Source organism: Mesorhizobium sp. Mes31, assembly GCF_024519675.1.
GTDB lineage: Bacteria > Pseudomonadota > Alphaproteobacteria > Rhizobiales > Rhizobiaceae > Mesorhizobium.
This window is the reverse complement of record NZ_JALJRL010000006.1, coordinates 1-57,671: the sequence shown is the minus strand read 5'-3', so window position 1 is coordinate 57,671 and position 57,671 is coordinate 1. Positions and strand designations below refer to the sequence as shown.

Sequence of the window (57,671 nt, the reverse complement as noted above, 5' to 3'; positions counted from 1 at the left end):
TCGTCGGCGATCCTCCGCATCAGCGCGATATCGACAAGGCTGTTGGTCGGATTTGACGGCGTCTCGATCAGGATGACCGAAACTCGGCCCTTTGCGATGGCAGCGTCCGCAGCCGCGCGCACCGCCGTCTCGTCGACACCATCGGCGAAGCCGACAGCACCGACGCCGAAGCCGGAAAGCGTGCGCGTCAAAAGCGTCTCGGTGCCGCCATAAAGCGGCTGCGAATGCAGGATGACGTCGCCCGGACGGGCATAGGCGAGCAGCGTCGTCGCGATCGCCGACATGCCGGACGAAAACAGGATGCAGGCATCCGTCCCTTCATAGATCGCCAGCCGGTCCTCGACGATCTCGCTGTTGGGATGGTTGAAGCGCGAATAGACGAGACCGGACGCCGTGCCAGTTGGAGGCTCCTTGCGACCGGACGTGTAGTCGAAGAAGTCGCGTCCCTCTTCGGCCGACTTGAACACGAAGGTCGAGGTCAGGAACACCGGTGGCTTGACCGCGCCCTCCGAAAGCTGCGGATCGAAGCCATAGCTCAGCATCAGCGTCTCCGGATGGAGCTTGTGGTTGCCGATATGGGTTTTCGACGGGCGTGGCGCGGTCATGGTTTTTCCTGCCTTTCGAGGAGTGTCGCATGGCAATTTATGCGATCCCGATCAGCCAGTCCTTGCTATTCCTGGGCTCGCATGGCTGCATTCTCGCAACAAATTGCCTGGAGAGACTGAAAGTGCAGCAGAAGATAGCCGACGATTTCGACCGCAAGATCCTGCGTGAACTGCAGGCCGACGCCCGCATCACCAACAACGAGCTTGCCGAGCGCATCGGCCTGTCGCCGTCGCCATGCCTGAGGCGGGTGCGGCGGCTGGAGGAGACCGGCGTTATCAGGGGCTACACCACGCTGGTCGATCCGGCCGCCTTCGGCTGGAGCATGGTCGCCATCGCCACCATCCGGCTCGGCCGCCAGAACGAGGACGAGATCGTCATGTTCGAGGACGCGATCCGCGGCTGGGAAGAAGTGCTGGAATGCCACCTCGTCACCGGTTCGCGCGACTATGTGCTGAAGGTGGTGACAGGCAGCCTCGAACAGTACGAGCGCTTCATCAAGGAAAAGATCGCGCGGCTAAAATGCGTCGCCTCGATCGAGACCAGCTTCGTCATGAACACAATAAAGGAACGGCGCCTCTGACACTTGGCCAGAGGCGCCGTTCTCATGATCGAGATGTTGCCGGCTAGGCTTACTTGACCGCCTTGTCGGTGATGGCGGTGGTATAAGCGCCTTTCGGCTCCTTGGTGATGATCTTCTGGTCGAGCAGCGCCTTGGCGGTGCGCTCGTAGGTCGCGGGATCGAGCTTGCCGTCGGCATTGTCGATCAGCTTGGCGACTTCGCTCATCATGCGCTTCTGGTGGTTCTCGTCCTGGCCGCCACCGTCCATGACGATGCCTGCTGCCTCGTCATTGTTGTCGATGGCGTATTTCCAGCCTTTCATCGAGGCACGCACGAAACGCACCATCTTGTCTTCGAAGGCCGGATCCTTGAGCTTGTCTTCCGACGCGTAGAGCCCGTCCTCGAGCAGGTCGTTGCCCATCGCCGAATAGTTGAACACGGTCAGCTGTTCCGGCTTGTAGCCGGCGTCGATCAGCTGCCAGTACTCGTTGTAGGTCATGACCGAGATGCAATCCGCCTGCTTCTGGATCAGCGGCTGCACGTCGAAGCTCTGCTTGAGAACGGTGACGCCATCCGGGCCGCCATCGGTCTTGAGGCCAAGCTTGTTCATCCAGGCGTAGAACGGATACTCGTTGCCAAAGAACCAGACACCGAGCGTGTGGCCCTTGAAGTCGGCTTCGGTCTTGATCGGGCCGTCCTTCGGGCAGACCAGCTCCATGCCGGCCTTCTTGAACGGCTGGGCGATGTTGACCAGCGGCACGCCCTTTTCGCGTGCGGCCAGCGCGCCGCCCATCCAGTCGACGATGACATCGGCGCCACCGCCGGCGATCACCTGCTCGGGCGCGATATCGGGGCCGCCCGGCTTGATGTCGACGTCGAGACCCTCGGCCTCGTAGAAACCCTTGGCCTTGGCGACATAGTAGCCGGCAAACTGGGCCTGCGTGACCCATTTCAGCTGCAATGTCACCTTGTCCGCGGCCATCGCCTGGAACGCGGCCAGCGACATCGCGCCGGCCAGAACAGGAATAACAAGTCTTTTCATGTTTTTACCCTCTGAAGTTAGCACCCTTAAACCCACCGCCCCTATCCACCACGGACAGAGGGATGCCAAAACGTGACGGCTCTTTCGACCAGAGCGACCACGCCATAAAAGACCGAACCCGCAAGTGCTGCAACTGCGATTTCGGCCCAGACCATGTCGATGTTCATCCGCCCGACCTCGGTCGAGATGCGGAAGCCCATGCCGACGACTGGCGTGCCGAAGAACTCGGCGACGATGGCGCCGATCAGCGCCAGCGTCGAGTTGATCTTCAGCGCGTTGAAGATGAAGGGGGCGGCGGCCGGCAGCCGAAGCTTCAGCAGCGTCTGCCAGTAGCCCGACGCGTAGGTGCGCATCAGGTCGCGTTCCATATGGCCGGAAGCGGCAAGCCCGGCGACCGTGTTCACCAGCATCGGGAAGAAGGTCATGATGATGACCACAGCCGCCTTGGACTGCCAGTCGAAGCCGAACCACATGACCATGATCGGCGCCACGCCGATGATCGGCAGCGCCGACACCATGTTGCCGATCGGCAAAAGCCCGCGCCGCAGAAACGGCACGCGATCGGCGAGCACGGCGGTGATGAAGCCGGCGCCGCTGCCGACGATATAGCCGAAAATCACCGCCTTGAAGATGGTCTGCCGGACATCGGCGCCGAGCACCGGCAGCGAACTGGCGATGCGCGCACCGATGGCGCTCGGCGGCGGCAACAGGATGAAGGGGATGCCGGCGCCGCGCGTCACCGCTTCCCAGAGGATCAGGATCCAGGCGCCAAAGATGGCCGGGATGATCAGACGCAGCGCGCTCCGGGCCCAACTCGCCATCGGCCGAAGCCCAGACAGCACGGCGACGCAGCGCCAGCCAAGCAGCCAGGCAGCCGTGAGCAGCAGGAAATACGGTGCCCGCGCCAGACCTTCGAAGCCGGAGATGCCGCCAATCAGCAGCCAGGCCGCCAGATGCGCGCCGATGAAAAGCACGACAGCTTCGACGATGGACGGCATTCTGGCCATCGAGATCAAAGCAGCGAGAAGCAGCGCGCCGAAGATCAGCCAGCTCGTCGCTGCATAGGGATATATCAACGTCCCCGCCGGCTGCGCCAGCGGATCCACTTTTGGCGCGGCGATCGCGCCAAGCGCAAGCCCGGCCACGCACAGCACGACGGCCAGCACCGCTTGCCAGGAGGGTTTCAGCCAGCTCATGCCGGCCTCCCGCCCATGGCGCGATCGACGATGCGGCCGGCAATGCCGACCACCATGACCAGAAGTGCTGCCACCACCGAGCCTGCTACCAGTGCCGACCAGATGTCGATGGACTGGCTGTAGTAGGCGCCGGCCAGCAGCTTGGCGCCGATGCCGGCGACCGCACCGGTCGGCAGTTCGCCGACAATGGCGCCGACGAGGCTTGCCGCCACCGCCACCTTCATCGAGGTGAACAGGAATGGCACCGAGGCCGGCACGCGCAACTTCCAGAAGGTCTGCGCGCCGCTGGCATTGTATGTGTGCATCAGGTCGAGATGCATGATCTCGGGCGAGCGCAGGCCCTTCACCATGCCCACCGTCACCGGGAAGAACGACAGATAGGTCGAGATCATCGCCTTCGGGATCAGGCCGGTGATGCCGATGGCCGCCAGCACGACGATGATCATCGGCGCCACCGCCAGGATGGGAATGGTCTGCGAGGCGATGATCCACGGCATCAGGCTGCGGTCGAGCGTCGCCACATGCACGATGCCGACGGCAATGATGATGCCCAGCGCCGTACCGAAAGCAAAGCCGAGCAGCGTCGACGACAGCGTCACCCAGGCGTTGTAGACGAGGCTGCGGTTCGAATTGATCGGCCGCAGGAAGGTGTTTTCGAAGAAGTTCACCGCCACCTGGTGCGGCGCCGGCAGCGTCGGCTTCGGCTGCGACAACGTCTTGCCGATGAATTCGCTCAAGGCAGGCGTTTCATTGGCGCGACGGTCGAGATCGCGCTGGAACGGCGTGTTGAGAATGACGGCGAAAACGTACCAGAGCACGACCACGCCCGCGAGGATCGAGGTGACTGGAACGAGCTTGTCGCGGAAGGAGTCCATCAGGAGCGCTCCCCTCTTCCCGGGAGCGAGCGACGACACCCATTCTTCGTCATCCTAGGGCGGAGCAAGGAGCGAAGCGACGCAGCGCAGACCCTGGGATCCATGCCGTTACCTTCCCGCTCCGCAGCGGTGCGGAACATGGCTTGCCGCGCAGACATTCTGAACCGCCTGCATCCTTCGGCCGGCATCACGGCATGGATCCCAGGGTCTGCGCAGGCCGCTTCGCGCCTGCTCCGCCCTAGGATGACGATAGCAAGGCTGGCCGCCCGCTTGCTCACCGCCTCAATCGTCATAGCTGTGCCCTGCCCGGAGCCCGTCGCGCACTCGCGCCGCGATCGCCAGGAACTCCGGCGTCTCGCGGATATCCAGCGGCCGCTCCTTCGGCAGCGTCGATTCGATGATGTCGCTGACCCGGCCCGGCCGCGGTGACATGACGACGATCCGCGTCGACAGATAAACCGCCTCGGGAATGGAGTGGGTGACGAAGCAGATGGTCTTGTTCGTTCGTCCCCACAGTTCCAGCAATTGCTCGTTGAGATGGTCGCGCACGATCTCGTCCAGCGCGCCGAATGGCTCGTCCATCAACAGAAGGTCGGCGTCGAAGGCCAGAGCGCGGGCGATCGAGGCGCGCTGCTGCATGCCGCCCGACAGCTGCCAGGGATATTTCTTCTCGAAGCCGGACAGGTTGACGAGGTCGAGCGTGCGCTTGATGCGCTCCGCCTGCTCGGCCTTGGAGAGGCCCATGATCTCGAGCGGCAGCCCCACATTGCGCTCGATGGTTCGCCAGGGGAACAGGGCCGCTGCCTGGAAGACATAGCCATAGGCGCGTTTCTCGCGCGCCTGTTCGGGTGTCATGCCGTTGACCGAAATCGTCCCCGAGGTCGGCTTTTCCAGATCGGCGATGACGCGCAGCAAGGTGGTCTTGCCGCAGCCCGAAGGCCCGATGAAGGAGACGAACTCACCCTTGCCGATGGTCAGGTCGACATTGGACAGCGCCTGCACCGGCCCGTCATTGGTCTGGAAGGTCAGTCCGAGTCTGCTTGCCGCAACGACGGCTGGCGAAGTCCCTGTCATCGGCTGCGGCCTGCCTGTTCCCGCCACTGGGGCGCCGGCAGGATTCCGATTGCTTTTATCGCGATGTTGTTTTCCACTCGCCCCGTCCCATTGGCCTTGTCCCACTCGATCGACGCCCGGAGTTTCCCCGATGTCGCCTAAACCGACTTGTCATCTTATCCGCCCTGAAAGCTCTTATGAAGGCAAGCAGGGATTGACCTATTTCGCCGGCATTGCCGCCGAAACGGTCGGCTCTTCCGGCATCTGCATGCACATGCTCACCATGCCGCCCGGCGCCCGTGCCAAAGCGCACATGCACGAAAGCCATGAAACGGCGATCTATGTGCTCTCCGGCGAAGTTCACACCTGGTACGGCGACCGGCTGGAGCATCATATCGTCGTCAAGGCAGGCGATCTCTTCTACATCCCGGCCGGCGTGCCGCATCTGCCGGCCAATCTGAGCGACGCTCCCTCCTCGGCCGTCATTGCTCGCACCGATCCCAACGAACAGGAAAGCGTCGTCCTGTTGCCGGATCTGGATGCGCTGGTCGCCTGAAGCCGGCATCGATGCAGAGGCCGTCATCGGCAACGGGACACTTCCCCGTAGACAGTGCCGTCCTCGTCGGCGATCACCAGCTTCTTGGCGTTCTTGGGGCTGCGCTTGACGGTGAACTGTATCGGCGACTGACCATCCTCGCCTTCCGCCTCGCACATTGACTTCACCACCAGCGAACCGTCAGCCTGTATCTTCTTCTCGGTAAAGGTGCAGGCGCTGGTCGCGGTGATGAATTCCGTATCGTTCAGCAGCAGCATGTCCTCCGCATAGACTTGCTGGCCGTTCTTGTTGATGCAGCCGGACTTGTTGCCATAGGGCTTGGACAGATCGATGGCGGCAGCCGACGCATGGCCGGCGGCCAGGACAAGGAAAGCGGCTGAAAAGAGCCCCGTGCGCCTCACCGTCAAACCCCGGTCGCCGGAATGCCGGTGCGTTCCACCTTGCGCGGCGCGGTGATGTCCTTCCACGTCGACAGGGCGCGGTTGACCGCCGCGTTCGGCTCGCGGCCGACGAATTCGCCATGGCCGGCCTTGGCCTTGACCTCGGCTTCCTGGATCGACAGTTCGCCGCGCGAGAAGACGAAGCGCGGCAGTCCGGTCACCTCGAACCCTTCGAAGACATTGTAGTCGATCACCGACTGCTGCTTCTTGGCAGTGATCTTCTTCTTGCGCTTCGGATCCCAGACGATGATGTCGGCATCGGCGCCTTCGACGATGGCGCCCTTCTTCGGGTACATGTTGAGGATCTTGGCGATGTTGGTCGAGGTCACCGCGACGAACTCGTTCATCGTCAGCCGGCCGGTGTTGACGCCCGTGGTCCACAGCACCGGCAAACGGTCTTCCAGGCCGCCCGTACCGTTGGGGATCTTGGTGAAATCGCCGACGCCGTTGCGCTTTTGGCTGGTGGTGAAGGCGCAATGGTCGGTCGCCACCACTTGCAGCGATCCCGCCTGCAGGCCGGCCCAGAGCGAATCCTGATGCAATTTGTTGCGGAAGGGCGGGCTCATCACCCGGCGCGCCGCATGGTCCCAATCCTTGTTGAAATATTCGCTCTCATCCAGCGTCAGGTGCTGGATCAGCGGTTCGCCGAACACCCGCATGCCCTTCTGACGCGCCCGGCGGATGGCCTCGTGGCTCTGCTCGCAGGAGACATGCACGACATAGAGCGGCACGCCGGCCATGTCGGCGATCATGATGGCGCGGTTGGTCGCCTCGCCTTCCACCTCCGGCGGACGCGAATAGGCGTGCCCCTCCGGCCCATTGTTGCCGGCGGCCAGAAGCTTCTGTGAAAGGGCTGCGACCACGTCGCCATTCTCGGCATGCACCAGCGGCAGCGCGCCGAGGTCGGCGCAGCGCTGGAACGACGCATACATCTCGTCGTCGTCCACCATCAGCGCGCCCTTGTAGGCCATGAAGTGCTTGAACGAGGTGATGCCCTTGTCGACGACGGTGGCCATCTCGTCGAACACCTGCTTGCCCCACCAGGTGATCGCCATGTGGAAGGAGTAGTCGCAGGACGCCTTCGAGGTTTTGTTGTCCCACATCTGCAAGGCTTCGAGCAGCGACTGCTGCGGCGCCGGCAGGCAGAAATCGACCACCATCGTCGTGCCGCCGGCGAGCGCCGCCCGCGTGCCGGATTCGAAATCATCGGCCGAATAGGTGCCCATGAAAGGCATTTCGAGATGGGTGTGCGGGTCGATGCCGCCCGGCATGATGTAACAGCCGGTGGCGTCGAACTCGTGGTCGCCGTGCAGATCCGAACCGATGGCGACGATCTTGCCGTGGCTGAACAGCACATCGGCCTTCCAGGTGCGGTCGGCGGTGACGATGGTGCCGTTCTTGATGACTTTGGTCATTTTTGTGTTCCCTTGTTCTCTTCGCGCTTCTTTGCGAGCGGCGTTTGGAATGCAGATTTTCTAGGCTCACTCCACGATGACAGCCGTCTCCACCACAGCATGGAACAGCACGTCGGCGCCCGCCGAGGCCCATTCCTTGGTGATATCCTCGGCCTCGTTGTGAGACAGCCCGTCGACGCAGGGGCACATCACCATCGCGGTCGGCGCGACGCGGTTGATCCAGCAGGCATCGTGGCCGGCGCCGGAGACGATGTTGCGGTGCGTATAACCGAGCCGTTCGGCGGCATCGCGGATTGCCTTGACGCAGCCCTTGTCGAAGGTGACCGGATCGAAATGACCGACCTGCTCGATCTTGTACTGGATGTCCAGCGCCTCGCAGATCGTGTCGATGCCTTCGCGGATGCGGCCGTCCATCGCATCCAGCACTTCCTTCTCGGGCGAGCGGATGTCGATGGTGAAGACGGTGCGGCCGGCGATGATGTTGCGCGAGTTCGGGTAGACCTCCATGTGCCCGACCGCGCCGACGGCGTCGGGCTGGTAGTCCATGGCGATCTCGTGCACCAGCTCGATCACCCGCGCCATGCCGAGCCCGGCATTGCGGCGCTTGGGCATCGGTGTCGAACCTGTGTGCGCCTCCTTGCCGGTCAGCGTCACCTGCAGCCATTTCAACCCCTGGCCGTGGGTGACGACGCCGATGTCGATGCCTTCGTCCTCGAGGATCGGTCCCTGCTCGATATGCAGTTCGAAGAAGGCGTGGATCTTGCGGTCGCCGACCTTCTCGGTGCCCTTCCAGCCGATGCGCTCCAGTTCCTCGCCGAACTTCTTGCCGTCCTTGTCGACATGTTCGTAGACATCGGCCTGGTCGAGCACGCCGGCGAACACGCCGGACGCCATCATCGCGGGCGCAAAGCGCGCGCCCTCCTCGTTGGTCCAGTTGGTGACGACGATCGGGTGCCTGGTCTTGATGCCCAGATCGTTGAGCGAGCGCACCACTTCCAGCCCGCCGAGCACGCCGAGCACGCCGTCATACTTGCCGCCGGTCGGCTGCGTGTCGAGATGGCTGCCGACATAGACCGGCGGCAGGCTGGGGTCGGTGCCTTCGCGACGGGCGAACATGGTGCCCATCTCGTCGACGCCCATTTCGAGCCCCGCCGCATCGCACCAGCGCTTGAACAGATGCCGGCCCTCGCCGTCCTCGTCGGTCACGGTCTGGCGATTGTTGCCGCCGGCAATGCCGGGGCCGATCTTCGCCATCTCCATTATCGAATCCCACAAACGGTCTGAATTGATTCGCAGATTCTCGCCGGGCGCGGCCATTCAAAGTCCTTCCATTTCATATCCCGGGCGGGCGGCGGTTCCCGCCGCCACCCGTCCAGGCAAGCTAGATCTAGTCTATCGACCGCAGCACATCACGCACATGGTCGATCAGTTCGTTGATCTGGCCCTTGGTGATGATCAGCGGCGGCGACAGCGCGATGATGTCGCCGGTGGTGCGGATCAGCGCGCCGCGCTCGAACGCCTTGACGAAGGCCGAGAAGGCACGCTTGGTCGGCTGGCCGGCGATCGGCGCCAGTTCGATCGCGCCGATCAGGCCGATGTTCCTGATATCGATGACGTTCGGCTCGCCCTTCAGCGAATGCAGCGCGTCTTCCCAATAGGGCGCCAGTTCCTCGCCACGGGTCAGCAAGCCTTCTTCCTTGTAGGTGTCGAGCGTGCCCAGTGCCGCCGCGCAGGCGATCGGGTTGCCCGAATAGGTGTAGCCGTGGAAGAACTCGATCATATGCTCGGGGCCGGTCATGAAGGCGTCGTGGATTTCCTTCTTCACGAACACCGCACCCATCGGAATGACGCCGTTGGAGACGCCCTTGGCAGTGGTCATGATGTCGGGCGTGACGCCGAAATAGTCGGCGGCGAACGGTGTGCCGAGACGGCCAAACCCGGTGATGACCTCGTCGAAGATCAACAGGATGCCATGCTTGGTGCAGATTTCGCGCAGCTTCTGCAGGTAACCCTTGGGCGGCAGGATGACGCCGGTGGAACCGGCGACCGGTTCGACGATGACGGCGGCGATGGTCGAGGCGTCATGCAGGGCGACGATGCGCTCCAGTTCGTTGGCGAGTTCCGCGCCATGTTCCGGCACACCCTTGGTGAAGGCGTTCTTCTCCGGCAGGTGCGTGTGCGGCATGTGGTCGACGCCGCCGAGCAGCGTACCGAACATCTTGCGGTTGGTGACGATGCCGCCGACCGAGATGCCGCCGAAATTGACGCCGTGATAGCCGCGCTCGCGGCCGATCAGGCGAGTGCGCGAGCCCTCGCCCCTGGCGCGATGATAGGCGATCGCCATCTTCAGCGCAGTCTCGACCGATTCCGAACCGGAATTGGTGAAGAACACATGGTCCATGCCTTTCGGCGCGAGATCGACCAGGCGGTTGGCCAGTTCGAAGACGATCGGATGGCCCATCTGGAAGGCCGGCGCGTAGTCGAGCTCGGCGGCCTGATGCTGGATCGCCTCGGTGATCTTGGGCCGGCAGTGACCGGCGTTGACGCACCACAGGCCAGCGGTACCGTCCAGCACCTTGCGGCCATCGCTCGTCGTGTAATGCATGTCCTTGGCGGACACCATCATGCGTGGCGCCTGCTTGAACTGCCGGTTTGCCGTGAACGGCATCCAGAATGCGCTGAGATCGTTCGGCGTGACTTTCAGCCGGTTGGACATGACCAAGACTTCCCCTTGTAACCTGTTTCGGTGCGGCTAACGCTTGGTCTTCCCAACACTTGGTCTTCGCGACGTTTTCGTGCTACGCAAATTTTTGACCGATTGGACAAACGTTAGCACCGCCCTGTCGGCGGTCAAGGGATTACTAGCGGAAATGCGGCATCGGAAGCGCGCTCCACAGCCCAAGGAAAAACTGGTCCAGAGAATTGGTCCAGATGACCGTCAACGCGAGGGCCCGCAACGGTGAGCACCAGCATGGACGCCCCCCGCCGCACCCGCATCCAGCAGGAAAAGCGTGAACTCATACTCGAGGCGGCGCTCGAAGTGTTCTCCACCCATGGCTTTCGCGGCTCGACCATCGACCAGATCGCCGAAGCCGCCGGCATGTCGAAGCCGAACCTGCTCTACTACTTCCGCCGCAAGGAGGACATTCACGAGGCACTGATGCAGCGGCTGCTCGACACTTGGCTGGCGCCGCTGCGCGAACTGGACGACATTGGCGATCCGCTGACTGAATTGCGCAGCTACATCAGGCGCAAGCTGGAAATGGCACGCGACTTTCCACGCGAGAGCCGGCTGTTCGCCAATGAGATCCTGCAAGGGGCGCCGCGCATCATGCCGCTGCTGGCCGGCGAGCTGAAAACGCTGGTCGACGAGAAGGCAGCCGTCATCAAGGGCTGGATGCGCGCCGGCAAGATCGCCAGGACCGACCCCTGGCACCTGATCTTCTCGATCTGGGCGACGACCCAGCATTATGCCGATTTCGACGTCCAGGTCCGCGCCGTGCTTGGGCCGAACCGTGGCGGCGACGGCCGTTTCGAGGACGCCGCCCGCTTCCTGGAGCAATTGTTCCTCGAGGGGCTGAAGCCGAAAAGCTGACCCCTGGCCGAGGGGCTTCAAGCGCTGCGCCGCTCGGCCGGCAGTGCGTCCAGCAATGTCTGCAGCTTGGCGACCGAGTTCTGCTCGGCAAGCGGCGTATAGGCGATCAGCTTCATGTCGGAACCGTCGTCGATCGAAAAGCTCATATGCTCGAACGTCATCGCGCCAGCGATCGGGTGCCTGACATGCTTCACCCCCGATAATCGGCGCGCGACGTCGCGCTGCGGCCACCAACTGCGGAACTCCGGGCTTGATCGCGTCATCAACTCGATCAGCCGCTCGAAATCCGCATCGCCGACATATCTGGCGCTTGCGGCCCGGAACGAGGCCAGCACGTTGCGCGCCAGCTGCTCCCAGTCGACCAGCAGGCGCCGGTGGTGGGGACTGGTGAACACCATGTGGACGATGTTGCGGGCGTCCCCCTCCAGCAGACCATAGTCGCCGAACACCGCCGCTGCCGCCGGATTCCAGGCCAGAACATCCCAGCGCCGGCCGATTACATAGGCCGGCTGCAGGACCAGGCTTTGCAGCATGTGTAGCAAGGGGCCGTCGACCTTTTCCGGCGCCACGGCACGACGCTCCGGCTGCTGGCGGCCGGCGAGGATGAACAGATGCTGTTTTTCGGCGGCGTCGAGGCGCAATGCCTCGCCGAGAGCCGTCAGCACTTCCACGGAGGGCCTGACGTCCCGCCCCTGCTCCAGCCATGTGTACCAGGTGGTGCCGACGCCGGCGATCATCGCCACCTCCTCGCGCCGAAGCCCGGGCGTGCGCCGCCGCAATCCTGTAGCGATGCCCGTTGCCGAGGGCGTCAGCCTTTCACGGCGCGAACGCAGGAAAGCCCCGAGCTCACGTCGGCGGCTGTCTTCGGCGGACTGAGTGTGGGATCGGGATTCCATGAGCTTACTATAGCAGTATCGATACCAGGATAAAGTTTGAACTGTTTGGCGCGCGCCAGCTGTCCCATCTTTGGTTCGGAGCGACGAAATGGAGGCTCCGAACATGGAACTGAAAGACAAGACAATCCTCATCACCGGCTCGACCGACGGCGTCGGCCGTGTCGTGGCGCAGAGGCTCGGCGCCGCTGGCGCCCGCGTCCTGGTGCACGGCCGCGACGCGGCGCGCGGCAAGGCGACCGTGGCCGAAATCGAAGCCGCCGGCGGCAAGGCCGAGCTTCTGGTCGCCGACCTATCTTCGCTGGCCGAGGTCCGCCGCCTCGCCGAGACCGTGCGCGCCAGGACCGACCGGCTCGACATCCTCATCAACAATGCCGGCATCGGCACGGCAGGCCAAGGCGCCAGACGACAGGTCAGCGCCGACGGCTACGAACTGCGCTTCGCGGTCAACTATCTCGCCGGTTTCCTGCTGACCGCCGAGCTCCTGCCATTGCTCAAGGCGAGCGCGCCGGCGCGCATCGTCAACGTCGCCTCGGCCGGACAGCAGGCGATCGATTTCAGCGACGTCATGCTGACCCGTTCCTATGATGGCGTGCGCGCCTACTGCCAGAGCAAGCTGGCGCAGATCCTGTTCACCGTCGACCTGGCGCAGGAGCTGAAGGGCAGCGGCGTCACCGTCAACGCGCTGCATCCGGCCAGCTACATGAACACCACCATGGTCCGGCAGGCAGGGGTGACGCCATGGAGTTCGGTCGAGACCGGCGCCGACGCCATCCTCAACCTGGCCACCTCCCCAGCGCTCGAAGGGCGCAGCGGCCTCTATTTCGACGGCTTGCGCGAATCCCGCGCCGACGCCCAGGCCTACGACGCCAGGGCAAGACAGCAATTGCGAGCCCTGAGCCTCGACCTCGTCGGCCCGACTTCCCCAACATCCAAGGAACAGCATTCATGACCAACAAGATCGAACACGCCGTCATCATCGGTGGCTCTTCCGGCATCGGCCTCGCGACCGCGCGCAAGCTGCTTGGCCCAGGCATGAAGGTGACGATCACCGGGCGCAACCGGGACAAACTCAACAGCGCGTGGAAGAGCCTCGGTGGCGCCGTCGAGAAGGCTGCTTTCGATGCCTCGAAGCCGGACGAGGTCAACAGCTTCTTCAGCGGTCTCGGCCCCTTCGACCACCTGGTGCTGGCGGCCAGCGGCGGCAAGGGCCTTGGCCCCTTCCAGACGCTTGACCTGACCGACATCGGCAGCGGCGTCGACGAGAAAGTAAGGCCACAATTGTCCTGCCTGCAGGCCGCCTTGCCGACCCTGAACAAGGGCGGATCGGTCACCTTCATCTCGGCGGTCTCGGCTCAGCTCGCCATGCCGGGTGTCGCCGGCATTGCCGCCATCAACGGCATGCTTTTGACCGTGGTGCCGATCCTGGCGGTGGAACTGAAGCCGCTGCGCGTCAATGTCGTGGCGCCCGGCGTCATCGACACGCCCTGGTGGGATTTTCTGGCCGAAGAGCAAAGGCAGGCAATCTTTGCCGACTATGCCGGCAAGACCCCGGTCGGCCGTATCGGCCGCGCCGAGGACGTCGCCTCGGCAATAGCCTTTCTCGTCTCGAACGGCTTCATGACCGGCCAGGTGCTGACCTGCGACGGCGGCCTGCGGTTTGCGGCCTGATGGATGTCATTGCGGCGGCCGTGAGGCCGCCCCAGACCTGTCGAAGTGGCAAAAGCTGGCGCGGCGAAAAGATCGCGGCGAGCCTCAGGCACCGGCAGGATCCGCTACCTCAGTTGGTTTTCCTCGGAGGCTTGCCGTCCGTGGGCCTGTCGCCGGCCGGTCTTGCCGCATCTGAAGCAGGTTGTTGCGGGAGATGTGAATAGTCGGACGTATCGGCTCCATACATCTTGTTATCGATCGCTTCCCGCCAACTCGAATCCGCGTCGCCGGTCAGTGAGGCGCCTGCGGCCCCATGGCGGGATTGAGAATTAAGCCAACTCGGCGTGATCTCGCGAACCAAACGTGCAAAGCGTCCCATTGAACGTTCCTTTCCTGGCCGAAATACCTTTCCAAGATGCCCGATCGCGGTTGCGTCCCTCGGCTGGGCCTAAAGTTGACCTCTCAGCCAGGCGAGCGTTTCGGCAACACCGGCAAGGCCGTAGTGCGCGGTGGTATGCGCTGGTGGTTTGACCCGTATTGATATGCCGCCGGCATCATTGACGGCTTCGAAGCCGTTTTCGTCCGACGTGTCATCGCCCAGGAAGACCGGGCGGCGGCCTGTGAAGGGCGCGATGTCCATGAAACGCCGGATCGCGGCGCCCTTGGCGGCCTCGAGCGGCAAAAGTTCCACACCGGCATTGCCCGCAACCACCCGGTAGCCTTTGGGGAGGCTGGCCAGCGCTTGCTCGACAAGCTGCGTCGCGCGCGGAAGCAGATGCGGGGCAGCGCGCGTGTGAATGGCCAGCACCCGCCCTTTGCGTTCGATATAGACTTGCCCGCGACCGAGCTCTGCTTCGATCTCTTCGGCAAGTGCGGCAATATCCGCCGGCTCTCCAGCGACCTCGACGTCGTCGTCCGGCAGGAGCCGGTGTTCCAGGCCATAAAGCCCGGCTGCGCGTAGTTTCAGAGGTTGAAACAAATGGTCCACCGCAGCAACGGAGCGGCCGGTGATAAAGGCCAATGCGCCGTTTAACTTGTGATCCAGACCCTGCAGCAAAGAGCGAAGCTCGTCACTGACCGAGACAGCGTCTGGGTGTTCCGCATGTTCCAGCAGGGTGCCGTCGATGTCGAGGAACAGCGCCCATTCGCCGGTCAGCAAGGCCTGCGGCTTTTGCAAGGTATCGCTCATGACATTGCCACCCGTTTGCGCTCGAACATGGAAACGACATTGTCGATGCCTGGCGGCCGGTCGGCAGTGCCCGTTGCCCGATCGACGTCACCGCGCTTGCGCAAGCGCGCCGCATCCAGAAGCATGCTGCCGGCCCAGCGATAGACATTGTTGTTGCGGACCATCTCGCGCATCGGGCGCATGCGTTGGCGCTGCTCCTCGGGCGTCATGGTAAGCGCCTGCAACAGCGCCTCGCTCATCATTGCCGGATCGTAGGGATTGACGATCAGGGCCTCCAGCAGCTCGCGCGAGGCTCCGGCAAACGTGCTGAGCAACAGCACGCCCTGTTCGTCGTCGCGCGCCGCGACGAATTCCTTTGCGACAAGATTCATGCCGTCATGCAGGCTGGTGACCATGCATATGTCGGCGGCCCGGTAGATCTCGTAGACCTGTTCCTGCGAGTGATGCTCGGCCACCATGACCACCGGCCTGTAGCCCTCGCTGCCATAGCGCTGGTTGAGCTCTTCGGCATAGCGGTGGCATTCGTCGTGGAGTTGCTTGTAGGCAGGCAGCGTACCGCGGCTGGGTGCCGCGATCTGCAGCACAACCAGCTTCCCAACCCATTCGGGATGTTTGATGAACAATTCTTCCAGCGCCTGGAAACGGTCGAGAATGCCCTTGGTGTAGTCGAGGCGTTCGACGCCGACGCACAGCTTGACGTCCGCCTTCAGTCCGAACCGCGCGCGCAGGCTGGCGCGCGACGCCTCCACCTCAGGCAGCTTTGCCAGAAGTTCCGCCGGCCACTCTATGGAGATGGGGTAAGCGTGCACCAGCGTTGTTTGGCCGCCATAGGAGATGGCGGCATCGGCCCGCTCGATGCGGCTTTCCAGGAAGCGGTCGACGGTCTCGGTGAAATTGTTGGCATGGAACTGGGTGTGGAAACCGATGATCGAGCTGCCGAGCAACCCCTCGAGAATGCGCTCACGCCACGGGCAGATGCTGTACACCTCCGAGTTCGGCCACGGGATGTGCCAGAAGGTGATGACGATCGCCTCCGGCAGGCGCTCCCGGACCATCCGTGGCAGCAGCGCGAAATGGTAGTCCTGGACCAGCACGATCGGCCGCTCGTTGCGCGCTTCGGCAACCACCGTATCGGCGAACTTCCGGTTGACGGCTTCATAGGCCTCCCAGTCCGAGGCGCGAAAGATCGGCCGGGTAAAGGCGATATGACAAAGCGGCCACAGGCCCTCATTGGCGAAGCCGAGATAGTAGCCCTGATGCTCTTCCTCCGTCAGCCAGACCCGGCGCAGCATGTAGGAGGGGTTGCCAGGCGGCACCTGTACGCGGTCGTTCTCGTCGACCGTGAAACGATCCGCCGTTCCGCCGCCATAGGCGATCCAGGTGCCGGCACAGGCGCGGGTGATCGGCTCGAGCGCCGAAACCAGCCCGCTGGCAGGCACCAGCAGTTCAATGCCATCATCCTTGCTGTTGTGGATGTAGGGCTCGCGGTTGGACACCACGATGACCTGGGCATCCGGCAGATCGTCGGCTAGGATCTTGCGCAGGGTTTCCGGCGACCATGTCACCAGGGCGGCATCGACCGATTGGCCGTTCTTTTCGAACTCGCGCATCACCTTGCGCGCCGCTTCCGCAGCCACGTCTTCGCCGGCGGGATGTGTAACCGCCGGAGGATGACCGCGGCGCTGCCGCGATATGGAGAAGAAAACAGCAAAAGCGGAAAAACCGAGGCTCGCAAGAATCAGAACCCAGAGCAGGTCCGCGCCATAATCTGTCATTGAATGCCAACTCGTTTCCGGCCGTTCGGCGGCCGATTTGTTCATGTTTCTGGTCTGAAGTTGTCCGTCGGCGACTTGGCCACCGTTCGGACCCGCATTTTGCAACGCACAAGGACTGGATCGGTTCCGGCCGATTTGGCCCGGATCATGTCCTGACGATGAGCGGCACCAGCCCTTCATGCCGATCGGCGAGAAAAGCGACCACCCGATCGCCGACCCGCTGGAACGTCAGGTCAACCTTTGTGTCGCCAACGCCCAGGTGCCGCAGCGTGAGCGTATCGATGCCGATCGGCAGCCTGGGGCGGGTAACGCGGATTTCCTCGTCCCAGCCGTCGATCTCGAGGCCAAGGCAGGCTTGCATCAGCATGAAGGCGGAACCCGCCGACCACGCTTGCGGCAGGCAGGCAACGGGATAGGCGATCGGTGCTTCGCCCGGGGCGCGCGTAAAACCGCAGAACAGCTCGGGCAACCGCATGTTGAAATGGACCGCCGACTCGAACGTGCCGCTCATCAGGCGAACCACGCTTTCACGCTCGCCATAGCGCGCCAGGCCGGCGCCGCAGAGCGCGGTGTCATGCGGCCAGATCGAGCCATTGTGGTACGACATCGGGTTGAAGAACACGGCATCGTCGGCAAGCGTCCTCAAGCCCCAGCCGGAATGGAAGGAGGCGGAAAGAAGCTGCTCCGCGACCATCTGCGCCCGCTCCGGCTCGGGAAGCCCGACAAACAGAAGGTGTCCCGCATTCGAGGTTCGCACCTTGCAAGGCTCGCCGGAGCCGTCGATCGCCACCGCATAGAAGCCGAGATCATCCAGCCAGAAATCGCGTTCCACCGCGGCCCGCATGGCCTCGGCGGCGCCGTCCCAGTGATCGGCTTTCTCATCCTCGCCACGGCGACGGGCGAGTTTCGCCAGTCCCCGGAAGGCGGCAAAGACATAGCCCTGCACCTCGACCAGGGCGATCGGACCCTTGGGAATGCGGCCATCGGCGTGAAAGATGGAATCGAAGCTGTCCTTCCACCCCTGGTTGGCGAGGCCGGACTCCGCCGCCCGCAGATAGGTCACGAACCCGGTCTCGCGGCCCGCCTCCTCCGTCCATTCGGCCGCGGCGCACAGCGACGGCCAAAGGCTGTCGATGAACGCCATGTCGCCGGTTCGATCGGCATAGGAACAGGCGAGATGGATGTAGAGCGGCGTCGTATCGACGCCACCATAGTAGCGGCCGAAGGGAAGCTCCCGCAGCGCCGCCATTTCGCCCTTGCGGGTCTCATGCATGATCTTGCCCGGCTGCGAATCGCTGAACGGCGACGTCTCGGTCGCCTGATGCTGCGCAAGGAAGGCCAGTACGCCCCGCGCAAGGCCCGGATTGAGCCAGAGCATCTGCAGCGCCGAGATGACGCCGTCGCGCCCGAACGCCGTCGAGAACCAGGGGATTCCGGCATAGGGGTAGGGTCCGGTCGCAAGCTCGGTGGTCAGCAGCGCGACATCGGCGCGGGCGCGCTCGACCCAGTCGTTGAAGACGCGGCCGGAGCTGTGCACCGTCGCGCCATGGCGACGCTTGGCCCGCATGCCAAAGCGCGCCCGGGCGGCGGCGGCACGGAACCGGTCGCGATCAGGCGCGTCCGCCGCCTCGGCACCGACTTCGACATAGAGCACCTTGCTGGTGCGCTTGGTCACCGCGAGCAGGAAATCGGCGCGGTCGGCTGTCAGTTGATCCGGTGCCTGCGAAAACGATATCGCCGATGCGCGCGCCAGCCCGTCCAGCCCGTCGTAACGCAGCAGGACCGATGCAACACCAGTCTCGGCCGCATGGGCCATGCCGCGCCTGAGCCGTGTCGAGCCGCGCACTTCGAACATGTCGCGGAAATCGGCGGCATAGTGCAGGGAAACCCCGATCGTCGAGTTTTCCCGGCTGTAGTTGGAAAGGGTGATGCGTTCGAACAGCCTGTCCTGCCAGAGCAGCCGGACGCGTTCGACATGGATCGCGCCCTGCGGAATGTCGTGGCCGCCGGCACTTAGCATCGGCAGGTTGGTCAGGTTGGTCGTGAACAGCACATTGTCCTGGCTGAGCGACGCGCCCAGCAACGATGTCTGCCTGCCGCCGACAGTCAGCCGGAATTCGGAGAGCACCCGTGTATCATCGCGGAAGAAACCGTCGCCGGCGCCACGTATGTCGCCATAGGCATCGGCGACGACAAAGCAGTCGCCCTGCTTGAGTGCGAACAGCCGGTGTGGCTCACGAGGAGCGGTGGCGTCGAGCGATGCGAGCGCTACGGCGGGATCGAGTTGGCGCTCGTCGAGTTGGGCCATTCGTCACAGATCCCTGTCGTTTCGTTCCCGTCGCCAGGACGCGGCGCTGTTCACGACGCCTTCGCTTGCGTCGGGACGCCGACCAGGCGCGCATAGGCAGCCAGATAGTCGCCGGCCATTCTTCTGGCGGAAAACCGCTTTTCGAAAACGGCTCTCACTTTCCGCCTGTCGAGCCGCAGCAAATCCGGCACGGCGGCGACGGCGCCATCCACCGAATCCGCGATAAAACCGGTGACGCCGTGATCGATGATCTCTGGCAGCGCACCGCAATTCCAGGCGATCACCGGCGTGCCGCAGGCCATTGCCTCGATGGCGACGAGGCCGAACGGCTCCGGCCAGTCGATGGGGAACAGCAGACCGGCCGCTTTGCCGAGAAACTCCGCTTTCTGGTCCTCCTCGATCTCGCCGACATAGTCGATGCGATCGCCGTCGATCAAAGGCTCGACCACCTCGTGGAAATAGGCGCGATCGTCATCACCGATCTTTGCCGCAAGCTTCAGCCTCAGCCCCGAACGCAGGGCGATCTCGATGGCGCGATCGGGGCGCTTGTCACGCGAAAACCGGCCGAGGAAGACAAGATAGGGTTCTTCCGTCGTGGCCTCGAAAGTCGGTTCGTAGATGTCGGTCGGCAATCCGTGGTGGATCGTCGCCAGCCAGTTGGCCTTGGCAAGGCCTGCCCTTTGGCTGCGCGAAATGGAAATCATCGGAAAACGCGGGAACCGCTCATAGGCCGGCGCCAGGTCGACATAGTCCAGCCTGCCATGCGGCGTCGTCACCGTCCGCTGCGCCATGTCCTCGAAGAAGGAGAAGTGCAGGAAGTGGCTGAGGTGGAAATGGATGACGTCGAACTCGCGCGCGCGTTGCCTCACCTCGGCAAGCATCGAGAGATGCGCCGCCGTCTCGGATTTCAACGGGCGCGGATCGAGGCGCAGCGCGCATTCCCGACCCGCTACCAACGTTCCCGAGGTCTGGCTGTCGCCGCTGGCAAACAGCGTCACCTCATGACCCAGATCGACCAGCGCTTCGGTCAGGTACGAGACGATGCGCTCCGTTCCGCCATACAGTCTGGGCGGCACCGATTCATAAAGCGGCGCGACATGGGCGATCTTCATATTTCATCCTGGATGCTCGGCATACAGGTGCGAAATGCGTCAACGGCGAGATTGGTTCCGATTTAATGATCGATCGCTGCGGGGCTGCAGGTCTGCCTTCGTTACGGAAAACGCTCATCCAGAAAATGCCTGCGGCTTTGAGCCGCCGTCAAACAGACTGCGCGATCAGCGTCAGAAAACCACCGCCCAGCGCGACATTGCCGACGAAGCCATTGATGCGCGCGGCGCGATCCGGACCCTGATGGTCCCAGAAATTGTGGAACATCGGCGTGGCGACGATCAGGAACAGCACCAGCACCGCACAGGCAGTCGCGGTCCAGAGACCCGCCATCACCAACACGCCGGCAATGATCTGCAGGATAATGCCGGCCCACAGTGCCAATCGCGCCTGCGGCACACGACGCGCGGCCATGAGCCCTGTCAGAAAGGCGGCATTCTGGATGTTGCGCAGGCCGGCGAAGACGAAGGCGCCGCCGAGCAACAGGCGGCCGAGAAACAACAAGGTCGAAGGCAAATCGGCGGGCATCAAACTCTCCCTTTGAAACAGGTGGAGCGCCGCCTCTCGACGGCGCTCCCAAGACACAATCGAACAATCAGGCAGCCTTGGCCGCCGGCATCGGATGAATGGCCTGGAACGGGATGCACAGCCGGTTCCATGTGTTGATCATGCCGAGCGCCACCGACAGCTTGACCAGTTCCTCTTCCGAGAAATGCTCGAGCGTGCGTGCATAAAGTTCGTCCGACACGCCGTTGTTGGCGATCAGCGTCACGGCCTCGGTCCAGGCTAGGGCGGCGCGCTCACGTTCGGAAAACAGCGGCGATTCCTTCCAGGCCGAAACCAGATAGAGCCGCTGCTCGGTCTCGCCGTCGCGCCTCGCCTCGCGGCTGTGCATCTCGACGCAGTAGGAGCAGCCATTGATCTGCGAAGCCCGGAGCTTGACCAGGTGCAGCAGGCTTTCCTCGAGCCCGCATTCGTCCACCGCCTTGTTGAGCGCCGACACAGCCTTCATGATTTCCGGCGCCTTGGCGAAAAATTGCAGCCTCTGTTTCATCGTCTTCCTTTCACGTCTGCTTGGTTGAACTGGATTTCTGCGGTCGCTGATGGCGCGCCACGAAGGCGCAGCCGGCGGCGACCGAACGCGGATCGGCATCGCTCATATATTCGGCGACGATGTCTGACAGCTTTGCTTCGGCAAGTGCCGAGCGATAGGCGCGCTCCGCCTTCAACATCGCGGCATTGATGCCGCAGGGTTTGAGGTAGGCTGAAGGGTCGAGCCTGACCGGACCGTTGCGGCGAATCTCAGCGCAGCGAAAGGCCGGCTCGCGTCCCTCGATGGCGAGCACGATGTCGAGCAGCGTTATCCGCTCGGCCGGTTGTGCCAGCCGGTAACCGCCGGCTGGTCCCGAGACCGATTCCAGGATGCCCGACGCGGTCAGCATGTTGAGATGCTTCAAGAGATAGCTCGGCGACAGGCCGAAGGCTTCCGCCATGGCGGAAGCCGGCATGGTTGCTTCGCCGTCGACGCCGGCCAGCATGGCGGCGCAATGGATGGCTGCCTCGACGCCCTCCCCCAGCTTCATTGTGTCGATCTCCTAATCATGGATATTTTTTATCGTGGATATTTTATATCTGCAATAGGAAAATGAAAAACGGCGCCCGAAGGCGCCGCGTTTTTTCGTCAGAAAGCGCGCCTACTCCGCCGCCACCTTGGCCATCGGGTTGTTCGGGTGCGTCGTCCAGTTGGCGTAGATCGGCGACACCGGCTTGCCGGTGCGCTGATCCATCACGCCCGCCGCCAGCGGCTCCATGGTGATGCAGTTCTCGACCGGGCAGACATTGACGCACAGATTGCAGCCGACGCATTCGGCCTCGATGACCTCGAAATGCCTGACGCCGTCGACCATGCTGGTGATCGCCTGGTGCGACGTGTCCTCGCAGGCGATGTGGCAGCGGCCGCACTTGATGCAGGCGTCCTGGTCGATATGCGCCTTGGCGACATAGTTGAGGTTGAGATACTGCCAGTCGGTGACGTTTGGCGTGGCGCGGCCGACAATGTCGTCGAGCGAGGCATGGCCCTTCTCGTCCATCCAGTTTTCCAGGCCGGCGATCATCTCCTGCACGATCTTGAAGCCGTAGGTCATCGCCGCCGTGCACACCTGCACATTGCCGGCGCCCAGCGCCATGAATTCGGCCGCGTCACGCCAGGTGGTGATGCCGCCGATGCCGGAGATCGGCAGCCCATGCGTTTCGGGATCGCGCGCGATCTCGGCCACCATGTTCATGGCGATCGGCTTCACCGCCGGGCCGCAATAGCCGCCATGCGAGCCCTTGCCGTCGATGGTCGGCTGCGGCGCGAAGGAGTCGAGGTCGACGCCGGTGATCGAATTGATGGTGTTGATCAGCGACACCGCGTCGGTGCCGCCGGCAAGCGCTGCCCTCGCCGGCTTGCGCACGTCGGTGATGTTGGGCGTCAGCTTGGTGATGACCGGCATGCGGGTGTTCTGCTTGCACCAGCGCACCACCATTTCGATGTATTCCGGCACCTGGCCGACGGCGGCGCCCATGCCGCGTTCCGACATGCCGTGCGGACAGCCGAAATTGAGCTCGATGCCATCAGCGCCGGTCTCCTCGACCACCGGCAGGATCGCCTTCCAGGCCTCCTCGACACAGGGCACCATCAGCGAGACGACGATAGCGCGGTCGGGCCAGTCCTTCTTGACCTGCTTGATCTCGCGCAGATTGACCTGCAGGTCGCGGTCGGTGATCAGCTCGATGTTGTTGAGGCCGAGCAGGCGGCGGTCGGCGCCCCAGATCGCGCCGTAGCGCGGGCCGTTGACATTGACGACCGGCGGGCCCTCCTCGCCCAGCGTCTTCCACACCACGCCGCCCCAGCCGGCCTTGAAGGCGCGGATGACGTTGTAGGCCTTGTCGGTCGGCGGCGCCGAGGCCAGCCAGAATGGATTTGGCGATTTGATGCCGACGAAATTGTTGCGGATGTCTGCCATGACAGGTCCCTTTCAGCCGAGACGAAGGATCAATTCGACGGGTGCGAGAATGCCGCCTTCAAGCGCGGCGGTAAGGTTGGCGATCTTGGTGCGGGCGTTCTCGCCCATGACGAGGCCGACGCCGGGCGGCGGCTTCCTGCCCTCCGCTTGCGCGGCGGCCATCCGGGCACGCATCGTGGCGAAAAACTCGATGGCGAAGCCGCCACGTTGCCGCTCGGCGATCACCGAAAATCCCACTGCGGCGGCAGCCGCGCGATAGTCGTCGGGCGTGGCGACGAAGGACATGGTTTCATCGGATGCCCAAGGCAATGGATAGGATAGCGCTCCGTCCTTCAGCCGCATCACGTCGTAGACGGCAAAGATGCCGCCCGGCTTGAGCACGCGGGCAGTCTCGCTCATCAGCCTCGGCTTGTCGGGAAGGTTCATGCCGACATGCAGGATGATAGCCGCATCGAAACTGTCGTTGGCGAATGGCATGTCCAGCGCGCTGCCCTGCACGAAGCGCGTCTTACCAGCCATTCCGGTTCGCTTCGACAGGCTTGTCGCGATATCGACATAGCTCTGCGTCAGGTCGATGCCGGTGACTTCGGCGCCAGCGTTGTTGGCGACAAAGCGGGCCGGACCACCGATGCCGGATCCGATGTCCAGAAGCTTGGCTGCGGGCTTGAGGTCCATCTGATCGGCGAGTTCCTTGGTGGCGGCCACGCCGCCGATGTGGAATTCGTCAGCCGCTTCGAGATCGCCGGCGCGCAGATGGGCAACGTCCACGCCAGTATCGGCGAGTGCGGCAAGGATCCGTTCCTCCAGGCCCGATATGTCGTAGTGACGGGCGATGCCCGGTTCCAGCGTGGCCATGATCCCTATCCCTGCATCAGACTCCTGTGCATGCTCTCCGCCGCGTCGCGGCCTTGCGCCACCGCAGAGACGGTCAGGTCGTCGCCACCGAAGATGCAGTCGCCGCCGGCCCAGACATTGGCCAGCGAAGTACGACCTTCCGCATCGACCTTGATGCGGCCGGCTTCGAGCTCGATCGCCGCACTGCTGCCGTTGAGCGCTGCCGGCACAAAGCTCTGGCCGATCGCCTTGAACACCTGGTCGGCGGTGAGCGTCAGCGTCTCGCCGGTGCCGGCGAGCTTGTCGCCGGTGAGCGCGGTGTATTCGAGTTCGATGCCCGACACCTTGCCGCCTTCGGCAATCACTCGCTTCGGCTGCAGCCAATGACGGATGGTGACGCCGTTGGCGGCGGCCAGATCCTGTTCGAATTCGGAAGCGTTCATGTGCTCCTGGCCACGCCGGTAGCAGATCGTCACCTCCTCGGCGCCAAGCAGTTTCGACTGCACCGCGGCGTCGATCGCCGTCATGCCGCCGCCGATGACAACGACGCGGCGGCCAACCGGCAGGCTGGCGAGATCGCTGGCCTGGCGCAGTTCGGCAATGAACTCCACCGCGTTGGTGACGCCGTCGGCGTCCTCGCCATCGGCACGCAGCGCGTTGACGCCGCCAAGCCCCATGCCGAGAAACACCGCGTCGTAATTGCGCATCAGGTCGGACAGTTGATAGTCGCGGCCAAGCGCCTTGCCGTTCTGGATGTCGATGCCGCCGATGGCCGCCACGTATTCGACTTCCGCCTGGGCAAAATTGTCGACGCTCTTGTAGGCTGCGATGCCGTATTCGTTGAGGCCGCCGGCCTTCGGCCGCGCTTCCAGGATGGTGACGTCATGGCCATGGCGAGCAAGTCTGTGCGCGGCGGCAAGGCCGGCCGGCCCGGCGCCGACCACGGCCACCGTCTTGCCGGTCGGCGTGGCGCGCGGATAAAACTGCTTGTTCTCGGCCATGGCGATATCGGTGGCGTAGCGCTGCAGACGGCCGATCTGCACCGGCTTGCCTTCCGCCACCTCGCGCACGCAGACCTCCTCGCACAGCGTCTCGGTCGGGCAGACGCGGGCGCACATGCCGCCCAGAATGTTCTGGTCGAAGATCGTCTTGGCCGAGCCGATCGGATTGCCGGTCGATATCTGGCGGATGAACAGCGGAATGTCGATCGAGGTCGGGCACGCATTCATGCACGGCGCGTCATAGCAGAAATAGCAGCGGTCGGATTCGACCAGCGCCTCGTGGTGATCGAGCGGCGGGTGCAGGTCGGAAAAATTGTCCGCGTACTGGTCGGCCGGGAGCCTGCCGCCTGCAATGCCTTCCCTGAACTGGCCTTCTGGCATTCTCAGTTCCCCATGTTTTCGTTTTGGGAAAGGCTAGCACGTTTTATTTTTTTATCAATTGGTCAATTTTCGGAGCAAGGCACTGAAAAGTCTCAACAAAAACATGATTATTTTAGTCATGTATAAGCCAAACCGATCCTTTAGCAACCATCGGCAGATGTTGGCTGGCACCCCGTTGCGCTCTCACATTGTATATGTTATTATAATCAACATAGATCAATAAAGGATATTCGATGACTGGATTGGAACTGAAAGAGACCATTGCCGAACTGCGTATCAGCCAAGCTGAATTTGCTCGGTTGGTCGGCGTGACGGTCGGCGCAGTAGCCCAGTGGCTATCGGAAAATAGGAGCATCCCCGGTCCGGTAGAGGCCTTCGTCGCCCTCTTTATGAGGTTGCCGAGCTCGATCCGGGAATTCGAACTGTCTCAACTTCAGAAAGGTGCAAGTAACATGCGCAACGGAATGTATCTTATCCACTTCGTCGGCAGCGCCGGCGACGGCTACGCCACGCTCACTTTCGATGACGGGCTTGTATATGGCTTCGACACTGGCGGTGGACAATACGACGGTGTCTGCACCCCGAACACGGCGTCTGCGGACGTGGTTGACATCGAGGTCAAGGTGCGGATGCCGCCGAATATTAAGAGTGTTGTCGGCGGTATCAGTAATCCCTTCGAATGGGTTCTCCCCGTGAAGACTCAGCTGAACATTCGCAACGATCGCGGCCAAATCTCAGTAAAGACCGCTCTCGGCCCGACTGTTCAGGCAAGCTATACCAGAATGCGCGACTTGCCGACTTCGGTAGCCGCTTAGCCTGAAGACACGAGGGCTCGATCAAAGACGGTCGGGCCTTTGTCTCCTATTCCGCTCTGCGCTCGGCGAGGCCCCCAGCTCCTAGTCGAAATGTTCTTATTGTACTCCAGCCTGAGATCATCTCTCTTCAGGCCCCGTGGCCATGAATGGCCCGGACCTCGTCGGCGACCAGCTCCTGCAACCGCCATAGATTGCGGTCGTGGATGCCGAACGCTTCGAGATGACTGACCGTGTTGTAGAGATATTCGGCGCCCGATCCGATATGCCCGCAGGCCCTGGCCAGCACGCCGGCCACCATCTCCAGCGGCTGGCTCAGTGACGTTCCCCTGCCCTTCACGCCGACCCAGAAGCCAAGCGCTCGCAGCGCGCCCTGGCCCGTATGCACGGGCAGCCACCTGACCGAGTCGATACTTTCGTGGTCGCTGATCTCACGCCGCAGCAGCCTTTCGATCTGGGTTGGTTTTTCGCCCTCGGGCAAGCGGTAGATTACCCCGTTGCAGCGTCCGCCCCGTTCGAGCGCCATCATCAGCCCCGGTTGCTCGGCGCTGCCGCGCCAACGCACCATGTCGAGACAGAAGGAGCGATGCCAGCCGAAGGCGGTGGCGAGCTGTTGTTCCACCGACTCGAATTCCGGCTTCCAGATCAGCGACCCGTAGGCGAACACCCATAGCGGCCCCGCGTCGGCTTCATCGGACAGCCGCGAGGCAAGGGTCCGAAAATCCTCGTCGTCCAACGGCGTCCAGTTCGGGTCCGGGCCGGGATCGGCCTCCTCCCGATGGCACAGTGCGACAAGCTCGGGCGTGAGCGACATCCGGCGCATGAAACGACGTCCCCTCTTTGTCTTTGTCGCAGAGAAATCGAAAACCGCAGCGCGCGCAAGCCTGGGAACATTTGCTCCAGGTCGACAATTGTTGTCCGGGCGGGTGTCGGATTTCCGTCGTGAAGATCGTCCTAGGATCGATCGGACGACGATCGATGGATGAAAGCTGAGGAGACCGACAATGCCGAAATCCCCGATGCCCTTCTTCTGGTACGAATTGATGACATCAGACCTCGACGCCGCCGAGGCGTTCTACACCAAGGTGGTCGCCTGGACAGCGCAGCCTTTCGACAAGGCCCCCGGAATGCCGCACTATATCGTCATGAATGTCGGTGAGCGTGGTGTAGGTGGCCTGATGACGATGCCCGAGGACGCCGCCAGGATGGGCATGCCGCCCGCCTGGCTCGGCTATATCCACACCAAGGATGTCGATGCCTCGACCAAGGCGCTGAAGGCTGTCGGCGGAGCTGTCCACCGCGAGCCCGACGACATCCCCGGTGTCGGCCGCTTTGCCGTCGTCGCCGATCCGCAAGGCGCAACGTTCATGTTCCTGCAGCCGAACGGCCCCGACCAGCCCGTCGTGCCGGCCGCAACGCCGGGCCATATCGGCTGGCACGAGCTTTACACATCGGACTGGAAGGCCGCGTTCGATTTCTACTCCGGCCAGTTCGGCTGGGCCAATGCGGGTGACTTCGAATGGGCCCGATGGGCATCTACCAGACCTTTACGGCCGGCCGCGAATCCGGCGGCGGCATCATGAACAAGCCCGAACAGATCCCCGTGCCGGTCTGGCAGTTCTATTTCAACGTCCCGGCCATCGACGCGGCGGCCAAACGCGTCACCGACAATGGCGGCAAGATCCTGATGGGGCCAATGGAAGTCCCCGGCGGCAGCTGGATCGTGCAATGCCAGGACCCGCAAGGCGCGCATTTCGCACTGATGGCGCCGGTGCGCTGACAGCAACAAACACCGCTGGCACGAAGTGATGGCCTTTCATCGCACCACAGATGAAAGGCCGCATTCCTCTGCCCGTCCTATTCCGGCGTCAGCACCGCGACCTTCAGCTCAGCCTTTTTCGCGCCACTGAACTGGACGGTGGCCGGGCCGGCCGCGAGCTTGAAGCGCACGCTCTTGCGGATGCCGGGGCAGGTTTTCACGCCGCTATAGCCCGCCGACTTGATGGCGTGGCCGTCCTGAATGACATCGATCCATGCCTCGCCTGAGAGGCTTATCTGAATGGCCCCCTCGGTCGGCACCTCCACGCTGGCAACGGCACCAAACGTGCCCTCCGCCGGCGCGCGCTGGGGCGGCAGCGTAAAACCGGCTTTTTCCGCCGGGACCAGGGCCAGATCCGCGGCAGCACCCACCGCCAGCGTCGCTCCAGGCAGCGTTGCGGGCGCCGCGGCAAACAGCACCTGTTCCCGCGTCACCGGCCATTTGAAGGCCTCGCAGCCGGCGTCTTCGGCCATGGCGAAGCTGGTGCCTGCAAGGATGGCGAATAGGCTGATGAGGACTTTTTTCATGGCGAAGGGACCCAGATGTTTAGAGTGTCCATATCAATACAACCATAGCGATACAAATGCAACCCTAGCGAGAACAATATGAAGGCCATGCTGGGGAACATTTTCCACTCACCGTTTGTTGATGGCATTCCAAGGGAAGTGAATGGTCCATTGCCGGGCGATAATCTATGGCCGGTCTGGAAGCTAAATAAAATGGAGTCATTTATGAAGCTTTTTGAAGGCCTCGCCAGATACCAGCCGCAGGCCCTTGGCGTGCTGCGCATCATGACCGCACTGCAGTTTATCGAGCATGGCAGCCAGAAACTGTTCAATTTTCCCGTAAGTGCCGATCCCCACGCCCTCTCCGGGCTGACGCTCACCGCTGCCATCCTCGAATTCGCCGGTGGCATCCTGCTGGCGCTGGGGCTTTTCACTCGGCCGGTGGCATTCCTTCTGGCTGGCGAAATGGCGATCGCCTATTTCATGGCGCACATGCCGCGCGACTTCTTCCCGGTCAACAACGGTGGCGATTCGGCAATCTCGTTCTGCTTCATCTTCCTCTATCTGTTCTTTGCCGGCGCCGGCGCCTTCGCGCTGGACAACCGCGGCAACAGCTGAGGCCGGAACAGAGGGTGAGCCTTCACCCTCTCATGCGCTCGAAATTCGCATCGAACAGCGGCGTCGCCTGCATGCGCGCGGCGTGGCGTTTGCCAAGCAACTCGATCTCGAACCCGTCGCTCTCCTCGGCGATCTCCTTCGGCACATAGCCGACGGCGACGGACTTTTTCGAATGATGCGCATAGCCGCCCGAGGTGACCCAGCCACGCACGGTGCCACCGAACCAGATCGGCTCGTCGCCGATGACATCGGCGTCGTCGGCATCGACGATGAAGACACGCAGGCGGAGCTTGCCGCCTTGCTTGCGCTCGGCCAGCGCTCCCGCCTTGCCGATGAAATCGGCCTCCTTGCCATAGGCGACGAAGCGGTCGAGCCCGGCCTCCAGCGGCCCGTAGATCGGCCGGTATTCGCGCGCCCATGAGCCGTAATTCTTCTCCAGCCTGAGTGCGTTGAGCGCGCGCGAACCGAACAGGCCGATGTCGAATTCCTCACCGGCCGCCATCAGGGCCTGGAATGCTGCGCGTTGATATTCCGGCGCCACCCACATCTCGTAGCCGAGATCGCCGGTGTAGCTGACGCGGCCGGCCAGGCACGGCGCCATGCCGATATCCATCCTGGCAATGGCCATGAATGGAAGCGCGGCATTCGAAACATCCGAGCGCGTGACCTTGGCCAGCACATCCCGCGCCTTGGGTCCTGCAATGGAAAGGCCGGTGAGCTTCTGGCCCAGCGCCTCGATGCGGACAGAGCCGTCATCAGGCAGGTGCTTTTCGAACCAGCGCATGTGGTATTGCTCGGCAACACCCGAGCCGGCGAGGAACCAGCCCTCGCTGCCGAGATTGGCCAGCGTGAAGTCGCCGATCAGCTTGCCATCGTCCTTCAGCATCGGCGCCAGCGTCATGCGGCCGGGCTTCGGCAACTTGCAGGCAAGCATGCGGTCGAGCCAAGCCGCTGCCCCCTCACCCTTCACCTTGTATTTGGCGAAGCTCGAAATCTCCGACAGGCCGACGCCGTCGCGAACCGTCGCGACCTCCTTGGCGACATGGGTGAAATCGCTGGAGCGGTGCCAGGAGAACTCGTCCCTGATGCCTTCCGGCGCATACCAAAGCGGCACCTCCAGCCCATAGGCCACGCCCCATTGCGCGCCTTTGGCCGACAACAGATCATAGACCGGCGTCGTCTTCAGCGGTCGCCCGGCGGGCAGTTCCTCATTGGGGAAGCGGATCGAGAAGCGCCTGGAATAATTCTCGCGCACCTTGGCGTTGGTATAGGCCATCGTCGCCCACTCGCCATAGCGCGCGACATCCATCGCCCAGATGTCGGCGCCGGGATCGCCCTCGATCATCCAGTTGGACAATGCCAACCCGACGCCGCCGCCCTGTGAGAAGCCGGCCATGACGCCGCAGGCGACCCAGAAGCCCGGCAGGCCGCGCACCGGCCCGACCAGCGGGTTGCCGTCCGGCGCGAAGGTGAACGGGCCGTTGATGATCTGCTTGATGCCGGTGTTCTGGAAAGCCGGGAAATGCCGGAAGCCGACCTCCAGCGACGGCGCGATGCGGTCGATGTCGGGCGCCAGCAGTTCATGGCCGAAATTCCATGGCGTCTGGAATTCGGACCACGGCTTGTTGGCCTTCTCATAGGTGCCCATCAGCATGCCGCCGCGCTCCTGGCGCAGATAGAGCTCGCCGTCGAAATCGACCGCATGGATGATTTCCGTACCGGTCCTGGCGTTCCAGGCGGCGACCTCGGGCATGTCCTCGGTGATCAGGTACATGTGCTCCATCGCCAGCACCGGCAGTTCGAGGCCAACCATGCGGCCGACCTCGCGCGCCCATAGGCCGCCGGCGTTGACGACATGCTCGGCCACCACCTCGCCCTTGTTGGTGATGACACGCCACATCCCGTCGGCGCGCCGCACGATGTCCTCGACCTTGGTGAAGCGTTCGACCTCGGCGCCGAGTTTGCGCGCGGCCTTGGCATAGGCATGGGTGACGCCGGAGGGATCGAGATGGCCGTCCTCCTTGTTTCTGACAGCGCCAACGAACTGGTTGGGATCGAGCAGCGGCATCAGCTCGGCTGCTTCTTTCGGCGAGATTTCCTCCAGGTCGATGCCGAGATAGCGGCCCTTGGCGACGACGCCGCGCAGCCAGTCGAGGCGCGCCTCGGTCGCCGCCAGAAGCACGCCGCCGGTCAGGTGCACGCCGGTTGCCTGGCCGGAAAGCTCCTCGATCTCCTTGTAGAGGCTGATGGTGTATTTCTGCAGCTTGGCGACGTTGGGGTCGCCATTGATCGTGTGCATGCCGCCGGCCGCGTGCCAGGTCGAGCCGGAGGTCAGCTCATCGCGCTCCAGCAGCACGACATCGGTCCAGCCGTGGCGGGCGAGATGGAACAGCACGGAGCACCCGACGACGCCACCGCCAATGACCACGACCTTTGCATGCGATTTCATAGGTTTTCTCGTTATTTCAAGGAGTTGGATGAATGAAGTGAATCAAGACGGGAAGACCGGCGCATCACGGCTCGCCCTGCCCGATCGCTTCCTTGCGTTTGGCCATATAGGCCTCCAGCGCCTCGCGCACGGCGACATCCATCACCGGCTCGGCGTATTCTTCCAGCGCCTTCTTCCACAGTCGCGTCGCGCGCGCCGTAGCGTCGAGCCCGCCAGCCTCTTGCCAGGCTTCGTAGTTCTGCCAGTTGGACAGCATCGGCTGGTAGAAGGCGGTGGCATAGCGCTCCAGTGTATGCGGCTCGCCGAAGAAATGGCCACCGGTCGGCACCGCGCCCAGCGCCTCGACGGCAAGCTCGGCCTCGTTGACCTCGATCGGGCGCAAGAACTCCATCATGTGCTGGATCATCTCGACATCGATGATGAACTTCTCGAACGACGCCGTCAGCCCGCCCTCCTGCCAACCGGCGGCGTGATAGACGAGGTTGCCGTGGCCGAGCACCGCGCCCCACAATGCCATCAGCGTTTCATAGGCGCCTTGCGCGTCGGCCGCATTGGAGGCCGAGCCCGGCGTCGTGCGGTAGGGCAGCCCGTAGCGCCGCGCCAGCTGCCCCGACGCAACGTTGGCCTTGGTGTTCTCCGGCGTGCCGAAGGCCGGCGCGCCTGACTTCATGTCGACATTGGAGGTGAAGGCGCCATACATGACCGGCGCGCCGGGACGCACCAGCTGCGTCAGCACTACACCGAACAATGCCTCGGCATTCTGCTGCGCCAGCGCGCCGGCCAGCGTCACCGGGCTCATCGCCCCCATCAGCGTGAACGGCGTTACCGCCACCGACTGGCCGAACTCGGCCATCGTCATCAGCCCTTCGGCCATCATCTCGTCGAAGCGGCGCGGCGAATTGACCGAGATGATGGTGGTGATGCCGGGATCGTCGCGCATCTGGTCCAGCGTCAGACCGCGTGCGATCGCCATCATCTCGATGCCGTCCAGCGCCCTGCCCCGGCCGATCGCCGAGACATGGAAACTCTTGTCGGTCAGCGTCAGATTGGTGAAGTAAGTGTCGAGGTGGCGGGAGTTCGCCGGCAGCTCCACCGGCGCGCAGACCTGGTTGCCGAGCATGTGAATGCAGTTGAAATGCTGCGCCAGACGGGTGAGGTCCGAGTAGTCGCGCAGATTGCCGGCGCGGCGGCCGCGCTCCATGTCGTGCACGTTGGGCGGTCCGGCAACCAGCGTGAAGTTGATGGTGTTGCCGCCGAGATGAACGGCATGCGCCGGATTGCGCGGCGTCAACACATAGCTGGACCGCGTCGTCTTCAGCGCCTCGGCGACCATGCCCTTGTCGATGCGGACATTCGCCGTCGCATGATCGACTGTGGCGCCAGCCTTCTCGAACAGCGACAGCGCGCGCGGGCTCATCACCTCGATGCCGAAATTCTCCAATATATGCATCGACGCCTGGTGGATCTGCTCGATCTGGTCGGGCGACAGCAGGGCCATCGGCGGATAGGGATTGGTTACCTGCCTGAGCGGCAGTTGCGGAATGGGCGTTGGGCCCCTGTTGCTGGTGCGCTCGGCGCCGCGTTTGCGTCTTGGCTCGTTCATGCCCGGCATCAAAGCCCCGGCGAACCAGCCAGGCTGTCAGGAATACGCCGTTTGCGGGCGCGATTTTAGCCAAGGCGGCATTTATACAATATCCATTTAGAAAAAACGACGAAATGCGTCGGATTATCAATACGATATCTTCCAGGCAAATGCGCCAGCGAGCGGTTAACGCCGGCCGCAAGATTCCGTTTATGATTTCGGCCTATTGCTCTGCCAATGCGTAGGTCGAGTTTTAGTAAAATTGTAGCGGTTGGCGCGCTGCTGGCACTTTCGGCCTGCGCGACGGCGCCCAGCCACATCAACGATGTCTGCGCCGTCTTCGATCAGAACGACGGCTGGTTCGACAATTGGCAATCGGCGGCCGAGCGCACCCAGCAGAAATACGGCGTGCCGGTTCCCGTGCTGATGGCGACGGTACGCAAGGAATCCGGCTTCAAGAGCAATGCCCGGCCGCCGCGCACCAAGCTGCTCGGCTTCATTCCGTGGACGCACGTCTCGTCGGCCACCGGCTTCTCGCAGGCGCTGGACGGCACCTGGTCGCAATATCAGAGCGAAACCGGCAACTGGGCGGCGCGGCGGACGAAATTCGCCGATGCCGTCGATTTCGTCGGCTGGTACCATTCCAAGACCGCCGACACCTACGGTGTCGCCCGCAACGATACCTACAATCTCTATCTCGCCTACTATCTCGGCTGGACCGCCTATGGCCGCGGCAACCGTGGCGACGCCGGCGTCCAGGGCTATGCCCGGGCCACCGAAAAGATGGCGCGGGACTATGCGCAGCAACTGAGCCAGTGCGGCAACTGAACGCGCCGCGCCTTTAACCTCGATCGGTCACTTCGCCTTCTTGCCGCTCAGTTCGGCTTCTTGCCGCGTGGGCGCTTGGGCTCGGCGGCCGTCGGGCCCGCGTCCGTCACATGCGGCGCGTCCTCCGGCACGCCTTCACGGGCGGCATGTTCCTTGTCGAACTTGATCACCGGCTCCATCTTGGCCAGCACATCGTCGGAAAGCCAGCACAGGCTCATATGGCCATTGCCGAGATGCTTCACCGGCGGCACCTTGGTTTCGCACAGATTGTCCGGCACCAGCTTCTTGTAGCCGCAGCGTGTCTGGAACGGACAGCCGGACGGCGGGTTCATGGCCGAGGGAATGTCGCCCTCCAGCACGATGTGCCGCTTCACCACGCTGGTGTCGGCGATCGGGATCGCCGACAGCAGCGCCTCGGTGTAGGGATGATAGGGCGGCGCGAAGATCTGGTCGGTCGTGCCTTGCTCGACGATATAGCCGAGATACATGACGACGACGCGGTCGGCGATGTAGCGCACGACGGACAGATCGTGGCTGATGAACAGCATCGTCGTCTTGTTCTTGCGCTGGATGTCCATCAGCAATTCGGTCACCGCCGCCTGCACCGACACGTCGAGTGCCGAGACCGGCTCGTCGGCCACCACCACCTTGGCGTCGCCGGCAAAGGCGCGCGCCACGCCGATGCGCTGCTTCTGGCCGCCCGAAAGCTGGCGCGGCTTGCGGGTCTCGAAGGCCCGCGGCAGTTTCACCAGGTCGAGCAGTTCCAGCATCCGCTTGCGGCGGTCGGCAACCGTCTTGCCGACCTTGAATTTCTCCAGCGTGCGGATGATCTGCGAACCGACCGAATGGCTGGGATTGAGCGTGTCGAACGGGTTCTGGAACACCATCTGGATCGACGACACGGTGTCGACGCTGCGGCTCTCGATGCCGGTCGACTGGATTTCCTTGTTGCCCAGCGTGACAGTACCCGAGCTTGCCGTCTCCAGTCCGAGCAGCACCTTGGCCAGCGTCGACTTTCCGCAGCCGGATTCGCCGACAATGGCGACGGTCTCGGATTCGCGCGCCATGAACGAGATCGTCTCGTTGGCCTTGACGACACGCCCCTCGCTCGAGCCGAACACCTCGTTGCCGCCAACCTTGTAATACTTCCGCAGGTCCTCGATCTTGAGCACCGGCGCGCCGGGCACGACCCGCTCATTGACCTTCTTGGCGCCGGGCGGCAGCGCTTCCCAGTCGATCTCGTTGAAGCGCACGCAGCGTGAGAAATGCCCCTCGTGGCCCGCGACCTCGATCATCGGGATTTCGGCGGCGTTGCAGACGCCCTCGACGAAATGGTGGCAGCGCGGGCCGAAATTGCAGCCCTTCGGCCGTTCGTGCGGCAGCGGCAATTGCCCGGGGATGGAAATCAACGGCCGCGAATTCTTGTCGGCGCCGGGCAGCGGGATCGAGCGGAACAGACCTTGCGTGTAGGGATGGCGCATCCGGTCGAACACGTCCTTGATCTTGCCGGTCTCCACGGCCTCGCCCGAATACATCACCGTGATGCGGTCGCAGGTCTCCAGGATGAGACCCAGATTGTGCGACACGAAGATCATCGAGGTGCCGAACTTTTCGCCCAGCCCCTTGACCAGATCGACGATGCCCGCCTCAACCGTCACGTCGAGCGCCGTCGTCGGCTCGTCGAGCAGCAGCAGCGCCGGCTTCGACAGCAGTGCCATGGCGATGACGATGCGCTGTTGCTGGCCGCCCGAGAGCTGGTGCGGATAGGAGCGCATCATGCGCTCGGGGTCGGGAAGCTTGACCGAGCGCACCATTTCGAGCGCCCGTTTATAAGCCTCTTCCTTCGACACCTTGTCGTGGATCAGTGGCACTTCCATCAGCTGCTGGCCGACCTTCATCGCCGGATTGAGGCTCGCCATCGGCTCCTGGTAGATCATGGCGATCTTGTTGCCACGGATGGCGCGCAGCTCCTCGTCGGAGAGCTCGCCCATGTCCTTGCCCTGGAACTTGATCTTGCCGCCGACGATCTTCCCGATGTTGGAGAGGTCGCGCATGATGCCGAGCGACACGGTCGACTTGCCGCAGCCGGATTCGCCGACAATGCCCATCGCCTCGCCCGGCATGACGGTGCAGGAAAAATCCATGACCGCCGGTATCTCGCCCTTGCGGGTGAAGAAGGAGATCGACAGGTTCTCGATCTCGATGATCGGTGCCGCGGGATTTCGAACTGCCTCATTCATGGGTCGCTCCAATCCTTGGTTCTCAGGTCCGGCTCTTCGCTCTTGGGGTCGAAGGCCAGCCCATCAGTCTTTCATCGATTGTTCACGCAAAGAGTCGGCGAGCAGGTTGAGCCCCAGCACGAACGACATCAGCGCGATCGTCGGCGGCAGCGCCGGGTGGATGAAGGAGCGCAGCAGGCGGCTGGCGTCCTTGATCGCGGTGCCCCAGTCCGGGCTTTCCGGCGCCAGGCCCAGGCCGAAATAGCCGAGTGTGCCGAGCAGGATGGTGGTGTAGCCGATGCGCAGGCAGGCATCGACGATCAGCGGCCCGCGTGCATTGGGCAGGATCTCCCACAGCATGATGTACCAGGGCGATTCCCCGCGCGTCTGCGCCGCCGCCACGTAGTCGCGCGTCTTGATGTCCATCACCAGGCCGCGCACGATGCGGAACACACCGGGGCTGGAGGCGAACACCACGGCGACGAAGATGTTGAGCTGGTTGGGATCGATGTGCACGATGTGCAGCGGGTCACGATCGAACACGAGGCCGACATAGATCCAGCCGCCGATCACAAGCGTCAGGCCGAGCAGGAGATAAAGCCGGTCGGGCCGGTTCTTGTAGCGCGTCCAGAACAGCACACTGAAGAAGATGATCGGAAACAGGAAGAAGACGCCGGCCAACCCATAGGGGATCGGCGTGTCCATGATGCCCGGCGTCACCAGCAGGTAGAACAACAGGATGACCGGGAAGGCGAGCACGAGGTTGGCCAGGAACGACAGCACGGTATCGATCTTGCCACCGTAATAGCCGGCCGGCAGGCCGAGCGTGATGCCGACCATCAGCGCGAAGCCGGTCGCTGCCGGCGCGATGATCAGCACGATCTGGCTGCCATAGACCATGCGCGAGAAGACGTCGCGGGCCAGCTTGTCGCCGCCGAACAGATAGACCAGTCCCGATTTCGCCTCGATGGCACCCGGCAGCGTGTCCTTCATCTCCGGGACTTGGGCCAGCGGATCGAAAGGCGAGATGGTCGATGCGAAGATCGCCGTAAACAGCCAGAACAGGCAGATGCCGACACCGACAATGCCGACGCCGCTATCGAACAACTGGCCGTAAAGCGCCAGCTTCTTCTTGTAGGCGAAGCTCGCCCCCATGACGATGACGAGCGCGATCCACACCGGCCAGAAGCGCGACAGCACTCCGAGCACGACACTGACGGCGCTGATATATTCGATCTGCATCCGCCTGATCTCCTACTGGACTCTGATACGCGGATTGAGAAACGCGTAGCCGACATCGGAAATGAGCTGCGTGATCAGGACGATGAACACCGAGACCAGCGAGCAGCCGAGCAAGAGATCGATGTCGTTGTTACCGGCCGCCTCGACCAGCGTGTAGCCAAAGCCCTGGTAGCGGAACATCACCTCGACGATGACGACGCCGGTGAGCAGCCACGGAAACTGCAGCATGATGACGGTGAAGGGCGCGATCAACGCATTGCGCAACGCATGTTTCACCACCACGCTGCCGAAGGAGAGACCCTTCAATCGGGCGGTGCGGATATATTGCTGCGTCATCACCTCGACCATCGAAGCGCGCGTCATGCGGGCGATATAGCCGATGCCGTAGATTGCCAGCGTCATGACGGGCAGCGTGAAATTGTAGAAGGTGATGCCCTGGCTGGCCGATGCGGCCGAACCGTTCAGCCAGCCGAGCCATGAGGCGAAGATGACGGTGAAGATGACGCCCGACACATATTCAGGTGTCGCCGTCGAGGCGATCGAGGCCACCGAAAGCACCCGGTCGGTTCGCGAACCCTCGCGCATGCCGGCCAGGATGCCGATCAAGAGCGAGATCGGCACCATCACCGCCAGCACCCAGAACATCAGGATGCCGGTGGCGCCAAGAGCCGGGAACAGCTTCGAGGCGACCGTCGCCTTGAACTTGGTCGAACAGCCGAAATCGCCTTCGAGAACGCCGGAGAAGGTCGGCACCACCGGATCGTTGCAGAAGGTGAAACGCTGCGCCGGCTTGCCTGTCGTCGGGTCGGTCACCGGCTGCTTGGGCAGGACGCCCAGCCACTGTCCGTAGCGGACGAAGAAGTTCTGCCGGTAGCCGTGATTGACCAGCCATCCTTCGAGTTGCTCGGCCGAGGTGTGCATTTCCGTCTGGCTGATCGCCAGCTTCTTCAGATTGGGCTCGAGATTGATCAGGAAGAAGACGATCATCGTCAGGCACAGCATCGTCAATGCCATGGTGCCGAGACGCCTGATAACGAAAGAAAGCATGGCGGCCCCCTGCCGATGGGGTTGGGGTTTGAGCCGGCTCCAAAGCCTTGCCTGCCGTTACCGGCGGGGCGGCTGTCAAACAGGCCCTCGGATGCGATCAGCTCTTGATTTATTGCACGATCTTGTCCGGGGAGTCCGCAATTTTTTGCAGTGCACACTCCTGGCTTCAGATCGCTGCGAAAGAGTGAGGGGAAAGGGGCAACGCCCCCTTCCCCTTCGATCCGGATCAGGCCTGGTCGAGCCAGACCTTGCCGTAGTCATGCTCGTAGGTCGGGTGCATCTTGTAGTTCTGCACCGCCTTGACCGAGTGGCTGAAGAGCTTGCGCCAGTACGGCTGGATGATGATGCCGGAATCCTGCAGCACCTGCTCGATATCCTTCATCATCTCCTTGCGCTTGGCGGCATCGGCGACCGAAAGCGCGGCGTTGAGCTTGGCATCCCAATCGGGATTCGACCAGGCCGCCTCGTTCCAGGCTTCGCCGGTGCGGTAGGCGATGGCCAGAACCTGGACGCCGAGCGGGCGCATGTTCCAGTTGGTCATCGACAGCGGATACTTCGTCCAGTCGTTCCAGAACGTCGAACCCGGGAGCACGGTGCGCTTCACCTTGATGCCGGCGTCGCGCAGCTGGGCGGCGATCGCGTCGCCGGTGTTCTTGTGCCAGTCCTCGTCCACGGTGATCAGCTCGTGCTCGAAATCGGCCTGGCCGGCTTCCGCCATCAGGGCCTTCGCCTTGGCCGGGTCGCGCTTGATCTTCGGCAGTTCGTAATATTCCGGATGGATCGCGCAGACATGGTGGTTCTCGGCGACGGTGCCGGCATTGCCGTAGCCAAGCTGGAGGACGACATTGTTGTCGACACCGAGCTGCAACGCGTTGCGCACCTTCTGGTCGTCATAGGGCTTGTTCTTGATGTTGGTGCGGCACACGATGGTCGCTGCGGTCACCACTTCCGACTTCACAAGGTCCATGCCGTCGAGGATCGACACATAGTCGGCCGAGGTTTCGAAGTTGGTGTGCACTTCGCCGGCTTCGAAGGCGCTGACCATGGCCGCCGGATCGGTGCCGTAGTCGATGAACTCGATACCGTCGAGGAACACCTCGCCATCCCACCACTTGTCGTCGGCGCGGCGCTTGTAGACCACCTTCTGGCCGACATCGTAGGAGACGAGCTCGAACGGTCCAGTGCCGATCGGGCAGGATTTGAAGTCGCCACCCTTCTCGTCGAAGCTCTTGTGGACGATGAGGCCGGGATAGTCGCACATGTTCGGGATGAGCGCGATGTCAGGCTTGCTAAGCTTCAGCACGACCGTGTGATCGTCCTTCTTGGTCACTGCGCTTTCGTCGAGCTTGTCGTCCTTGACCAGCGAGCCGAGACGGCCGGGCATGGAATTGCCTTCGGCTTTCTTGTCGCCCCAGCGCTTCAGGTTGAAGATGACGTCGTCCGCGGTGAACGCATCGCCGTTCGACCACGTCACGCCCTTGCGCACATGCAGCGTGTATTCGGTGGCGTCGTCGTTCACGTCCCAGCTTTCCAGCAGATAGGGGCGGAACGTGTATTCGGTGGTGTACTTGACCAGCGGCTCGAGCGCCTGGCGCTCGGCATTGGCGATTTCCGACCAGTCGGACTTGCGCGGGTCCTTAGGATCCTTGATCCACTGCGCGACCTTGAGCGTGCCGCCCTTCTTGCCTTTTACCTCTTCGGCCTTGGCCGGCGTCGGGTCGGCGAGGCCGAGCAGGCCGTAGGCCATCGCCGTCGATGCACCAAACACGCTGGCCATGGCCAGGAATTCGCGGCGATCGACCTTACCTGCCTTGGCTTCTTCGGCCATGGCCAGGATGTGATCCGGAACGCGATCGCCATTACTCTTATAGATCGTCATGACTTAACTCCCATTGTTGGCTTTCCGCCTTTTAACATTCCGCATCCAGGCCCTGATGTCAAAGACGACATGGATTGGGAACATGTTCAGGAATGTGCAACTTTGGAAGGGGGGCGGTTCGCGTGATAACGACAGTCTTGGCGCAAAATTGCTACTGCCCGACGGATTCCGCTGGAATCTCGATAGTTCATTAAACTGAGACATTTGCCCGGGCCCGGACAGCGCCAGTCTCAAGCCGCGATAAGGCCAAAACCCGGCCGAAACATCAATATTCCTTCTCGTAGAAGATGCCGCCCTTGGCTTCGCCGGCGTCGTTGGCCTCGCCGCGCAGCTTGACGCCGCGCCCGACATTGAGGTCGATGGTCGCCTTGCCCGAACCCGGCTTGTCGCCTTTCTGGATCGTCACATAGGTGCGGTCGTTCAGATACTTGCCGGCCGAAACCGCGGTGCCGCCCTTGTCGTCGGTGGTAACGTCGAGATCGTCGACGCCGATGGCGCTGCGCAGGTTTTCGAGCAGCGACGTCGAGCCGCCCACGCCGGCCAACTGCCCGGCCGCTTCGGCGAGCTGAGCAATCTGCAGTGGCGACAGGTTCGACATCGAGCGACCGAAGATCAATTGCGCCAGCACCTCGTCCTCCGGCAATGCCGGCACCGAGGAGAAAGTGAATTTCGGATTGGTCGCTTCACCCGACACGACAATGGTGACGGTGGCGCTGGTCGTCGTCGTTGTCGCCGTCAGGTTGAGATAGGGCACCAGCGAGCCGGAAAAGCCGACCGTGCCTTCAGTGAAAGTCAGCCGCTTGCCGAGGATCGACAGCCGTCCGCGCTGCAGGGTGAAGGTGCCGACCGCTTGCGGCGACGAGGCCGGGCCAGTCAGCCTGAGCGAGCCGCCGAGTTCGGCATCGACGCCCCTGCCCTGAATGAAGATCTGGTTCGGCGCGTTGACCGTGACATCAAGGGCGAGACCGCTGCCGCCGCCACCGCCGCCGCTGGTCGTCGCCGGGCGCAACGCCTTGTCCTGCGCCCGTACGGCACCCGGCGCATTCTTGTGCTTGACGTCGAGCGCCGCCAGCGAGCCCGGCAACTTGTCTGGAACCGTGATCACGGTCTTGGCGAGATTGATGGTTCCGGCAATCGCCGGCGCCGACGTCAGCGGTCCCTTGATCGTCAGGTCCCCGCCGAGATTGGCGGTCACCACACGGCCGTCCGTATAGCGGCCGTCGACCAGCTTGATCGACAGGTCGGCCGGGAAACCCTGCGCCGGATTGATACCGACCGTGCCGCTGGCCGACAGGCTGCCGCGCGTCGACAGCGTTCCGGTCAGCCGGTTGATCCTGGCGACGCCGCCGCCGATCGACACGTCGGCGGCGATGTTGTTGACGGCAAGCCCCGAGCGCGCATCGATCAGGCGCGCGCCGGATGTGCTGACGCTGCCGCCGATGACAGGCGATGTCGCTGGACCGCGCACCTGCACGTTGACATTGGCCGTCCCGCTCAGCGACAGGCCCTGTGCCGCGAGCCTCTGGCTCAGGATACCAAACGGCACGGCGCCATTGAAGTCGAGCGCCAGCGCCGGCGTGCCCGACGTCGTCACCGTGCCGCCGCCCTTGAGGCCAAGGCCGGCGCCGTCGCCGATATTGGCATTGAAGGTCAGCTTGTTGGCGGCAAAGCTACCGGAAGAGGAAACGCTCAGTGCGGTGAGACCCGCGGCGCGGGTCTGCGACGTCTGCACGCCGGCCGCGTCGATATTGAAGGCAACGGCGGGGCTTGCCGGCGCGCCCGTCACCTTTACCGTGCCCGAAATCGAACCGGCGGCGTCGAGCCCGGGCGAGAAACTGTTGGCGAGAGACATCGGCACCCGCGCCACCGCCGCGTTGATGTCGAGCGCCTGACCGACCTTGCCGGTCACCGTCGCCGTCCCGCCGCCGAGGTTGAGCACCAGCCTGTCCAGGGTCGTCGTGCCATTGACGATGCTGATCGTCGAGGCTTGGGCGATGGCCGCCTTGATGCCCTGGACGGTGGCCTGGCCGGATGCGAGCTCGATGGTGGTGGTGCCGTTGGCCACCTTCACCCGGCCCGTGGCCTTGGCCGGAATGCCCTTGACGGTGGCGCCGCCGGAAAAGCCGGTCCAGTCGCCGTCCCGCTTCAGATCGACGTCGATGCCGCTGATCACGGTGCCGCCCGAGATGACGGTGTCGGCGCGGATCTTTCCGGAGATCACCGGTGCCGCCAGATAGTTGGCGATCAGCGCATCGACCGAGACGGCTTTCGCCTGGAGGTCGCCGCGCGTGATCGAGGCCGCCGCCGCCTTGATCGCGACTTGGGGTGCTGCGCCATTCTTCGAGAAGGCGATCGTGCCGCGCGCGTCGCCTTCGGCCTTTTCCAGCGCCAGTGCTGCAAGCGGCCCGATATCGGGCAGATCGAGCGAGACGGTGCCGACCGGCACGAACTTCTCGTCCAGCGCCAGATCGCCGGAAATCCTGTTCTTGCCGAGCGACAGCAGCAGGCCGTTGATGGCGCTCTTGCCGTCGGCGGTGGCCAGCACCGCGCTGCCCTGCAGCGCCTGGCCGGCAACATTGCCGGTCAGCTGCACGTTGGCCGCCGGGTTGGCCGCATCGGCCTTGCCGGTGGCGGTGAGCTTCAGCCCGGTGATCTCGCGCTCCGCCACGAGCAGCCGATCGCTGTTGACCGTCAGCGACAAATCCGGTGCGATGGCCGGCCCCTGGGCGTTCAGCGCAAAGGCAATGGCGCCCTTGGCGTCTTTGGACAGCAACGAGATATCGGTAAGAGAGCCGGTGATGTCAGCGGCCAGCTTGTTGTCGGCAAGGCTCGCCTGCCCCTGTGCGGTCAGTGCGCCCGAGGCCAGCTTCAGCCCATCGACATTGATGCCGCCGTTCGGGTCGCGCTTCAGTGTGGCGCTGATCTGCGCGCGTTCGCCAAGGATGCCCCGCGCCGCCGCCGGCAAGGCCGATGACGGGGCATCCGCGCTCAGCTTGAGGTCGATGGCGCCGTCGCTGAGGGAGACTTGGCCGGCGACCTGGCTGTTGAGCGCATCGCTCTTGAGCGAACCGCTGTCGATGGCGACGGCGTCCGATGTCAGCCGGGCGTTGAGCGCTGCCGTCACCTTGCCGGCGATCAGCGGCGCGATGGTGGCATTGTCGAGACCAACCTTGTCCACAGACACCGTGCCGGAAACCGGTCCGGCGCGGCTCTTGAGATCGAACGCGTCCGAATGCAACGCCAGGACAAGCCCGTCCACCCTGGCCGGGCTGGTGGTGACTGACGGCAGGATCGCGGAGACATCCAAGCGGGCTTTCGTGCTTTCGCCTGCAACCTTTGCCGACAGGGACTGGATTTCGATCTTCACCGGGCTCGCGGCACTGCCGAACGTTAGCGGCAGGCTGGGACCGGACGAGGTAAGATCGACGGCGAAATCGCTGGCGCCGTTCGGATTGATGGTGCCGGCTGCCTTGCCAGATATCTTGTCGCCGGAGAGCGTCGCATGGTCGAGAACGACGCCGCCGGCCATGGTGTAGCTGCCGGCCGCGTCGACTGCGAGCGGCCCGAGCCCGGCTTGGCGGGTCTGGCTGGTCTCGACGCCAGCCAGTTCCGCGTTGAATCGAACCTCGGAAGCGGACGGCGAACCGGTAACCTGTGCGGTGCCGCCGAGTGCGCCCACGGCATCGAGGCCGGGCGAAAAATCATTGGCCAGCGCTGCCGGCAGCGCGGAGAATTGTGCCGCGAGATCGAGTGTCTGGCCGGCGGTGCCGGACAAGACCACCGAGCCGCCGCCGACATCCAGCGCCAGTTTTTCGACAGTGGTCGTGCCGTTGGCGATGGTCAGCGTCGACGGTGCCGCGATTGCCGCCTTGATGCCGCGAACGGTGGCCTCGCCCGAGGCGATTTCGACGCTGGTGGTGCCCTGGGCGATCTTCACCCGGCCTGCCGCGGTCGCCGGAATGCCTGCTATGGTGGCGCCGCCGATGAAATTGGTCCAGTCGCCATCGCGTTTCAGGTCGACGCCGATGCCGCTGATTTCGGTGGTGCCCGATGTCACGGTGTCGGCCTTTATGGTGCCGGAGATCGCCGGCGCCTTGAGATAGTTGGCGATCAGCGCGTTGACGGTGATGGCCTTGGCCGTCACCTCGCCGCGCGCGATCGACGTGCTCTTCGCATCGATGGCGACGGAGGGCGCGTCACCCTCCTTGGCAAAGCGGATGGTGCCATTGATGTCGCCCGTCACCGCCTGGCCGGCAAGTGCCGCCAACTGATCGATGGCCGGCGCGTCGAGCGTCAGCGTGCCCAAAGGCATGAACTTGTCGTCCAGCGCCAGGTCGCCCGAAACCTTGTTGTCGCCCAGCGAAACCAGAAAGCCATTGATCGAACGCTTGCCCTCGCTGGTCACCAGCGCCGCCTTGATGTCGAGCGGCTGGTTGTTGACGGAGCCGGTCAGCGAAACGTCAGCGGAAGGGCTTGATATGTCTGCCTTGCCGCTTGCGGTGAGCTTGATCGCCTTCACCGTACGTCCAGACGCCGTCAGGCTGTCGCTGTCGGCGGAAACCGTGAAATCCGGCGCTGTCCTGGGTCCGCTGGCCGACAGCGCGAAATCGACGCCGCCGGCAACCGGCACGCCGACCATCGGCGACAGCACCGAGACGTCGCCCAGCCTGCCCTTGATATCGGCCTGGATGTCGGTGCCTTGCACGCTGGCGGTGCCGCTGGCGCTGAGCGAACCGGAGGTGAATGAGATCGAATTGGCGGAAAAAGACCCCTGCGGATCGCGCGTCGCGGCGGCCGAGAATTTCACCCGCTCGCCGAGCACCGAGCTGATTTGTGGCGGCAAGGCCGTCGACACGGCGTCGGCATTCATCTTGAGCTGTATCGACAGATCGGCAAGCGCGACGGTCATGGTGAGCGAGGCGTTGAGCGCGTCGGAGCGCAACGTGCCCTGGTCGATGGCAATGGCGTCCTTGCTGACCGATCCTACCAGGTCGACATCGACCTTGCCGGTAATCAGCGGCGCCAGCGTCGCGACATCGGTCTTCAGGCCACCCGCCTGCAGCTTGACGGCAACCGGCCCGGCCCTGTTCTGGATATCGAAGCCGTCGGAGTGTATCTGCGCGGCCAGATCGTTCAGCTGGGTGCCGCCCGCCACCACCGAAGCCAGCGAGGCAGTGATATCGACGATCGGCGCTTTGCCGTCGCCGAATGCACGGGCGGTGGCATTCCTGATCGCCAGCGCGATCGGCTGCGCGGCGCTTCCCACTGTGATCTGCACAGGCGCGCCCTTGGCGGCGAGTTCAACCGAGAGATCGCTGGCGCCGGCAGGATCGGCGATGCCGGTCGCGGTGCCATGCACGGCATCAGTGTCGATGCTGGCCCGATCGATACTGATGCCACCGGCTGATGTTGCGGTGCCCGCGACATCGAAGCTGGTCTTGCCGGCAAACAGCGGCCTCAGATTTTCGGGCAGGAAACGCTCGAACTCACCGTCGCCCTTGGCCTCGACATGGCTGCCCTTGTCGGTCGACTGGTGGCGGCCCGTCAGCTGAGTGACAATCTTGCCGTCGACCGTGAACGTGGCGATGCCGTTCCAGTTGGCGAGCGGTCCCGTGCCCGAGACGGTTATGTCGACTGGCGGCGTATCGGGCAGCTTGAGCAGATTGGCGATGATGCCGCCTGCCGGCTCCGAAGCCTTGAGGTCGAGATCGAGCCTGTTGTCATCAGGCGCAAAGTGGATCTTGGCGTCGACATTGCCCTGCTTGCCGTCATGGCGGGCGATGTTGAGTGTCGTCTCGACCGCCAGCGGCGCGGCATCGGCCTTGAGCATCCCCTTGGCGGCAAGTTCGGCGATGCCGCTGCCAGCCAGCTGCTGGCCAAGCGCGATTTCGGGCAGGTCGATCTGCTTGATGTCGATGGAAACAGGCAGCGTCGTCGTACCGCTCTGCGCCGGCTGTTGCGTACCGGCCACCGGCAGCCGCGCCAGTTCGATACGGTCGGCGGCAATGCGGTCAGCACTGAAATTCTTCGACAGCAGCGCCAGCGGTGACCAGTCGACGGCGACCTTGCGGGCCACCAGCCAGGCGCCCTGGCGGTCTTCCAGCACGACATCATCCACCGTCAAGGCGCCGGACCAGATACCGTTTATGCCGCTGACCGTGATCTTGCGGTCGTCGCTCGATGCCAGGCGCGAAATGATGCCGGCGAGATTGTCGCGGCCGCGCTCGGTCTTGGTCAGCACGACGAGCGCGCCGATCGCCCCGGCGACCACGATGAGCAGCGTGTAAAGGACAATGCGAAGGATGCGCTTGAGTATCTTCATCGCTCAGAACGCCTGTCCGATGCCGGCATAGATGCCGAAATGCGGATCGCCTGGATCCCGGTTGAGCGGCACGGCGGCGTCGATGCGCAGCGGCCCGAACGGCGTGACATAGCGCAGGCCGACACCGGCGCCGACCTTGACGTCGGAGAAGTTGGGCACCGATTTGGTTGACACCGTGCCGGCATCGATGAACGGCACGATGCCGATCGTGTCGGTGACGGCAATGCGCATCTCGACCGAGGTCTCGAAGAAGGACAGGCCGCCGATCGGCTGCCCAGTGGAATCCTTGGGGCCGATGCCCTGATAGGCGTAGCCGCGCACCGAGCCGCCGCCGCCGGAGTAGAAGCGTCGGTCGGCCGGAACGTTCTGAAGCCCGGTGCCGACGATCGAGCCAACCGTAACCCTTTCGGCCAGAACGAATTTCGAAGCCGTATCCAGCGACTGATAGGCCGATCCTTCGCCCTTCAGCTTGAGAAAGGCCGCGCCGCTCAAGATGTCGTAGCTCGGTTCGGCGTAGGCCAGCACCCTGAAGCCGCTGGTTGGGTTCAGCCGATTGTCCCTGTTGTCATAGACATATTGCAGCGGAATGCTGGCGATCAGATATTTGTGCTTGCCGAAGGCGTCATGGATCCGTGAATAGTCGAGCGCGACCTCAGCCGACACCGTCTGTTTCTTTGTCAGTTCGTAGGACAGGCCGGTGCTGCCCTTGACCGAGAAATGGTCGTAGGCGTCCGGATGCTCGAGCACCGTCTTGAAGCGGGCGAAGAACTTCGACGCCGGCCCGATCACGCCCGGCTTTTCGAACATGACGCCGGCATTGTAGTTGAGCTTGGAGAGATCATTGCTGCCGATGCCGCTGATGGCGCCGTCGATGCGCAGCTTTTCGGCCCGGCCGAACAGGTTACGGTGGCCCCAATAGCCTTCCAGGCCCAACCCCTCGGTGTTCGAGAAGGTGCCGCCGACGCCGAAATAGCGCGGCTTGCGCTCGCTGACCTGGACGCCAATCGGAATGTTGCCGTCTGCGTCGAGCTTGTCGGCTTCCTTGAACGTCACGCTGTTGAAGACCTCGAGCCCCAGCAGCCTGTCGCGCGCATCGCTGATCTCCTGGGGCGAGTATTGCCGGCCGCGCTTGAGGCCGGTCATGTATTCGGTGAAGTCGCGGTCGACCTTCTCGGTGCCCTCCACCGTGGTTTCGCCGTAGCCGGCGACCGGCCCGGCGGCGACCGTCAGCGTCACGTCGAGCGTCGAGGTGGCATGATCGGCGACGATCTGGCGATCCGTCACCTTGGCCAGCGGCCTGCCTTCCTTTTTCAGCGCCAGCACGATCAGCGCCTCGGCCTTGAGCACCGCGCCGGATCCGGCATCGCCGCCGGCGATCAGGCCGTAATCGGCGCTCATCAGCCCCGCCGCATCGCCATCCAGCCTTATATTGCCGAGGGTGAATTTCGGACCGCTGGCGATGTCGACGACCACCGGGACCGGCTGCGGGCCCTTGAATTCGGCATCCGGCGGCAAATCGTCAAGCAGCTTGCCGTCGATGGTGATGGTGACGACGCCTTCGTAGCGCGCATCGGCATAAAGGGCGGCGACAAGCTGTTCGCGATCGCTGCGCGCCTTGGCAAGCAGCCCCAGCGACCCGGAAACCGGGTGCCCCTCGTCGCCCTTGAGCGTCGAGGCGTTTTCGAGCCTCTTGACCAGATCCTTGTCGGCGTCGGGCGCATTGATGGTCACGGCATAGCGCAGCGGATCGACGATGTCGGCATCCTCGTCGCTGGAGGAACCCCACAGCTTGATGCCGAAAAGCTCGAAAGCGGCCGCCGGCGTCGATTCGGCGACAAGCGCGGTCGAGCACACCATGGCCAAAAGCAGGGCGCGCGAAAGCACGCGCCCTGGCGCGGTACCTCCTGACATCTGCTCTTCATGCGCCGGCATTAAGACAACCTAGGTTATAAAACTAAAATTGGAATGAAGTTCTGAAGCGCTCGTAAAGGGGCCACAATCCAATTGTCTGAAATAGGACGGGCTTGGAATTCACACCTCTTTGCGTTGCCGCAAGAAAGCGTGATCCCCTGTCCTATGGAGGTACTACCGGCCATTGGCCGGAAAGGAAACCGTTGGCAGGCGGAACCCTGCCGCGTCCCTGTGTTGACAAGCTTGACTGAAGCTTGATCATGCCCGGACGTCAGCAGTGTCTGGAGGGTGTTATGACAATGCGCGCGGCTCGTGGTCTGTCGATCCTGATCCTTCTCTTTTTCGCCTGGGCCAATGTCTCCGCCTGGAGTGGCGTCGCGCAAGCGGCCGAAGCCCGGCGAATCGCTACGACCGCCAATTCCGACTATTTCGGCTTTGACCTCAGATCCGACCAGAATGTCACGCTCGATCAGTGCAAGACGACATGTCTGGGCGATCCGGCCTGCCGCGCATTCACATACAACACCAAGGCCAAATGGTGTTTCCTCAAATCCGACTACAACCAGCTCAAGCCCTTCAACGGCGCGGTCGCCGGCAAGGTCGTCAAAATCGACGGCGACCCCGACATCGGCGCGCCGCCGGAACTTGCCTTCTTCCCCAATTGGATGGCCGACCAGGCCCAGCAATACCGCAACAAGCTGCTCGGTCCGGCCTATATCAAGCCGACCGACGGGCTGGCGGCGCTGACGAGCGCCGCCGAGCAGTCCGTGCTTACCGGCGACCACCGCTCCGCCATGCTCAGATACGAAGGCGCCGTGTCGGTCATGCCGGATGACGGCCAGCTCTGGCTTGCCCTGGCGCGCGAAACACTGGCCGTGCAGCCCGCCGCCAACACATCCGACGCCTCCACTTTGCCGGCAAACGGCACTTCGGCCGCCTTCAACGCCTACAAGCTGCTGCGCACCACCAGGACGCGCGCCGAGGTACTGGCTCTGCTCGGCAACGGCCTCGACAAGCGCGACCTTTATCGGCCGGCATTGCAAGCCTATGAGGCGAGCCTTGCGCTGGTGCCCTCGCCGGCCGTCCAGGCCGACTATGCCGATCTGAAGGCCCGCAAGGGTTTCCGCGTCATCGACCACACCGTCGACGCCGACACCAGCGCGCCGCGCATCTGCGCGCAATTCTCCGAGGACCTGGTCAAGACCGGCGTCGATTACGCGCAGTTCGTCACCGTCGACAACGCGCCGCCCAAGGGCGTCGAGGCCAAGGACAAGCAGATCTGCGTCGAGGGACTGGAGCACGGCCAGCATTACGACGTCACCTTCCGCGCCGGCCTGCCGGCGGCAATAGGCGAAGTGACCGCCGCACCCGTGGTGCTGTCGATCTATGTGCAAGACCGGGCGCCGTCCGCCCGCTTCACCGGCGACAGCTTCGTGCTCCCGGCCGGCGCGCGCCGCGGCATTCCGGTCGTCACCGTCAACATGAACGCCGCCGAGATGAAGCTCTACCGCATCGGCGACCGTTCGCTGGCGCAGCTTCTGTCGGGCTACCAATTCCTGCATCAACTCGACGGCTATGATATCTCCAACATATCCGAGCAGATGGGCGCGCCGGTCTGGCAGGGCCAGCTCGACATCGTCAATGACCTCAACAAGGAGGTCACCACCTCCTTCCCGGTCGACGAAGCGCTGCCGCAGCGCAAGCCGGGCGTCTATGTGCTGACCGCCCAGGCGGTCAACGACAAGAGCGACGACTACAATTCGATGGCCACGCAGTGGTTCGTCGTCTCCGATATCGGCCTGTCGACCTATACCGGCCAGGATGGGCTCAATGTCTTTGCCCGTTCGCTAGGCAGCGCCAAGCCGATAGCGGGCGCCGAACTGACGCTGGTTGCCCGGAACAATGAGGTTCTCGGCACCGCGACATCGGATGCCGACGGCCACGCCGTCTTCAACCCCGGCCTGACGCGCGGCGATGGCGGCATGGTGCCGGCCGTATTGATGGCGAAGCAGGGAGACAATGATTTCGTCTTCCTCGACATGTCCAAAGCCGGCTTCGACCTGTCCGACCGCGGCGTCACCGGACGCGCGGCGCCCGGCGCGCTCGACGTCTATGCCTGGACCGAACGCGGCATCTACCGCGCCGGCGAGGATGTTCATGTCGCCGCCCTTTCCCGCGATGGCGCTGCCAAGGCGGTCGAGAACCTGCCGCTGACCTTCATCTTCTCGCGCCCCGACGGCGTCGAGGACCGCCGCATCGTCAGCGACGGCGCGTCGGCCGGCGGCCATGCCGTCGACCTGCCGCTCGAACCCAACGCCATGCGCGGCACCTGGTCGGTGTCGATCTACACCGATCCCAAGCAGCCGGCGGTGGCCAGCCAGATGTTCCTGGTCGAGGATTTCGTGCCGGATCGCATCGAATTCGACATGACCGCCGACAAGAAGGAGATCGCGCAGGGCGAAACCGCCAACATCGACATTGACGGCCGCTTCCTCTATGGCGCTCCGGCGGCGGGCCTTGCGCTCGAGGGCGAGTTGACGCTGTCGACGTCCCGCGATTGGGACCGCTTCCAGGGCTTCTCCTTCGGCCTCGCCGACGAGCAGTCGGCCGAACCCTCGGTCACCCCCCTCGCCGATCTGCCGGTGGTTGGCGATGACGGCAAGGTGACCTTCCCGGTCTCCGTCGACCAACTGCCCTCGACCACCAAGCTGGTCGACGCCAAGGTGACGGTGCGCATGCGCGAAACCGGTGGCCGCGCCATCGAGCGTTCGCTCAACATCGGCATTCGCCCGCAAGGCCATATGATCGGCATCCGTCCGGACTTCGCCGATGGTGAAGTGCCGCAGGGCGGCACGGCCAAGTTCAGCCTGATCGCCGTCGACCCCGACGGCAAGCGCGAAGCGCTGAAGGGCGCGCAGTGGACGCTGGTCAAGGTCGAACGCAACTACCAATGGTACCGCTCCAACAACTCCTGGAACTACGAGCCGGTCACCTTCACCAAGTCGATCGCCAACGGCCAGGTCGACCTTAGCGCCGATGGCGACGCGACGGTCTCCGTGCCGGTCGATTGGGGCCAGTATCGGCTCGAGGTCGAGACATCCGATCCCGAGGGACCGGCGACCAGCTACGAGTTCGATGCCGGCTGGTATGTCGCTTCGACCACCACCGAAACGCCCGACGGCCTGGAAATCGCCCTCGACAAGGATACCTATGCCGCCGGCGAAGTGGCCAAGCTCAAGGTCTCGCCGCATTTTGCCGGCGAACTCCTGATCAACATCGGCGCCGACAAGCTGTTGAAGACCGTTACGGCAACCGTGCCGGCCGGCGGCAGCACCGTCGACATCCCGGTCGGCGACGACTGGGGCGCCGGCGCCTATGTCACGGCAACCCTGTTCCGGCCCGGCGATGCGCAGGAAACGCGCATGCCGGCCCGCGCCATCGGCGTGAAATGGCTGAAGGTCGATCCGGGCTCGAAGAAGCTCACTGTCGCCCTGACGCCGCCGGACAAGACCATGCCGCGCCAGCAACTGTCGATCCCGGTTTCCGTCGCCGGCGTGCAGCCGGGCAGCAACGCCTATGTCATGGTTGCCGCCGTCGATGTCGGCATCCTCAACCTGACCAACTACAAGGCGCCGGACCCGGAAAACTGGTTCTTCGGCCAGCGCATGCTGGGCATGGAGATCCGCGACATCTACGGCCGCCTGATCGACGGCTCGCTGGGCAACGCCGGCAAGCTCAGGACCGGCGGCGACGGCGCCAACATGCAGACGCAAGGCAGCCCGCCGACCGAAAAGCTGGTCGCCTTCTTCTCCGGCCCCGTCCAGCTCGACGCCGACGGCAAGGCGCGGATCGACTTCGACATCCCGCAGTTCAACGGCACCGTGCGCGTCATGGCCGTCGCCTGGACCAAGGAAGCGGTCGGCCATGCCCAGACGGACGTCATCGTGCGTGATCCCATAGTAATCACCGCCGGCCTGCCACGCTTCCTTTCGCCTGGTGACGCCGCCGTCATGCGCCTCGATGTTGCCGACACCGATGGTCCGGCCGGCGACTACAAGCTGTCGATCGATACGACGGGCGATCTGTCGACCGGCGACAAGCCGCTGCCCGAAAAGCTCACGCTGGCAAAAGGCAAGCGCCAGACGCTGACCGTGCCGCTGGTCGCTCAGACTGCGGGCAATGCCTCGATCACCATCAAGCTTGCCCATGCCGACGGCACCGCTGTCGAACAGACGCTCTATGTGCCGGTGCGACCGGCGCAGTTGCCGGTCACCACCCGCCTGGTCGTCGACCTCAAGGGCAATGGCGGCGCGCTGCGCGTCGACAAGGAGCTCTTGGCGGCAAGCCTGCTGGACGGCGCTTCGGTCAGCGTCGGCGTTTCGCAGGCGGCCGCCTTCGACGTGCCGTCGCTGCTGATGACGCTCGACCGCTACCCCTATGGTTGCGCCGAGCAGACCACCAGCCGCGCCATGCCGCTTCTCTACGTCAACGAGATGGCATCCGGCATCGGCATGGCCAGCGACCCCGACCTGCATGGCCGCGTCCAGGACGCCATCTACAAGGTGCTGAGCTACCAGGCCGCGGGCGGCAGCTTCGGCCTGTGGGGGCCGGGCTCCGGCGATTTGTGGCTCGACGCCTATGTCACCGACTTCCTGACCAGGGCGCGCGAGCAGAAATACGACGTGCCGAGCCTGGCCATGAACCAGGCGCTGAGCAATTTGCAGAACTCGCTCGGCTACGACCAGAGCGTACAGGACCGTGGCAGCGAGATCGCCTACGCCCTCTACGTCCTGGCCCGCAACAAGAAGGCCTCGGTCGGCGATCTGCGTTATTATGCCGACACCCAGCTCGAGGCCTTCTCGAGCCCGATGGCGGTTGCCCAGCTGGCGGCGAGCCTAGCGCTCTACGGCGACACGCCGCGCTCGGAAGCCACGTTCCGGACGGCCCTGCAGCTCGCCAAATCGACCACCGAGTATGATTACTACCGCTCCGACTATGGCTCGCCGCTGCGTGACGGCGCGGCGATGCTGGCGCTCGCGGCGGAATCGAAGCCGGTGCCGACGATCGTGCCGGAGCTGATCAAGCTGGTGACCAGAGAACGCGCCGAAGCCCGTTGGACCAGCACCCAGGACGATTCCTGGATGCTGCTGGCGGCCCGTGCGCTGAAGGAAGGCAATGATTCGATCACGCTGACCGTCAATGGCGCGCCGCATGCCGGCGGCTATTCCGACCAGATCAACGGCAGCGACCTGGTCGACAGCCCGCTGACCATCGCCAACACCGGCAAGACCCCGCTGCAGGCCGTCGTCACCACGGTGGCGTCGCCGATCCAGCCCTTGCCGGCGAGCGGTGACGGCTTCACCATCGACCGCACCTACTACAAGCTCGATGGCACCGAGGCCAACGTCACCGAGGCGACCCAGAACGAACGCTATGTCGTCGTGCTCAAGATCTACGAGCAGAACAGCTGGCCTTCGCGCCTGCTGATCACCGACCTGTTGCCGGCAGGTTTCGAGATCGACAATCCGGGCCTGGTCTCCAGCGCGCAATTGTCGAACTTCTCCTGGCTGGCGCAGACCGATGCCGCCCACCTTGAATTCCGCGACGACCGTTTCGTCGCGGCCTTCAACCCCAATGACGGCGACGGTGACCGCAACATCACGCTTGCCTATGTCGTACGCGCGGTGACGCCGGGCACCTATGCCCATCCGGCGGCAACGGTGGAGGACATGTACCGGCCGCAATATTCGGCCCGCACCGCCACCGGCATGATGGAGATCAAGGCGCCGTAAGGCCCGATGGTGGCGATCATGCAAATGGCGATTGCGCTCATCACAGCTCCCTTCTCCCCGTCACTATACGGGGAGAAGGTGGCGGCAGCCGGATGAGGGGCTGCGCCATGCTCTCCAAGAAATTCTTCCGCCGGGCAGCCATAACCGCAGCTTCGTGCGCCGGCCTTGCAGTCCTCTCCGTCGCCTCCCTCTGGGAGCTCGACCGCGCCTTCCCGCCCCCGCTCCCGGCAGAGCTCACCGTCTCCACCGAAGTCCAGGACCGCGATGGCCAGCTGTTGCGCGCCTTCGCCACGCCGGACGGTTACTGGCGGCTCGAAACCCGGCTCGACCAGGTCGACAAGCAGTTCGTCGACATGCTGGTCACCTATGAGGACAAGCGCTTCTGGGATCATGAGGGCGTCGACGTGCTGGCGCTGGCCCGTGCCGCCGGCCAGTTCGCCACCAGCGGCCATATCGTCTCCGGCGGCTCGACGCTGTCGATGCAGCTCGCCCGGCTGATCGAGCCCCGCGAAAGCCGCAGCCTCGGCTCCAAGATCAAGCAGATGCTGCGCGCCATCCAGATCGAGCGGCGGCTGTCCAAGCGCGAGATCCTCGAACGCTACCTGACCCTGGCGCCCTATGGCGGCAATCTCGAAGGCGTGCGCGCCGCCTCGCTTGCCTATTTCGGCAAGGAGCCGAAGCGGCTCACCGTCTCCGAAGCCGCCCTGCTGGTCGCTCTGCCGCAGCTGCCGGAAAGGCGCCGGCCCGACCGCAATCTGCAGATTGCGCATGCCGCCCGCGACCGGGTGCTGACCCGCATGGTGTCTTCCGGCCTGCTCGGCGAACGCGAGGCGGCGCGCGCCGCGCTCGATGATGTGTCGGGCCTGCGCCGCACGCTGCCGGCGCTCGCCGCCCACGCCGCCTATGCGATGCTGCCCAAGGCGGTGCCCGGCCAGCCCTTGCAACTGACCATCCGCAAAAGCGTCCAGGAAGGACTGGAACAGGTGGCGAGGGACGCCGCCACCAAGCTTGGACCGCGCCTGTCCGTCGCCATGGTGCTGGCCGACGCCCGCACCGGCGATATCCTTGGCGAAGTCGGCTCGGCCAATTTCTTCGACGCCAGCCGCTCCGGCTGGATCGACATGACCAGGATCGTGCGCTCGCCCGGCTCCACTCTGAAGCCGTTCATCTACGGACTTGCCTTCGAGCAAGGCCTGGTGGCGCAGGAAACGCTGATCGAGGATAGCCCGGTCGATTTCGGCGGCTACCGACCGAAGAATTTCGACATGGGCTACCAGGGCGATGTCAGCATCCGCCAGGCGCTGCAACTGTCGCTCAACGTGCCGGCGATCCGCGTGCTCGACGCGGTCGGCCCAGCACGCCTGACTGCACGTTTCCGCCAGGCCGGTGTAAACCCCATACTGCCGGTCAACGAGGCGCCCGGCCTCGCCATAGGTCTTGGCGGCGTCGGCGTCACATTGCGCGATCTCGTCCAGCTCTACACAGGGCTCGCCAATGGCGGCAAGACGCACACGCTGCATGACGGCACCGAGCCGGCAAACGCCGAACGCACCACCGCCACCATCCTCGACGATCAGGCGAACTGGCAGATCATCGACATCCTGTCGGGCGTCAAGCCGCCCGAGGGTGCCTCGCAGCGCGGCATCGCCTACAAGACCGGCACCTCCTATGGCTATCGCGACGCCTGGTCGGTCGGCTTCGATGGCCGCTACGTGTTGGGCGTCTGGGTCGGCCGTCCTGATGCCGGCGCGGTGCCGGGCCTGTCGGGCTATGTCTCGGCCGCCCCCATCCTGTTCGAGGGCTTTGTCCGCTCGGGCCTCGCCACCGTGCCGTTGCCGGGCAAGCCGCCCGGCGTCTTCAGTCCCAAGCGGGAGGACCTGCCGGTAACGCTCGCCCGCTTCGGCGCCGGCGCGGACGGCCTGGTTCAGGCAACGGTGACCGAACCCGCGCCGACCATCATCTTCCCGCCGGACGGCGCCCGCGTCGATCTCGGCACCAATTCGGCCGACGCCTCGCCGCTGGTGCTGAAGCTGCAAGGCGGCCGCGCACCATTCCGCTGGCTGGCCAACGGCAAGCCGCTCACCGGCATCGACCGACGCCGCACCGCGACCTGGCAGCCGGACGGCGCCGGTTATTCGACCCTGACCGTCATCGACGCCGCGGGACGTGCGGCCAGTGTGAAGGTGTTCGTCGAGTGAAAGCGCTCCTTGAATAGAATGCGCCAGGCGATTCAGCGCATTGGCTTTTGCGCTCTGACGGTTGCAGCTTTCGTTCTGCCGACACATGCCGACATCCTGCCCGCCGGCTTTGTTCGCCTCGCCGATATCGACCCTTCGATCCGCCAGGACATCCGCTACGCCGGATCCGACAATTTCCTGCACCGCAAGGTGACCGGCTACGACGCGCCGGTCTGCATCCTCACCCGGCAGGCGGCGGAAGCCCTCTCCGGCGTTCAGAAGGCAATTGCCGCCAGGGGCCGGACGCTGGTTGTGTTCGACTGCTATCGCCCCGCCCGCGCGGTGGCCGACATGGCCGAATGGACGAGAAAAAGCGGACCACCTGATCCGCAATGGTATCCGAAAGTCAGGCGCGGCGATCTCGTCGCCAAGGGCTATGTCGCCCGTCTGTCGGCGCATTCGCGCGGCTCGACCGTCGATCTCGCCATCGCCCGAACCGACCACGGGTCCCGCCCGAAACCGACCTGCGGCGCTATCGATGCCGACACGCTGGATTTCGGCACCGGCTTCGACTGTTTTGACCCGATGAGCGAAACCGCCCACCGCCCGCTCGGCAAGGAAGCGGTGGCAAGCCGTAAGATGCTTGTCGATGCCATGCGCGCCGGCGGTTTTGTGAACTATCCCCGCGAATGGTGGCACTTCACGCTGGCAGATGAACCGTTCGCGAAAGAGCGCTTCGATTTTCCGGTTACCGCCGAGTAAATCGCGGGACCCAGTTCCATACCACCTTGCCTCCACAACCCTCATTTCTAGATAGGCCAAGTGGTGGCTTGGATTCGTCACGCAGGGCCCGCCAGGGAAAATATTTCCCAAAACGGCGGAATCTCGTCGAAGATTTTTTTCAGGAGGGCAAAAAAGGCAACATTCAATGCATCTTATTTCTATCAATTCGGTAGATTTGGCGTGGGTTCAACGGAGGCAG

Annotated in this window: 41 protein-coding genes and 1 pseudogene (1 of these 42 running past the window's edge); 12 read left to right on the top strand and 30 right to left on the bottom strand. The window is 63.7% G+C overall.

Annotated features, from left to right (window positions below):
- A protein-coding gene (locus NR193_RS12095; RefSeq protein WP_256751066.1) for a cystathionine gamma-synthase family protein crosses the window boundary here: on the bottom strand, window positions 1-605 show its 5' end (the start). 679 nt of this gene lie to the left of the window's left edge; the window shows 605 of its 1,284 coding nt (coding positions 1-605); its start codon is at window positions 603-605; its stop codon lies off the left edge, out of view.
- Between the two features lie 122 nt (window positions 606-727).
- Here NR193_RS12095 and NR193_RS12090 point away from each other — a divergent pair, with 122 nt between their 5' ends.
- The gene (locus NR193_RS12090) at window positions 728-1,186 is read left to right on the top strand and encodes an Lrp/AsnC family transcriptional regulator (protein ID WP_256751313.1); all 459 of its coding nucleotides are present in this window, start codon (window positions 728-730) and stop codon (window positions 1,184-1,186) included.
- Between the two features lie 49 nt (window positions 1,187-1,235).
- On the opposite strand, the gene NR193_RS12085 is transcribed toward NR193_RS12090, so the two are convergent.
- From NR193_RS12085 to NR193_RS12070, 4 genes are all read right to left on the bottom strand, one after another.
- The gene (locus tag NR193_RS12085) at window positions 1,236-2,207 is read right to left on the bottom strand and encodes an ABC transporter substrate-binding protein (protein WP_091580218.1); all 972 of its coding nucleotides are present in this window, start codon (window positions 2,205-2,207) and stop codon (window positions 1,236-1,238) included.
- Window positions 2,208-2,248: 41 nt separating this feature from the next.
- Window positions 2,249-3,403 carry an ABC transporter permease gene (locus tag NR193_RS12080; protein ID WP_256751065.1) on the bottom strand — a complete coding sequence of 385 codons (1,155 nt, stop codon included), beginning with the start codon at window positions 3,401-3,403 and terminating at the stop codon, window positions 2,249-2,251.
- Window positions 3,400-4,278, bottom strand: coding sequence for an ABC transporter permease (locus tag NR193_RS12075; RefSeq protein WP_256751064.1), 879 nt, complete (start codon window positions 4,276-4,278; stop codon window positions 3,400-3,402). Before NR193_RS12075 ends, NR193_RS12080 begins: the two co-directional genes overlap by 4 nt.
- A 282-nt stretch (window positions 4,279-4,560) precedes the next feature.
- The gene (locus NR193_RS12070; RefSeq protein ID WP_091580210.1) at window positions 4,561-5,352 is read right to left on the bottom strand and encodes an ABC transporter ATP-binding protein; all 792 of its coding nucleotides are present in this window, start codon (window positions 5,350-5,352) and stop codon (window positions 4,561-4,563) included.
- Window positions 5,353-5,482: 130 nt separating this feature from the next.
- Here NR193_RS12070 and NR193_RS12065 point away from each other — a divergent pair, with 130 nt between their 5' ends.
- Window positions 5,483-5,887: a cupin domain-containing protein gene (locus NR193_RS12065; protein WP_256751063.1), complete on the top strand. Its 405-nt coding sequence runs from the start codon at window positions 5,483-5,485 to the stop codon at window positions 5,885-5,887.
- Window positions 5,888-5,910: 23 nt separating this feature from the next.
- Here NR193_RS12065 and NR193_RS12060 read toward each other — a convergent pair whose 3' ends face one another.
- The 4 genes from NR193_RS12060 to NR193_RS12045 form a co-directional block, all read right to left on the bottom strand.
- Window positions 5,911-6,288 carry a hypothetical protein gene (locus NR193_RS12060; RefSeq protein WP_256751312.1) on the bottom strand — a complete coding sequence of 126 codons (378 nt, stop codon included), beginning with the start codon at window positions 6,286-6,288 and terminating at the stop codon, window positions 5,911-5,913.
- 2 nt (window positions 6,289-6,290) lie between these two features.
- A complete protein-coding gene (hydA, locus tag NR193_RS12055) occupies window positions 6,291-7,742 on the bottom strand; it encodes a dihydropyrimidinase (protein ID WP_256751062.1) in 1,452 nt (483 codons plus the stop codon).
- A 66-nt stretch (window positions 7,743-7,808) separates the two neighbouring features.
- Window positions 7,809-9,059: a Zn-dependent hydrolase gene (locus tag NR193_RS12050; protein WP_256751061.1), complete on the bottom strand. Its 1,251-nt coding sequence runs from the start codon at window positions 9,057-9,059 to the stop codon at window positions 7,809-7,811.
- Between the two features lie 70 nt (window positions 9,060-9,129).
- Entirely contained in the window at window positions 9,130-10,458 is a 1,329-nt protein-coding gene (locus tag NR193_RS12045; protein ID WP_256751060.1) for an aspartate aminotransferase family protein, read from the bottom strand.
- A gap of 255 nt (window positions 10,459-10,713) precedes the next feature.
- Between NR193_RS12045 and NR193_RS12040 the strand changes: the two genes are divergently transcribed.
- Entirely contained in the window at window positions 10,714-11,337 is a 624-nt protein-coding gene (locus NR193_RS12040) for a TetR family transcriptional regulator C-terminal domain-containing protein (RefSeq protein ID WP_091580580.1), read from the top strand.
- Between the two features lie 17 nt (window positions 11,338-11,354).
- Here NR193_RS12040 and NR193_RS12035 read toward each other — a convergent pair whose 3' ends face one another.
- Complete coding sequence (locus tag NR193_RS12035; RefSeq protein WP_256751059.1) at window positions 11,355-12,233, bottom strand: helix-turn-helix transcriptional regulator; 879 nt, start codon at window positions 12,231-12,233, stop codon at window positions 11,355-11,357.
- 103 nt (window positions 12,234-12,336) lie between these two features.
- On the opposite strand from NR193_RS12035, the gene NR193_RS12030 reads away from it, so the two are divergent.
- Window positions 12,337-13,182, top strand: coding sequence for an SDR family oxidoreductase (locus tag NR193_RS12030; RefSeq protein ID WP_256751058.1), 846 nt, complete (start codon window positions 12,337-12,339; stop codon window positions 13,180-13,182).
- Window positions 13,179-13,901 carry an SDR family oxidoreductase gene (locus NR193_RS12025; RefSeq protein ID WP_256751057.1) on the top strand — a complete coding sequence of 241 codons (723 nt, stop codon included), beginning with the start codon at window positions 13,179-13,181 and terminating at the stop codon, window positions 13,899-13,901. The genes NR193_RS12030 and NR193_RS12025 overlap by 4 nt, the downstream gene beginning before the upstream one ends.
- A gap of 427 nt (window positions 13,902-14,328) precedes the next feature.
- Here NR193_RS12025 and otsB read toward each other — a convergent pair whose 3' ends face one another.
- The 10 genes from otsB to NR193_RS11975 all read right to left on the bottom strand — a co-directional run bounded on the left by otsB (window position 14,329) and on the right by NR193_RS11975 (window position 25,486).
- The gene (gene otsB, locus NR193_RS12020) at window positions 14,329-15,069 is read right to left on the bottom strand and encodes a trehalose-phosphatase (RefSeq protein ID WP_256751056.1); all 741 of its coding nucleotides are present in this window, start codon (window positions 15,067-15,069) and stop codon (window positions 14,329-14,331) included.
- A complete protein-coding gene (locus NR193_RS12015) occupies window positions 15,066-16,844 on the bottom strand; it encodes a trehalose-6-phosphate synthase (protein ID WP_256751055.1) in 1,779 nt (592 codons plus the stop codon). Before NR193_RS12015 ends, otsB begins: the two co-directional genes overlap by 4 nt.
- A gap of 145 nt (window positions 16,845-16,989) precedes the next feature.
- Window positions 16,990-19,152 (bottom strand): amylo-alpha-1,6-glucosidase, encoded by a 2,163-nt coding sequence (locus NR193_RS12010; protein ID WP_256751054.1) that lies wholly within the window; start codon window positions 19,150-19,152, stop codon window positions 16,990-16,992.
- A 50-nt stretch (window positions 19,153-19,202) separates the two neighbouring features.
- Entirely contained in the window at window positions 19,203-20,264 is a 1,062-nt protein-coding gene (locus tag NR193_RS12005; protein ID WP_256751053.1) for a glycosyltransferase family 4 protein, read from the bottom strand.
- A gap of 148 nt (window positions 20,265-20,412) precedes the next feature.
- Entirely contained in the window at window positions 20,413-20,790 is a 378-nt protein-coding gene (locus NR193_RS12000) for a DoxX family protein (RefSeq protein WP_256751052.1), read from the bottom strand.
- A 67-nt stretch (window positions 20,791-20,857) separates the two neighbouring features.
- Window positions 20,858-21,316, bottom strand: coding sequence for a carboxymuconolactone decarboxylase family protein (locus tag NR193_RS11995; RefSeq protein ID WP_256751051.1), 459 nt, complete (start codon window positions 21,314-21,316; stop codon window positions 20,858-20,860).
- Window positions 21,317-21,326: 10 nt separating this feature from the next.
- Window positions 21,327-21,845, bottom strand: a complete 519-nt coding sequence (locus NR193_RS11990) for an Rrf2 family transcriptional regulator (RefSeq protein ID WP_256751050.1) — start codon at window positions 21,843-21,845, stop codon at window positions 21,327-21,329.
- A gap of 111 nt (window positions 21,846-21,956) precedes the next feature.
- Window positions 21,957-23,270: an NAD-dependent dihydropyrimidine dehydrogenase subunit PreA gene (gene preA / locus NR193_RS11985; RefSeq protein ID WP_256751049.1), complete on the bottom strand. Its 1,314-nt coding sequence runs from the start codon at window positions 23,268-23,270 to the stop codon at window positions 21,957-21,959.
- A 12-nt stretch (window positions 23,271-23,282) separates the two neighbouring features.
- Entirely contained in the window at window positions 23,283-24,125 is an 843-nt protein-coding gene (locus NR193_RS11980; protein ID WP_256751048.1) for a class I SAM-dependent methyltransferase, read from the bottom strand.
- Window positions 24,126-24,130: 5 nt separating this feature from the next.
- Window positions 24,131-25,486 carry an NAD(P)-dependent oxidoreductase gene (locus NR193_RS11975; protein ID WP_256751047.1) on the bottom strand — a complete coding sequence of 452 codons (1,356 nt, stop codon included), beginning with the start codon at window positions 25,484-25,486 and terminating at the stop codon, window positions 24,131-24,133.
- 233 nt (window positions 25,487-25,719) lie between these two features.
- Here NR193_RS11975 and NR193_RS11970 point away from each other — a divergent pair, with 233 nt between their 5' ends.
- Window positions 25,720-26,301: a DNA-binding transcriptional regulator gene (locus NR193_RS11970; protein ID WP_256751046.1), complete on the top strand. Its 582-nt coding sequence runs from the start codon at window positions 25,720-25,722 to the stop codon at window positions 26,299-26,301.
- A 127-nt stretch (window positions 26,302-26,428) separates the two neighbouring features.
- Here the strand turns inward: NR193_RS11970 and NR193_RS11965 are convergent, their stop codons facing one another.
- Window positions 26,429-27,121 (bottom strand): gamma-glutamylcyclotransferase, encoded by a 693-nt coding sequence (locus NR193_RS11965; protein WP_256751045.1) that lies wholly within the window; start codon window positions 27,119-27,121, stop codon window positions 26,429-26,431.
- A gap of 181 nt (window positions 27,122-27,302) precedes the next feature.
- Here NR193_RS11965 and NR193_RS11960 point away from each other — a divergent pair.
- Window positions 27,303-28,078: pseudogene (locus NR193_RS11960) on the top strand (VOC family protein).
- Window positions 28,079-28,155: 77 nt separating this feature from the next.
- Here the strand turns inward: NR193_RS11960 and NR193_RS11955 are convergent.
- Window positions 28,156-28,644 carry a hypothetical protein gene (locus tag NR193_RS11955; protein ID WP_256751044.1) on the bottom strand — a complete coding sequence of 163 codons (489 nt, stop codon included), beginning with the start codon at window positions 28,642-28,644 and terminating at the stop codon, window positions 28,156-28,158.
- A gap of 204 nt (window positions 28,645-28,848) precedes the next feature.
- Here NR193_RS11955 and NR193_RS11950 point away from each other — a divergent pair, with 204 nt between their 5' ends.
- Complete coding sequence (locus NR193_RS11950; RefSeq protein WP_256751311.1) at window positions 28,849-29,241, top strand: DoxX family protein; 393 nt, start codon at window positions 28,849-28,851, stop codon at window positions 29,239-29,241.
- A 22-nt stretch (window positions 29,242-29,263) separates the two neighbouring features.
- Here the strand turns inward: NR193_RS11950 and NR193_RS11945 are convergent, their stop codons facing one another.
- Both NR193_RS11945 and NR193_RS11940 read right to left on the bottom strand, forming a co-directional pair.
- Window positions 29,264-31,690, bottom strand: coding sequence for an FAD-dependent oxidoreductase (locus tag NR193_RS11945; protein WP_256751043.1), 2,427 nt, complete (start codon window positions 31,688-31,690; stop codon window positions 29,264-29,266).
- Between the two features lie 64 nt (window positions 31,691-31,754).
- Window positions 31,755-33,293 carry a trimethylamine methyltransferase family protein gene (locus NR193_RS11940; protein ID WP_256751042.1) on the bottom strand — a complete coding sequence of 513 codons (1,539 nt, stop codon included), beginning with the start codon at window positions 33,291-33,293 and terminating at the stop codon, window positions 31,755-31,757.
- A gap of 216 nt (window positions 33,294-33,509) precedes the next feature.
- Here NR193_RS11940 and NR193_RS11935 point away from each other — a divergent pair, with 216 nt between their 5' ends.
- Window positions 33,510-34,100 (top strand): transglycosylase SLT domain-containing protein, encoded by a 591-nt coding sequence (locus tag NR193_RS11935; RefSeq protein ID WP_256751041.1) that lies wholly within the window; start codon window positions 33,510-33,512, stop codon window positions 34,098-34,100.
- 47 nt (window positions 34,101-34,147) lie between these two features.
- On the opposite strand, the gene NR193_RS11930 is transcribed toward NR193_RS11935, so the two are convergent.
- The 6 genes from NR193_RS11930 to NR193_RS11905 form a co-directional block, all read right to left on the bottom strand.
- The gene (locus NR193_RS11930; protein WP_256751040.1) at window positions 34,148-36,340 is read right to left on the bottom strand and encodes an ABC transporter ATP-binding protein; all 2,193 of its coding nucleotides are present in this window, start codon (window positions 36,338-36,340) and stop codon (window positions 34,148-34,150) included.
- 63 nt (window positions 36,341-36,403) lie between these two features.
- Window positions 36,404-37,561, bottom strand: coding sequence for an ABC transporter permease (locus NR193_RS11925; protein WP_256751039.1), 1,158 nt, complete (start codon window positions 37,559-37,561; stop codon window positions 36,404-36,406).
- Between the two features lie 12 nt (window positions 37,562-37,573).
- Complete coding sequence (locus tag NR193_RS11920) at window positions 37,574-38,608, bottom strand: ABC transporter permease (RefSeq protein WP_256751038.1); 1,035 nt, start codon at window positions 38,606-38,608, stop codon at window positions 37,574-37,576.
- Window positions 38,609-38,834: 226 nt separating this feature from the next.
- Window positions 38,835-40,487 (bottom strand): ABC transporter substrate-binding protein, encoded by a 1,653-nt coding sequence (locus tag NR193_RS11915; protein WP_256751037.1) that lies wholly within the window; start codon window positions 40,485-40,487, stop codon window positions 38,835-38,837.
- Window positions 40,488-40,752: 265 nt separating this feature from the next.
- On the bottom strand, window positions 40,753-46,809 hold the full coding sequence (locus NR193_RS11910) for a translocation/assembly module TamB domain-containing protein (RefSeq protein ID WP_256751036.1): 6,057 nt from the start codon (window positions 46,807-46,809) through the stop codon (window positions 40,753-40,755).
- A gap of 3 nt (window positions 46,810-46,812) precedes the next feature.
- On the bottom strand, window positions 46,813-48,741 hold the full coding sequence (locus tag NR193_RS11905; RefSeq protein ID WP_256751035.1) for an autotransporter assembly complex family protein: 1,929 nt from the start codon (window positions 48,739-48,741) through the stop codon (window positions 46,813-46,815).
- Window positions 48,742-49,013: 272 nt separating this feature from the next.
- Here NR193_RS11905 and NR193_RS11900 point away from each other — a divergent pair, with 272 nt between their 5' ends.
- The 3 genes from NR193_RS11900 (at window position 49,014) to NR193_RS11890 (ending at window position 57,451) form a co-directional block, all read left to right on the top strand.
- Window positions 49,014-54,512 carry an alpha-2-macroglobulin family protein gene (locus NR193_RS11900; RefSeq protein WP_256751034.1) on the top strand — a complete coding sequence of 1,833 codons (5,499 nt, stop codon included), beginning with the start codon at window positions 49,014-49,016 and terminating at the stop codon, window positions 54,510-54,512.
- A 107-nt stretch (window positions 54,513-54,619) separates the two neighbouring features.
- Entirely contained in the window at window positions 54,620-56,710 is a 2,091-nt protein-coding gene (gene pbpC, locus NR193_RS11895) for a penicillin-binding protein 1C (protein ID WP_256751033.1), read from the top strand.
- An 18-nt stretch (window positions 56,711-56,728) separates the two neighbouring features.
- A complete protein-coding gene (locus tag NR193_RS11890) occupies window positions 56,729-57,451 on the top strand; it encodes a M15 family metallopeptidase (RefSeq protein ID WP_256751032.1) in 723 nt (240 codons plus the stop codon).
- Window positions 57,452-57,671: the final 220 nt, after the last annotated feature.

Bases quoted from the DNA above. Each gene is read 5' to 3' on its own strand.
- NR193_RS12085 (WP_091580218.1), bottom strand. From the start codon at position 2,207: ATGAAAAGACTTGTTATTCCTGTTCTGGCCGGCGCGATGTCGCTGGCC.
- NR193_RS12080 (WP_256751065.1), bottom strand. From the start codon at position 3,403: ATGAGCTGGCTGAAACCCTCCTGGCAAGCGGTGCTGGCCGTCGTGCTG.
- NR193_RS12075 (WP_256751064.1), bottom strand. From the start codon at position 4,278: ATGGACTCCTTCCGCGACAAGCTCGTTCCAGTCACCTCGATCCTCGCG.
- NR193_RS12070 (WP_091580210.1), bottom strand. From the start codon at position 5,352: ATGACAGGGACTTCGCCAGCCGTCGTTGCGGCAAGCAGACTCGGACTG.
- NR193_RS12065 (WP_256751063.1), top strand. From the start codon at position 5,483: ATGTCGCCTAAACCGACTTGTCATCTTATCCGCCCTGAAAGCTCTTAT.
- hydA (WP_256751062.1), bottom strand. From the start codon at position 7,742: ATGACCAAAGTCATCAAGAACGGCACCATCGTCACCGCCGACCGCACC.
- NR193_RS12050 (WP_256751061.1), bottom strand. From the start codon at position 9,059: ATGGCCGCGCCCGGCGAGAATCTGCGAATCAATTCAGACCGTTTGTGG.
- NR193_RS12045 (WP_256751060.1), bottom strand. From the start codon at position 10,458: ATGTCCAACCGGCTGAAAGTCACGCCGAACGATCTCAGCGCATTCTGG.
- NR193_RS12040 (WP_091580580.1), top strand. From the start codon at position 10,714: ATGGACGCCCCCCGCCGCACCCGCATCCAGCAGGAAAAGCGTGAACTC.
- NR193_RS12035 (WP_256751059.1), bottom strand. From the start codon at position 12,233: ATGGAATCCCGATCCCACACTCAGTCCGCCGAAGACAGCCGCCGACGT.
- NR193_RS12030 (WP_256751058.1), top strand. From the start codon at position 12,337: ATGGAACTGAAAGACAAGACAATCCTCATCACCGGCTCGACCGACGGC.
- NR193_RS12025 (WP_256751057.1), top strand. From the start codon at position 13,179: ATGACCAACAAGATCGAACACGCCGTCATCATCGGTGGCTCTTCCGGC.
- otsB (WP_256751056.1), bottom strand. From the start codon at position 15,069: ATGAGCGATACCTTGCAAAAGCCGCAGGCCTTGCTGACCGGCGAATGG.
- NR193_RS12015 (WP_256751055.1), bottom strand. From the start codon at position 16,844: ATGACAGATTATGGCGCGGACCTGCTCTGGGTTCTGATTCTTGCGAGC.
- NR193_RS12010 (WP_256751054.1), bottom strand. From the start codon at position 19,152: ATGGCCCAACTCGACGAGCGCCAACTCGATCCCGCCGTAGCGCTCGCA.
- NR193_RS12005 (WP_256751053.1), bottom strand. From the start codon at position 20,264: ATGAAGATCGCCCATGTCGCGCCGCTTTATGAATCGGTGCCGCCCAGA.
- NR193_RS12000 (WP_256751052.1), bottom strand. From the start codon at position 20,790: ATGCCCGCCGATTTGCCTTCGACCTTGTTGTTTCTCGGCCGCCTGTTG.
- NR193_RS11995 (WP_256751051.1), bottom strand. From the start codon at position 21,316: ATGAAACAGAGGCTGCAATTTTTCGCCAAGGCGCCGGAAATCATGAAG.
- NR193_RS11990 (WP_256751050.1), bottom strand. From the start codon at position 21,845: ATGAAGCTGGGGGAGGGCGTCGAGGCAGCCATCCATTGCGCCGCCATG.
- preA (WP_256751049.1), bottom strand. From the start codon at position 23,270: ATGGCAGACATCCGCAACAATTTCGTCGGCATCAAATCGCCAAATCCA.
- NR193_RS11980 (WP_256751048.1), bottom strand. From the start codon at position 24,125: ATGGCCACGCTGGAACCGGGCATCGCCCGTCACTACGACATATCGGGC.
- NR193_RS11975 (WP_256751047.1), bottom strand. From the start codon at position 25,486: ATGCCAGAAGGCCAGTTCAGGGAAGGCATTGCAGGCGGCAGGCTCCCG.
- NR193_RS11970 (WP_256751046.1), top strand. From the start codon at position 25,720: ATGACTGGATTGGAACTGAAAGAGACCATTGCCGAACTGCGTATCAGC.
- NR193_RS11965 (WP_256751045.1), bottom strand. From the start codon at position 27,121: ATGCGCCGGATGTCGCTCACGCCCGAGCTTGTCGCACTGTGCCATCGG.
- NR193_RS11955 (WP_256751044.1), bottom strand. From the start codon at position 28,644: ATGAAAAAAGTCCTCATCAGCCTATTCGCCATCCTTGCAGGCACCAGC.
- NR193_RS11950 (WP_256751311.1), top strand. From the start codon at position 28,849: ATGAAGCTTTTTGAAGGCCTCGCCAGATACCAGCCGCAGGCCCTTGGC.
- NR193_RS11945 (WP_256751043.1), bottom strand. From the start codon at position 31,690: ATGAAATCGCATGCAAAGGTCGTGGTCATTGGCGGTGGCGTCGTCGGG.
- NR193_RS11940 (WP_256751042.1), bottom strand. From the start codon at position 33,293: ATGAACGAGCCAAGACGCAAACGCGGCGCCGAGCGCACCAGCAACAGG.
- NR193_RS11935 (WP_256751041.1), top strand. From the start codon at position 33,510: ATGCGTAGGTCGAGTTTTAGTAAAATTGTAGCGGTTGGCGCGCTGCTG.
- NR193_RS11930 (WP_256751040.1), bottom strand. From the start codon at position 36,340: ATGAATGAGGCAGTTCGAAATCCCGCGGCACCGATCATCGAGATCGAG.
- NR193_RS11925 (WP_256751039.1), bottom strand. From the start codon at position 37,561: ATGCAGATCGAATATATCAGCGCCGTCAGTGTCGTGCTCGGAGTGCTG.
- NR193_RS11920 (WP_256751038.1), bottom strand. From the start codon at position 38,608: ATGCTTTCTTTCGTTATCAGGCGTCTCGGCACCATGGCATTGACGATG.
- NR193_RS11915 (WP_256751037.1), bottom strand. From the start codon at position 40,487: ATGACGATCTATAAGAGTAATGGCGATCGCGTTCCGGATCACATCCTG.
- NR193_RS11910 (WP_256751036.1), bottom strand. From the start codon at position 46,809: ATGAAGATACTCAAGCGCATCCTTCGCATTGTCCTTTACACGCTGCTC.
- NR193_RS11905 (WP_256751035.1), bottom strand. From the start codon at position 48,741: ATGCCGGCGCATGAAGAGCAGATGTCAGGAGGTACCGCGCCAGGGCGC.
- NR193_RS11900 (WP_256751034.1), top strand. From the start codon at position 49,014: ATGACAATGCGCGCGGCTCGTGGTCTGTCGATCCTGATCCTTCTCTTT.
- pbpC (WP_256751033.1), top strand. From the start codon at position 54,620: ATGCTCTCCAAGAAATTCTTCCGCCGGGCAGCCATAACCGCAGCTTCG.
- NR193_RS11890 (WP_256751032.1), top strand. From the start codon at position 56,729: ATGCGCCAGGCGATTCAGCGCATTGGCTTTTGCGCTCTGACGGTTGCA.